This window comes from Limnohabitans sp. B9-3 (assembly GCF_002778325.1).
GTDB lineage: Bacteria > Pseudomonadota > Gammaproteobacteria > Burkholderiales > Burkholderiaceae_C > Limnohabitans > Limnohabitans kasalickyi.
This window is the reverse complement of record NZ_NESI01000008.1, coordinates 111,844-164,274: the sequence shown is the minus strand read 5'-3', so window position 1 is coordinate 164,274 and position 52,431 is coordinate 111,844. Positions and strand designations below refer to the sequence as shown.

Here is a 52,431-nt window from a genome sequence, read left to right as displayed (position 1 = left end):
CTGACATAGGCCACGCGCTGGCCAGCTTGTAAACGGCGCACCACCTCTTGTGCGGCTTCTGCTTCGTTGTGTTGGTGCACGGCCAGCCAATGCGCGGAGCCCTTGTCGATGCCATAGGCACGTAACAAGGTTTGGCTGTGCCGGGTGTCTTCACAGGCCAAGGTGTCGCATAAGCTCAAGGTGTGCAGCGCACGCAGGCTGATGTCGGCCAAATTACCAATCGGCGTGGCCACGACGAACAAAGCCCCCGTGGGGTAGTGCTGCGTAGCGGCGGCGGCGTGGGCTGCCGTCAAGGCGGAATCAAAATTGGCGCTCATCAGGGAGATCTATGGACAAGCTCAAGGTCGACAACACCAAGGATGCGACCACCAAGCAAAAAGGGGATGCGGCTGAAGACCGCGCCTTGCATCACCTGCAAGCGAAGGGCTTGAAGCTGGTGCAACGCAATTATCGAACGCCCGGGCGCGGCGGCGGCGAAATAGATTTAATTCTTCGTGACCGCGATGGCACCTTGGTCTTTGTCGAGGTCCGACAACGCGGAAGTCGCACCCATGGCGGAGCATTGGCCAGCATCACGTCGGCAAAGCAACGCCGCATTGTGTTTGCGGCTCGGCACTATTTGATGCGCTTGCATCAAGAGCCACCATGTCGCTTTGATGTGGTGGCGTTTGAGGCGGATGGCCTGCATTGGTACCCCGCAGCGTTTGACGCGGCATGATGGGCACAAAAGGTATCATTCCGGCATGTTAGAGCAACGCATTGAGCAACACTTCATCGACAGCGCCGACTTGAAATACCAAGCCGCACAAGTCTTGTCTAAACCTATTGCATCTGCTGTCTCTGCGGTGCTGGCCAGTGTCACCAGTGGTGGCAAGGTGCTAGCTTGCGGTAACGGTGGATCAGCCGCAGATGCGCAGCACTTTGCGGCTGAGTTTGTGGGCCGATTTGAGCGCGAACGTCCCGAACTGGGGGCTATTGCGCTCACCACGGACAGTTCCATCATCACGGCCATCGCCAACGACTACAACTTTGAACAAATCTTTGCCAAGCAAGTGCGTGCGTTGGGGCAGTCGGGCGATGTGCTGTTGGCCATCACCACCAGCGGCAGTTCACCCAATGTCTTGGCCGCCATTCAAGCCGCCCACGAGCGAGACATGACGGTGGTCGCCCTGACCGGCAAAGGTGGTGGAAAAATGGGTCAAGCCCTGCGCGAAACCGACGTGCATATTTGTGTGCCGCACGACCGTACAGCGCGAATTCAAGAAGTGCATTTGCTAACCATCCATTGCATTTGTGATGGCGTGGACACGCAGTTGCTTGGTGATCAAGAAGGAAACGAATGACTATGAAAAACACAAGCCAAAAACTACTCACCGTTCTTGCCCTCACCTTGGGCCTGTCCGCCTGCGCCCCCGTGATGTTGGGCGGCATGATGGGCGGCGCGATGGTCGCCAGTGACCGCCGAACCACCGGCATTCAACTCGAAGACGAGGGCATTGAGCAACGCAGCGCTTCAGCCCGCAATGAGAACTTTGGCAACAAAGAACATGTCAACTTCACCAGCTACAACCGCCAAGTGTTGATCACAGGTGAGGTGTCCAGCGACCGTGTGCGTCAACAAGTGGAGCAACTGATCGGTCGCGTTGAAAACGTCCGCTTGGTCGCCAACGAATTGGCTGTGGGGCCCGCCTCCAGCTTTGCCGACCGTTCAAACGACGTGTTGCTAGTGGCCAAGGTCAAAGCCGCCATGGTCGACAGCGAAGACGTGTTCGCCACCGTGTACAAGGTGGTGGCCGAGCGCGGCACGGTGTATCTGATGGGCCGCGTGACGCAGCGCGAAGCCAATCGTGCCACTGATGTGGTCCGTGGCGTGAGTGGCGTCAAGCGCGTGGTGAAGGTGTTCGAATACATCACTGAAGATGAGCTGCGTGCCATGCAACCCAGACGCAGCACCTCGCTGGAACAACCACCCAGCAAGCCTGTTTCGCTGGCTCCACCCGTCAGCGGTGGCGCTGTGGTTACGCCCATCAAATAATCAGCTTCAAACTTGATGCGCCCGGATCAATGGGCATAAAAAAGCCGCGCAGTTCGAATAGAACTGCGCGGCTTTTGTTTGATCTACTGGTTTATTTCAAGCGCTTGATGAGGCTCGATGTATCCCAGCGGTTGCCACCCATTTGCTGTACTTCGCCGTAGAACTGATCGACCATTTTGGTGACTGGCAACACGGCGCCGTTGCGCTGGGCTTCGTCAAACACCAGACCTAAATCTTTGCGCATCCAGTCGACGGCAAAACCGAAATCGAACTTGTCGGCCACCATGGTTTTGCCGCGGTTGTCGAGTTGCCAGCTTTGCGCAGCACCTTTGCCAATCACGTCGAGCACCAAGTTCATGTCAAGGCCCGCTTTGGAGCCGAAGGCGATCGCCTCGCTCAAGCCTTGCACCAAGCCCGCGATACAAATTTGGTTCACCATTTTGGTGAGCTGGCCAGCACCAGGCTCGCCCATCAACGTGAAGGCGCGTGAGAACGCCATGGCTACGGGTTTGACCTGCTCAAACACAGTTGCATCGCCGCCGCACATGACGGTCAACAGGCCGTTTTGCGCGCCACCTTGGCCGCCCGAGACGGGCGCGTCGATGAAGTGAATGCCGAGGTTTTTGGCCGCTGCATAGATCTCGCGTGCCACATCGGCTGATGCCGTGGTGTGGTCCACCAAGATCGTGCCGGGCTCCATACCTGCCAAGGCACCGTCGGCACCGAAGATGACCGAGCGCAAGTCGTTGTCATTGCCCACACAGCAAAACACAATACGTGCGCCTTTGGCGGCTTCGCGAGGTGTCAAAGCGCTTTTTGGCGATGAGCTGTTGGCAAACTCGGCCACCCAAGCCTCAGCCTTGGCGGGCGAGCGGTTGTAAACAGTCACGGCATGGCCGGCGCTGGCCAAGTGGCCCGCCATGGGGTAGCCCATGACGCCCATGCCAATGAAGGCGACTGGGGTGGAGGTGGCAGATTCGTAGGTTTTGGCGTTGATGCTGGACATGGTTATTTCGTTAAAAACTTGGGTTGAAAGTGCGCTGAATCATAGGGGCTGTGAGGACTCTGTGCTGTCACCTCGGTCATCGCCGACCTAAGCTGCTGCGATACGCCCCTTGGCACGCGCCTCTTGAAGCGCCTGCGCCATGGTTTGCATGCCGTGCGCCGCACCCGTTTGCTGCGCGCTTTGCATTTGCGCGGTTTTGCCTTCTCGAATCAGGTTGCGAATAGCCGTGGTGGCCACCAAGGTTTCAAACACGGCACATCGTGTCGATGGCGCGCTTCCTGTGTGTTGCGGCGCTGCGGGACACAAGGTTTGCGTGATCACACCGACCAAGGCCTCACTGAGTTGCGTGCGCACCAACGCCTTTTCATGCGCGTCAAACACATCGACGATGCGGTCCACACTCGCTGCCGCGCTGCGGGTGTGCAAACTGGCCAGCACCAAGTGACCCGTTTCTGCCGCGGTGAGTGCCAAGCGGATGGTGTCGAGGTCACGCAGCTCGCCCACCAAAATCACATCGGGGTCTTCGCGCAAAGCGGCACGTAGCGCGTGTGCAAAGCTGTGGCTGTGCGTGCCGATTTCGCGTTGGGTGATGACGCATTGCGCTGAGGTATGCACAAACTCGATCGGGTCTTCCAGCGTCACGATGTGTTGCTGCGTGGTGGTGTTCAGGTGCTGCACCATGGCGGCCAAGGTGGTCGACTTGCCCGAACCCGTGGGGCCAGTGACCAGCAACAAGCCAACTTGCTTCAGCAACTCAGGCAGCACCCGTGGCGTCTGCAAAGCGTCCAGCGTGGGCGTGTGCTGGGGGATGTGTCGCAGCACCGCGCCGCAGCCATGTTGTTGCATGAACGCATTGGCTCTGAAGCGGCCTAAGCCCTCGACAGCAAACGCAAAGTCGACCTCATGTCCTTTGGCGAAGCGGGCTTGTGCAGGTGCGTCCATCAGCGGGGTCAAAAGCGCGAGCAAGGCCTCGTGTGTGAGTGACGCTGTACTTGTCTGTGACGATGGGGAGGTGTTCGGCTGCAATGAGGTGGTTTCGTCGGCTAGCGCTGCACCGCTGCCCAGTGGTACCAAAGCGCCCATCGCCCGAGCCATGGGCGGCAAGCCCGCAGACAGATGCAAGTCCGAAGCGTGTTGCGCCACGGCTAGGCGCAGCAACGTGTTCAGGTGTGAGGGTGTGGGCGGCATGCAGGGCTCCTTGTTAAAGTTGACCCAAGATGAAAAACACAGATACAGATACACAGTTGCGCGACAAGCTCAGCGCCGTGCAAGCGCGCATCGCGGCGGCTTGCTTGGCCAGCGGTCGCAACGTCGATGCCGTGCAATTGCTGGCCGTCTCCAAAACCTTCAGCGCCGACGATGTGTGCCAAGTGGCAGCCTGTGGTCAGCGCGATTTTGGAGAGAACTACATCCAAGAAGGGGTAGACAAAATCACCGCTTTGCAAGGTATAGCCCCCGCCTTGGTGTGGCACTGCATCGGTCCCATCCAAAGCAACAAAACCAAACTTGTGGCCGAGCACTTCGACTGGGCGCACACGGTGGATCGTCTCAAAATCGCGCAGCGCTTGAGCGACCAACGCCCCGCAAACCTAGCGCCGTTGAACGTGTGCCTGCAAGTCAACATCGATGGCGGCGAAACCAAATCTGGCATCGCCCCTGCTGATGTTCTGGCGCTGGCTGCTGAAGTGGCCAAGCTGCCCCGCGTGGTTTTACGCGGCCTCATGACCATCCCCGACCCCGTGGAAGGCTTTGACGCGCAGGTGGCCGTGCACGCCAAAGCACGCGCCTTGTTTGACGACGTGAAAGCCGCATTGAACCTGCCCCAGTTCGACACCCTGTCGATGGGCATGACCGGCGACCTAGAGGCCGCCGTGCAGGCCGGCAGCACGATGGTGCGGGTGGGGACGGCGATATTTGGTGGGCGGACTTACGTCGCTTGATTTGCGTAGCTATTTGACATTAATCATGCGTAGCGTTACTATTCGCGTATGGCGATCAAGTCTTTCAAATGCTTAGATACACAAAAGCTGTTTGATGGCAAACGCGTGGCGCGTTGGGTCAACATCGAGCGGCCGGCTTTGCGCAAGTTAGAGCAGCTGGATTGGTCAAGCGTGTTGGATGACTTGCGAGCGCCGCCTGGAAACAGACTCGAAGCCCTCAAGGGCAATCGAAAAGGCCAGTACAGCATTCGAATCAGCGACCAGTGGCGCCTCTGTTTCAAATGGGGCGCGGAAGGCGCATTTGATGTGGAAATCGTGGACTACCACTGAGGTGAAATGACATGAGAAAAGTTGCACCCGTTACCCCCGGCGAAATGTTGGAAGAAGAATTCCTTAAGCCTTTGGGCTTGAGTAAATATCGACTTGCCAAAGAAATTGGCGTTCCCGCTCAACGCATTGGCGAAATCGTGGCGGGCAAACGATCCATCACTGCTGATACCGATCTGCGTTTGTGCCGTTACTTTGGCTTGAGCGATGGTTGGTGGTTGCGCGGTCAAACCAACTACGACATGGCAATTGCACGTGAGTCGATGGGTGAAGCGTTGGCGAAGATTCAACGCTGCACTTTGCTGGGGGCTTAACGCTCTCGAATTTCAAATCACAGATGACCGAGACGCTCAGTGTTTCGTTGAGAGGCCGTTTTGTCGTCCTTGAGCCTTTGACGCATTCACATGTCGATGGGCTCAAAGACTCCGTGACTGACGGCGAGCTTTGGCATCTTTGGTATGCCAATGTGCCATCGCCCAAAGAGATGACGAGCTATGTCGATGCGGCTATAAAAGCATCGACCAATGGCAATATGGTTTTTGTAGTCAGAGACCTCCAAACGCAAAAAGTTGTAGGTACAACCCGCTTTTACAACGTAGAACCAGCGCACAAGCGAGGGTTGATTGGTTACACCTGGTATGCCAAATCCGCGCAAGGCACGGCGATCAACACAGAAGCCAAATATCTGTTGATGCAATATTGGTTTGAGGTGCAACAAGCAAATGCGGTGGAGTTCCGCACGCACTTTTTCAACGAAGCATCGCGCCGTGCGATTGAGCGTCTTGGCGCTAAGCAAGACGGCATCTTGAGAAGCCATCAAATTTTGAAAGACGGCTCAGTTCGCGACACGGTGGTTTACTCCATCATCGCGAGTGAATGGCCTGCCGTTAAAAACAACTTGCAGGCCAAGTTGGACAAATTTAGAAGCGCGGCAAATCCGGATGCTTAATCTGCCCCGCACGCACCAACATCTTGCCGTATTCGGCACAGCGGTGCAGGGTGGGGATGACCTTGCCAGGGTTGAGTAGCCCCTTGCTGTCAAAGGCGCGCTTCACGCCAAACATCTGCTCGTTTTCTTCGGCGCTGAACTGCACACACATGCTGTTCACCTTCTCGATGCCCACGCCGTGCTCACCCGTGACCGTTCCACCCATGGCCACGCTGGTTTCCAAGATGTCTGCGCCAAATTGTTCGCAGCGGTGCATTTGGTCGGGGTCGTTGGCATCAAACAGAATCAGCGGGTGCAAGTTGCCATCGCCTGCATGGAACACGTTCAAGCAGCGCAGCTGGTATTTTTTTTCCATCTCGCTGATGGCTTCCAAAATGTCAGCCAAACGCTTGCGCGGAATGGTGCTGTCCATGCACATGTAGTCGGGGCTGATGCGGCCCGAGGCGGGGAACGCGTTTTTGCGACCGCTCCAAAACTTCATGCGTTGCGCTTCGTCGCGGCTCACGGTGATGGCGGTTGCGCCACAGCCGCGCAGAACGTCGCTCATGCGGCCAATTTCTTCTTCCACCTCTTCGGGCGTGCCGTCGCTCTCGCACAGCAAAATCGCGGCGGCGCTGAGGTCGTAGTCGGCGTGGACAAAGTCTTCCACGGCGGCGGTCATGGGGCCGTCCATCATCTCTAAGCCGGCGGGGATGATGCCTGCAGCAATCACCGCAGCCACGGCATCGCCCGCTTTGCGAACGTCGTCAAAGCTGGCCATGATGCAACGTGCTAACTGTGGTTTGGGCACGAGTTTGACGGTGACTTCGGTGGTTACCGCCAACATGCCTTCGCTGCCCACGACCACTGGCAACAAGTCGAGGCCCGGGGCGTCGAGGGCGTCGCCGCCAAACTCAACGGGGTCGCCTTCCACGGTGAAGCCTTTGACCTTGAGCACGTTGTGCACAGTGAGGCCGTATTTCAAACAATGCACGCCACCCGAGTTCTCGGCCACGTTGCCACCGATGGTGCAGGCAATCTGGCTGGACGGGTCAGGCGCGTAATACAACCCAAACTTAGACACCGCTTCGCTGATAGCCAGGTTGCGCACACCGCACTGGACCACCGCAGTTCGTGCGAAGGGGTCGATGTTGAGAATTTGGTTGAACTTGGCCAGCGACAGCGTCACACCTAGGGTGTGCGGCATGGCGCCACCCGAGAGGCCCGTGCCAGCACCGCGTGCGACCACGGGCACATCGAGCGCATAACAGGCTTTGAGCACAGCTTGCACTTGATCCACCGTCTCTGGCAAGGCTACGCACATGGGTCGAGCGCGGTAGGCGGTGAGGCCATCGCACTCGTAAGGCACGGTATCTTCAAGGGTGTAGAGCAGGGCGTGCTGGGGCAGCACTTGCAGCAGGGCTTGCACGACTTGCGCTTGACGTTCCGCGCGGGCTAAGGTGTTTTGCTGGTCGATCGTGAGTGGGGCGTTCATGTGGCTCACTTTAAGGCAAAACGCGGACGCGGCGCGTGAAGAAAGTTACACCGTCGATTGAAAAGGTTTTGCTTTCAGGGCACAGCCTTTTGCAGCCATTCTGCGAATGCCGCGCATTCCCAACGGTCCAAGGCGCCCGTGCGCCAACAGAGGTAATGACCATGTGGGCTCGGCACTTGGCGCGGAAAGATTCGCACCAGTGTGCCGTTTTCAAGCCACGGGGTGCCAAGCTTCAAACGCACCAAACCTATGCCCAAGCCTTGCGCCGCGGCATCGCACATCAAACCGATGTCGTTGAAGCTGCTGCCATCAATCGGCTCAGGCCAATCGAGCTCGTGTGCGGCAAACCAAGTGCGCCATGGTTCCAACGGACTGCGCAACAGGGTGGCATCGGCCAAGTCTTCGGGCGTTTCAAACGGCCCATGCTCGCGGATGTAGGCGGGTGAGGCCATGGGCGTCACGTCGTCTTTCATCAGGCACACATGCTCGACGTCAGCATAGCGGCCGGTGCCAAAGCGGATGGTCAGGTCGGCGTCTTCAGCCACCACGTCCAACAGCGGAATGCTCACTTGCAGCGTGATGTCAATCTCGGGGTAAGCCTCGGCAAATTGGCGCAAGCGTGGCATCAAGATGGAACGGGCGAAAGTGGGCGTCACGGCCAAACGCAGTTTGCGTTTGCTGTTGTTGCTGTTGCCGTCTTTGCCGGGGAATCGCTCAAGAATAGACAAGCCTTCGCGCACATGCGCCAAGTACTCGCTGCCCTCGGTGGTCAGCGAAAAATCGGCGCGACCAAACAACTTGACGCCCAGCAATTGTTCCAATTGCTTGACACGGTGGCTCACGGCGCTGGGCGTGACACACAGCTCCTCAGCCGCCTGCGTGACCGAACGAAGCCGTGCCAAAGCCTCAAACGTGAGCAAGCACTGAATAGGCGGGATGCGGTTGGGGCTCATTTAAAGATCACGGTCTTGTGACCGTTGATCAGCACGCGGTGTTCGCTGTGCCACTTGACGGCGCGGGCCAGCACTTGGCTCTCGGTATCCCGGCCTTGGGCGGTGAAGTCTTCCACGGTTTTGCTGTGATCCACGCGGGCCACGTCTTGCTCAATTATGGGGCCTTCGTCCAAGTCTGCAGTGACGTAATGGGCGGTGGCGCCAATCAGTTTCACGCCGCGGTCGTGCGCTTGGTAATAAGGCTTTGCACCTTTGAAGCTGGGCAAAAAACTGTGGTGAATGTTGATGGCGCGACCGGCCAACTTTTTGCACAAGTCATCGCTCAAGATTTGCATGTAACGCGCCAGAACCACCAGCTCCGCACCCTCAGACTCGATGATCTCGAACTGCTTGGCTTCTGCCTGAGCTTTGGTGGCCGCCGTGACGGGGATGTGGTGAAACGGTACGTTGTAGCTGGCCGCGAGTTGGTAGAACTCCCGGTGGTTGCTGACAATGGCGCGAATGTCCAAAGGCAGCAACCCGCTTTTCCAGCGGAACAGCAGGTCGTTCAGGCAATGGCCCTCTTTGCTGACCATCAACACCGTGCGCATGGGCTGGGTGGTGTCGTGCAGGGTCCATTTCATGCCGAAGGTCTCAGCAAGGGTGGCCAGTTGGGTGCGTAAATCGGATTGACCCACCGCGCTGCAGGCAAATTGCACGCGCATGAAGAACAGACCCGTGTCGGGGTCGTTGTACTGGGCGGCTTCTTCGATGTTGCCTTGGCGTTCCAACAAAAAGCCAGAAACGGCGTGCACGATGCCCTGACGATCAGGGCAAGACAAATTCAGGATGTAAGCGGTCATGCCGTCGATTGTAGATTTGGCGTGTGCATGACTAGGGGCGCTCAAAGCGCCCCTAGTCATGGATGGTGAAAAGCCTCAATGCACCAGCACCCGGTTTTGTGCCAACTCGGCATAGCCCGCCAAGGTGTCTTCCACCTCTTCTTGGGTGGGCGAGTTTTCTTGCCATGCCCGCAGGTGGGCTTGGAACTGTTCGGCCCATGAGCCTTCTAAGAACAACTCCTTGCCCGTGCGCTTGTCCACAATCTCAAAGCCGTGGCGCGCCAACACAGGCACGTCAGGGCGAACAGGCACCAGCGCCTCGTCTTGCACCTGCAGATGCATCACGGAGTAGGTGTCAGAGTTGTAGAGCATGTCCATGGCGGGTCTTTCGAGAAATCAAATCACACCCCTAGGATATCGGATTCAAACGTGCAAATTCAAGGCGTGGGCTTTTCAACACTTTTCAGCGCCTGGTCAATCCAGTCGCCGTTGGCGTTGGTGACGCGCAGGCGCACGGGCAGATAACCCAAATCGGGGGCCAGCCACACCTCGATGCGCTGGTCAAACTCGCGGCGCGGACTGCGGTTGAGCTTGACGGTCATCACATTGCCATAGGGCAATGGCAGCATTTCTTCTTTTTCCACACTGAATTGCCACACCTCCGCCTCGCGCTGCGACACCGTCTGAAATGACAGCATGGTGCCCGTCGGATACCGCTCAGGGTCGCCCGCCAGCAACGCGCCGAGCTGGATGATCACGCTCAAGCGGTCTTGCGCGCCTTTGAGCAGGGGGACGCTGGGCGAGTTGGCGCTGAAGCTGATGATGTTTTTGTCACGCTGAAAATGCGCCGCTAACTCGCTGCGTGTTTTGTCGCCAAAGCGTGTTGGCATCAAACCCTCCGGCCCTAAGGTGCCGGTGCTGGTTTGTGTGCGCGAGCCCACCAAAAACGCACTCACCTCCAAACGAGCGTCGTAGCGCTGGCCGTCTTGCTGCCACAGCAACTCGCCATTGGCCCAGTAAGTGAGCCCTTTGGCTTGGCCTTGCATTTTGTAGCTCAGCACGGCGGAGGCTGGGGCTTTGAAGCTGGTGGTCACCGTCAAGTTGGAGGCGTCGGGTGCATCAGGTGCCGCACGTTTAAAAGGCGGCAAATCGACGGCGGAGGCGCTTCGGGCGGGGAGGGCAACGGGGGCGGTCAAGTCGGCCAGTTCTTGAGGTGCGGCCAAGGGCTGCGTGTCTGGCTTGGCGGGCGCCGTTGGCGCTGGGTTCGGCGTCGTGGTGTTGTACTCTGGTGACGTGTTTTGTTCTTTGGGGTCGATCGGGTCTGGCGCTGGTTTGGGCAGATCGGTCGGTGTGCGCACCGCTCGGTTGGGCTTCACGGTTGGCACTTGTGCAGCGCGTGGCGTGCTGGTCTCGATGGTGCGTGTCACCATGGCTTGGGGGCGCAGGGTTTGCCGCTTTTCGGGTGACCACCACAGCGGTGCGCCTGCGAGCAGCCACCAGTGAACAAAAACCACAGCCAGCACCAGCAGGGTCGCGTGTGAGCGCTTGAGGTAGGGGTAGGTGGGCGTGGTCAACACGGTGGCATGAATCCGCGTGTCAAGCTGCGTGGTGCCCTAATTCGGCGGACAGCAATTGCGCGGCTTGGCGCAATGCTTGGGCGGGCGCGCCGTCCCAATCGGCTTCAAAGTTCGAGGCGGGGCCCAGCGACACCATGCCCAGCACCAAGTGGCCGTCCGAGTCGAACACGGGGGCACAAAAGCCCACCACGCCCGGCAGCAGTGCATCGACCACGCGGGCGATGCCCCGTTGACGCACGTCGTCGAACATGGCTTTGGCCTCGGCTTGGGTAGTGGGCACATCGCGGCGTTTCATTTTTTGCGCGTTGGCGATTTCGGTTTTCAGCATCGGTCCCGTCAGGTCTTTCGGCATGTAGGCGGCAAAACAGCGACCTGTGGCCGAGGTGAGCAAGGGCATCACGTCGCCCAAACGCAAAATCGTCATGGCGTGCGGCGACTCTTGCCAGTGGATGATGGTGGGGCCTTGGTTGCCCCACACGGCCAACGCCACGGTGTGCCCGATTTGCGTCATCAAGGCGGGCATCCGCTCGCGCGCCAATTTGACGGGGTCGAGGCGCGACAACGAGGCCAGGCCCAGTTGAAGCGCTGCGGGGCCTAAGTCGTAGCGTGTGCTGGCCCCGTCTTGCTGAACCAACCCCAAACGCTGAAAACTCACCAAGTAACGGTGGGCTTTGGCGGCGCTCATTTGGGCCGCAGCCGCCAAATCGCGCAGCATCAACGGGCCCTCAGCTTTGGCCAGCACGTCGAGCAGTGAAAAGCCGACTTCGACGGATTGAATGCCTGCCCGTTCTTTCATAAAAGCCTCAAGGTTGAATTTGGAATTATGATTAAGTAAATCAATTCATCAATGCGTAATTTTGCCTGAGGACAACACCCATGAAACTGGCCACCTACAAAGACGGATCACGCGACGGCCAACTTGTGGTGGTGTCGCGTGATTTGAGCACCGCGCATTATGCGACGGGCATCGCCACGCGCTTGCAGCAAGTCTTGGACGACTGGGACTTTCTAGCCCCCCAGCTGCAAGACCTTTACGACACCTTGAACCACGGCAAAGCCCGTCACGCTTTCCCGTTCGACCCCGCGCTGTGCATGGCGCCGTTGCCCCGCGCTTACCAATGGGCCGATGGCTCGGCCTACATCAACCATGTGGAGTTGGTGCGCGCCGCGCGCAAAGCGGAAGTGCCAGCCAGCTTTTACACCGACCCCTTGATGTACCAAGGCGGCAGCGATGACTTCATCGGCCCCAAAGACGACGTGGTGTGTGCCAGCGAAGCTTACGGCATCGACTTCGAGGCCGAAGTGGCGGTGATCACGGGCGACGTGCCCATGCGCGCTACGCCCGAGCAAGCGCTGGGGCGCATCCGCTTGGTCATGCTGGCCAACGATGTGTCGTTGCGCAACCTGATTCCCGATGAATTGGGCAAAGGTTTTGGCTTTGTGCAAAGCAAGCCCGCCACCGCATTCAGCCCCGTGGCGGTGACGCTCGACGAGCTGGGTGACGTGTGGGACAAAGGCCGTTTGCACCTCACCGTGCAGTCCACATGGAATGGCCGCAAAGTGGGCATGTGTGATGCAGGGCCCGACATGACGTTTCACTTTGGACAGCTGATTGCCCATGTGTGCAAAACGCGCAACGTGCGAGCCGGCTCCATCATTGGCAGTGGCACGGTCAGCAACCAAGGTGTCGAGGTCAAGGGTAAAAAAGATTGGCCCAAAGGCTACAGCTGCATCGCGGAAAAGCGGGCCATCGAAACCATTTTGGACGGCAAGCCCAGCACCGATTTCATGAAGTTTGGCGACACCATTCGCATCGAGGTCAAAGGCAAAGACGGCCAAACCGTGTTTGGCGCGATCGACCAGAAGATCGTCGAACTCGAGGCGTAATTCAAAGCGCAAGCGTCAGGGGCGAGCCCTGGTCGCTGCGTGCTTTAGGCGCCGTAAATGGTCGCCAAGTCGGCAAACCCTTTGATTTCCAAGGGGTTGCCGAAGGGGTCTAAAAAGAACATGGTCCACTGCTCGCCGGGCTGACCGGCAAAGCGCAAATGCGGTTCTAAAACAAAGGCGGTGCCAGCCGCTTTGAGGCGCTCGGCCATGGCCTGCCAGTCGGCCAAGTTGAGCGCCAAACCAAAGTGCGGCATGGGCACCAATTTGCCGTCGACGCGGCCTGTGTTTTGGGTTTTCAAAGGCTCGCCCAAATGCAGCGAGATTTGATGGTCATAAAAGTCAAAGTCTACCCATGTGTCCGTGCTGCGACCCTCGGTGCAGCCCAGCAAGTCGCCATAAAAATGGCGTGCGGTGTTGAGATCTGTGACGTTGAAGGCGAAATGAAATAGGCTACGCATACCCAAAAGCATAGCAGCAGCCCGTTGCCGTGTCAGCGTATGGTTTATTGCGTGACGGCGTTTCCTGCCATGCCATCAAACTTCTTGAAATATTGACGCGCCATCGCCACGACTTGGGAATCTGTGGGGTGGTCGCTGGCCACGCTGTCGACCACATGCAGGCCCGTGTGGTGTTGTTTGCACCAATCTCGAAATTCGTTGCGGGCCAAGCCAGGGCCCGTCAACAACACCTCGTGCGTGCCCACCAAGGCTTTGGCAATGGCTGCGTAAAAGATGGGCGTGTCCAGCGGCTTGCCTTGGTGCTTGTGGTGGCTGCGTGATTTGACGCGCTGCGCCTCGGCGTGCTCGCGGTCAAACATCAGCACATGGGCTTCTTGGTAATCCATCCAAACGACGGCGTGAAAAGTGGTCATATAAAGCTTTCGGGTTTAAGTTCGGTGTGGTGGCGCTTTTTCTTGGGCTTCTTGGCAGCAGATGCAACGTGCCGCCTCAGGCCAGGCTTGCAAGCGTGCGACAGTAATGGGTTGGTTGCATGCCGTGCAGATGCCGTAGGTGCCTACGGCCAAGCGCTGCAGGGCGTCGTCGATGTGGGCGAGTGCCAAGGTTTCGTGTTCGCTCAAGGCCAGTGCGATGTCGTGCTGGGTGATGGTTTGGGCATGGGAGTCTTGCGTGGGCGCAAATTGTTCAGCGGCCACCTCGGCGCGGCTTTGTAAGCCACCACGCTGTTCTGCAATGCGTGCCAAAACTTGCGTGCGTAACGCTTCGAGCGTGCGTTGGATGCGGTTCATTTCGGTGGGGTCCATCAAAGCTCCTTGGTTGGTCGCTTGATGATGTGCGCAATACCTTGGACGCACTTGATGCAAATCAACACATCTGCGATCAACTTGATCGCGCTGTCCGGCGTTCGTCAAAAGCGCACGCGTGTGTTGAGACGCCAAGTGCGGGGCACGGCGGGGTGAACGTGTCTGTCCAGCACCGGCGCTGCTTCGCCAGCCAGCTGGGAGCTGTAAGCGTATTGGATGTCGTTGTTGGTGCGGTTCCACACATTCAGCACGTCCAGCGACACGTCGGTATTGAGGCTGACGTGGCGTGTGAGGCGCAGGTTGCTGCTGATGTTGGCTTGGGAGCGCATGCTGTTGTCGGCCAACAACGCCGCTGGACCGATGTAGCGCCACGTCATGCTGGCAGACCAAGGGCCGATCTGACGCCACGCGGCCGATACATGGCCAACGCGCTGGACAGCGTTGGGGATGAATCCCCCTTCAGGGCTTGCATCGCTGTACCGTGGACGGGTCCAAGCGAGGTTGGCATCCAATCCAAATCGGGAGGAGGGTGCCCAGTGGTTGCTCCATTCCACGCCTTGGCGTTGGCTCGGGCGACCGGCTTCGGTGGTGCCCGCGTCGCCCACGTAAGTCAGCTCGGCGTCAAAGCGCAGGCGCCACAGGGCGACGCTTGTTTGCAGTGCCTCGCTAACTTGGCTGCGCAGGCCGATTTCGTCGCCACGCGAGCGCGTCAAGCCCGAGGCGGGCATCGCCGTTGACGAGGCGCTGGGACCTGTGCCGCGCGCGTCGTTGCTGTGAAACCCAACACCGCTGTTGATGAACAACTCGGTGCGCGCCCACGGCCCCAGCACGACCGAGAGTTTGGGGGAGAGTTGGTGGCTGTGGCTACCAAACCCTGAGTCGGTGGTCAAACGCGTTCGCACCTGGGCTTGCCACTGATCCACGCGCAAGCCCGCGACCGTGCGCAGCCAAGACGTCCATGGCGTGTCGTTTTGGGCGTAGAGACCGGTCAGGGTTTGTGTCACATCGTCGTCGCGCACGGTGGCGGTGACGGTACGTTGCGTGGTGTTGAACAGGCTCGCGCGGATGCGGTCTTGGCGCAGTTGTAGGCCAACCGTGTTGACTGCAAATCCGTGGCCTAAGCCGTCCACCACCCAGGAACGAAACAGTGTGCCGCCCAGCACTTGGCGTTGGTCGCGTTGGGCAAATTGATCGCTGTTGCCGCTGCCGTTTGAGGCGGTTTGGTAGGTGAAGTTGGAATACAGGTCGAGGTCGTATTGCAACGCATACCAACGCAGTTGTGTGGCGCCACGGTCGTCGCGCTGGTGCCACTCGCCCGACACGCTGGTGCGTGAGGTGTGGGCACCGTCGCTGGGGTCCAGCGTGTCAAAGCGACCAAAGGCTTGGCCCTGCAAGCTGCCCGCGTCGAGTAAGCGTTGTGGCACTTGGTCGGTGGAGGTCCAATGTGCGTTAAAGGCCGAGAGGCTGATTGAGCTGCCTTCTGCCGTCGTGCCGCTGCTGAGCGTGAGCAATGCGTTGCGTTGGCGTAAGCCTTGGGGCGTGCGCCAAGGCCCGTTGTTGTTCAGGCCTTCCACGGCGGCCAGCAGGTGCAGTGCTTCGCCCACGTCAGTGGAGCCTGCGGCCACGCCGCGTTGGTAGCCGTGCGGACCCAGCGTGAAGTCGGTAAAGGGTTGCGCGATGCGCGTGCGATAGACCACGTTGGCAGAACCAGCCGAGGCAAAGTCGCCATCGCCTGCTGCGTAAGGGCCTTTGCGGTAATCCACGCGCTGGACCAACTCGGGGATCAAAAAGTTCAGATCTGTGTAACCGTGCCCGTGTGCGTGGGTGGGTAAGTTCACGGGCACACCGTTGACGGTGGTGGCGAAATCGCTGCCGTGGTCGAGGTTGATGCCACGCAAGAAATATTGGTTGGCCTTGCCGTCCCCCGAATGCTGGGTGACCACCATGCCTGGGATGTGCTCCAGCACTTCGGCGGGGCGTTGCAAGGTGCGGTTGTTCAGTTGCGGCGCACCGATCGTGCCTTGCGAGGCGGCGTCGCTGCTGCCCAGTGGGGTGCCCTCGTTGGGCCCAACCACGTCGATCTCGGGCAGCACCGTGTGCATCAGCGATGTGGCATGCAGGCCATCGGCGTTGGCGCTCAGTGCGACGCAGGCACAAACGATCGCACCAAGTGTGTGCAATCGCAGGCGTGGTGCGTGGCGTATTGGGGCGTTCATGGGTTGATTTGGTGCGCTTTGGTGCTGTGGTGTTTCAAAACAGGGCGTGGTGTGAGACTGCGTTTGCAAAACCTATGCCGATGTTTGGGGTCGCATGGCGTCTGGGCTGCCATCTGAAAGAATAGGGGCATGAAATTGATTTGGTTTGCCGCTCTGTGCGGCTTCATGAGCACCACCGTACAGGCGTTTGACACCAGCATGGCCGAGCGCACGCGGGCCTGCACTTACTGCCATGGCGAGCAGGGCAAGGCAGGGCCCGACGGCTATTACCCTCGTTTGGCGGGCAAGCCAGCGGGGTATTTGTTCAACCAGCTGCAAAACTTTCAGCAAGGCCGCCGCCAGTACGACTTGATGGCGCGCTTGATCGATCCCTTGCCCGAGGCCTACTTGCGCGACATGGCCCAGTATTTCTCCAGCCTCAAGGTGCCTTATCCCGCCCCCACCTTGAGTGCAGCCAGCGTGCCCCCTGCTTTGCTGGCGCGCGGACGCGCACTCACCTTGGAGGGCGATGCGGCGCGTGGTGTGCCCGCCTGTGCGTCGTGCCACGGCGCGCAACTGACCGGCGTTGCACCCAACGTGCCCGGCCTGTTGGGCCTGCCGCTGGATTATTTGAACGGCCAACTCGGTGCTTGGCAATCGGGCCAACGCCGTGCCCACGCACCTGACTGCATGGCGCGAGTGGTGAAGCGCTTGAACTCTGACGACTTGATGGCTGTCGCACAGTATTTGGCACGCCAGCCCTTGCCTGCCGACACCTCCCCGGTGACTTTGACCGCCCTACGCGCAAGCTGGACACAACGCCCCGTCTCAGGCGATTTGGTCACCCAAGCCAGTTGGACCTGCGGCAGTGCGCCTCTGAAGGGAGCCCAGCCATGAAGCGCGCATGGATTGTGTTGTTGGCGGTGTGTGTGACCCTTGCCGCTTGGGTGGTGTGGGACAACTTCGCCGATGGTGTGGACACACGCGATGAGGCGGTGGCGGTATCTGCTGACCCGACACAATGGCAGTCAGACCGCATAGCGCAAGGCGCTTACTTGGCGCGCGCTGGCAATTGTGTGTCGTGTCACACCGCCCCAGGGCAAGCGCCCTTTGCGGGAGGCCGCGTGTTGGGCACCCCATTCGGCAAGGTCTACGCCAGCAACTTGACCCCCGATTTACAGACCGGTTTGGGCACGTGGAACGCGCAGCATTTTTGGCGCGCCTTGCACCATGGGCGCTCCAAAGACGGTCGTTTGCTGGCGCCTGCGTTTCCCTACAACCACACCAGTTTGGTGACTCGTGCCGATGCCGATGCGCTGTTCGCCTATTTTCAAAGTTTGGCCCCCGTGGCCAACGCCGTGCCCGAGCATGCGCTGCGCTGGCCGTTTGGCACGCAGCCCGCGTTTGCGGTGTGGCGCAGCTTGTATTTCAAGCCCGCCACGTTCAAGGCCGACGCACAGCAGTCCCCCGCTTGGAATCGTGGCGCGTACTTGGTGCAAGGCTTGGGGCACTGCGCGGCTTGCCACAGCGCGCGCGACAGCTTGGGTGCCAGCGGCGAGTTGGACGACCTGAGCGGTGGCTTAATGCCCGGTGCCAATTGGTACGCGCCGTCGTTGTTGAACGCCCAAGAAACTGGATTGGCCACCACCCCGTTGGCCGATATCGTGCGCTTGCTGAGAACCGGCAGTGCCCCTAAAGCGTGGGTGAACGGCCCCATGGGGGAAGTTGTGCAAAACAGCACGCAGCATTTGACCGAGGCCGATTTGCAGGCCATGGCCACCTATTTGCAAGCGCGTGCGCAAGTGGCCGCGCGTGAACCCAGCGAACCGGACGCGCCTGTGCTTTCGCGCAAAGTCAGCCTGCGCAGCGCTCAAAATGGCGCTGCCATTTACAAAGACCAATGTGCGCAATGTCACGGCGATCAAGGCCAAGGGCAGGCTGTTGCGCTGGCCGATGGCACACGCGCCATGGCCTATCCGCCGCTCGCGGGTAACCGCGCCGTGGTGATGCCGCAACTCAGCAACTTGGTTCAAAACCTCACGTACGGCGGCTTCTCGCCCGTCACCCATGTGCAATCGCAGCCCTTTGGCATGCCGCCCTTTGTGCTCACCCTCAGCGACCGCGACATGGCCGATGTGCTGACCCACATTCGCCAGCAATGGGGCAACACGGGCGCGAATGTGACCGAGTTTGATGTGGGGCGCGTGCGGGTGCTGCAAGCGCATTAAAAGCGCACCGCTAGAATCTGTGCCCATGCAACACCTCCGCAACGCCCTCAACGTCACCCGCCTCGTGCTGGTGTGGTTTGCGTTGTCGGTCGGTGTGGCCATTGCATCGCCCATGGTCCACCCGCAAGCGATGGACTTGGTGTGTACCAGCACCGGCAGCATGAAGCTGGTGGTGCAGGGCGACGATGCCGATGTGGCCGCCACCAACCTCACGTTGGATTGCCCGTTGTGTGCCTCTCTTTCAGCGCCGCCTCCTGCGTTGAACACCTCGCTCAAGCAGCCTGCGCCTTCTGCGCTGGCCCATGCGCTTGAGCCTCTCGCAGCGGCACACATTGCCTCTGTCACCTCCCCGCCGATGCCCTCGCGCGGGCCACCTGCACTTTCACTCTGATGTTTTAAGCGGGTCAAGGCGTTGAGCTTTGGCTTAGTTGGTTGGCTTTTTGCTGCGCCGAGGCGTATGCATGGGGCCGAAATATCTGAGGCGTTGCCGTCACTTATGTAGTGAGCCGTGCGCGCATTGAAAGTCATTCATGAAACACACGCATTTTTCTCTGTCACCCCTCGCCCTTTCTTTGGCGTTGGCCATCTCAACGGGCGCCCTGGCCCAAACGAATCAAGACAATTCTTTGAACACCGTGGTGATCACGGGCAAGGCGGACTCGCTGACGCAAAGCAGCATTGAAACTGCCAAGGACAGCGTCAAAGCCATTCCCGGTGGCGCTTCCATCGTGGACTTGAACCAAGTGCGCGAAGGTCGCCAATCGACGTGGAGCGACAGCTTGGGGCTGGCACCCGGCGTCTTCATTCAAGATCGCTTTGGTTCTGAAGAGGCGCGCATCTCTATTCGGGGTTCGGCGCTGAGTCGCACGTATCACAGCTTCGGCACGAAGGTGATGCAAGACGGCGTGCCGATCAACTACGCCGATGGTTTCTTTGACATGCAAACCGTTGACCCCAATGCGTCACGTTATGTGGAAGTGTTACGTGGCCCCAATGCCACCACCTATGGCGCAACCACCTTGGGTGGGGCCATTAACTTTGTTGCGCCTACAGGCTATAGCAGCCCTGGTAGTTTGGTGCGAGCCGAGGTGGGTAGCTTTGGCTACAACAAGGTGTTTGGCGCCACGTCAGGTGTTGCCAAAGCCGAGGCATCAAGCGGCAATGTGTGGGACTACTACGTGGCGGGCTCGCAAACCCAACAAAATGGTTTTCGCGATCATGCCGACATGGAAAACCAAAAAATCTTGGGCAACTTTGGTGTCAAGGTGAGCAAGGACATCGAGTCGCGGTTTTATGTGGCGGCCGTGCGAAGCCGTACGCAGCTTCCAGGCTATTTGACGAAAGATGAGTTGGCGGCTGACTCCTCCATCGCCAGCAGCCAAACCACGAACAGTGGGACGGTTTACCCCTTCCGCGTCGAAGCTAACCGTCGCCGCGATGTGGATGCGCAGCGCGTGGCCAACAAAACCTCTGTGCGCGATGGCAACACCATTTATGAGTTCGCTGCCTATGCCATGAACTACAGCTTGTGGCACCCCATCGATGCCATCGTCGAACAAAACGCCAAGACCTTGGGTGGGCATTTGAAGGTCACACGACTGTTGGATCAACACCAAATCAGCGTAGCCTACTTGCCCAGTACGGGCTCAACCCAAGGCACCTCCAAGCCGTCTAACAACCAAGGCGCAGCCACGGGGGCGGCCACATCCCGCTACGACCAGCAGTCTAAAAACGACAGTTTCTTCATCGAAGATAAGTACAAATCGTCAGACCGCACCACTTGGACAGCAGCCCTGCAATATGACCGAGCCAACCGCAAGGTGTCGGACACGATATTGGCCTCCAACAATTACGACTACACCTTCAGCCAATGGAGCCCACGCGTGGGTGTGACGCACGATCTGTCGGCAGCGCAGCAAGTGTTTGCCAGCATCAGTCGCAATTTTGAAGCGCCCATCTTTGGCACGGCAGGCACCCTCAACCAAGCGTTCAAGCCACAAGCGGGAACAACCTTTGAGGTCGGCACGCGCGGAGAGGCACAGCAAGGGGCGCATCGGTTGGGTTGGGATGTCACCTACTACCGCGCCAATTTGCAAAATGAGTTTCTCACGGCCTGTTCAAACGCGAACTGCACCACCTCCACCACCACCAACGTGCCCAAAACGATGCACCAAGGCCTGGAGTTGGGTGTGAGCCATGTGTTCGACAAAGCTGTCGATACCCGCATGGCGCTGCTGTACAGCGATTTCCGATTTGTGGACAACCCGACCATGGCCAACAACGTGTTGCCAGGCTTTCCGCCTGTCATCGTGCGCGGTGAGGTGCTCTACCGATTTGGGGCCGAAGTGAGTGGCAAACCCCGGACTTATGTGGGGCCGAAATTTGAATGGGTGCCACGCAAAGCGCCCATGGATTACGCCAACACGGTCTACAACGACAGCTATGCAATTCTGGGGTTCAAGGCGGGGCAAGCCATCGATAAGAAATGGTCTTGGTTCTTGGACGCACGCAATTTGACGGGCAAAAAATACGCCGCTACCACCAACATCGCGGCCAACTACACAACCGTTCCTGGGGATGGTCGACGCTATTACCCAGGTGACGGCCGCTCTGTTTACGTTGGCGTAGAGGCTAAATTTGATTAATCCATGAAGGCTTGCATTGAGGTCAATGCAAGCCTTTGTTGAGTCATGAGGTGAAAAAATGAAGTGTCAATTTCGTTCCGTATTCGCGATGGTTTCATGTCTGATGGGCGCACTATCGCCTGCGCTGGCCCACGTTGTTTTGTCCGAGCCCAAAGCCATCGCCGGCAGCTACTACAAGGCCACACTTCGCGTGGGTCACGGCTGCAATGGCTCTGCCACCAATGGACTCATCGTTCAAATACCCGCTGGGTTTCAAGGCGCCAAGCCGCAGCCCAAAGCGGGCTGGACCCTTGCAACGCGCAAAGCCAAACTTGCCACACCGTACAACAGCCACGGTAAAACCGTGACCGAAGACGTGGTGGAGCTGCGTTGGACGGCTGCCAGCAAAGAGGCCAATTTGCCTGATGAACAATTCGATGAATTTGCGTTCATGGGACGTTTGCCTGACGCCGTGGGCCCCTTGTGGATCAAGCTGTTGCAAACTTGCGAAAGTGGTCAGACCGAGTGGTCAGAAATTCCAGTTAGCGGCACATCCACACGTGGATTGAAGTCGCCGGCTGCGCTGCTGGACATACAAGCGGCGCCCAAACATGAGCATCGTCATTGATCAACATGCTTTCCCCATCCATTTATTGATGGACTTAACCCATCCTCAAAAATCCACGTTTAGATTTTTGAGGGTATTTGCACGTCGTTTCAAGGAGTTCACTATGAAAGTCAATCAACTCAGCGCCCTCGCGCTGGCCGTTTGTTTAGGTGGTTTTGCGCAAGGCGCCATGGCGCATGCCCTGAAGTGTGGTGACCTCAATGTGGCACACCCTTACGCCATGCCAACCTTGGCGGGAAGCAAGGTGGGTGCTGCCTATTTCATCGCCATCAAAAACAATGGCAAAGAGGCGGACCAGTTGGTGGGTGCCAAAAGTGATGTTGCTTCTTCGGTAGAAATTCACGAAATGTCGCTGGACAACAACGTCATGAAAATGCGTGCAGTGCCAGAGGTGCAGTTGCCAGCGGGCTATGAGGTCACGTTCAAACACGGACAAGCCAACGGCTACCATTTGATGTTGATCGACCTGAAAAAACCGCTCAAGCAGGGCGACAAATTTCCAGTGACCCTTAAATTTAACCGTGCGGGTGAGTGTCAGGCAGACGTTTGGGTTGAAGCCCCTAAGCCTGATGCACACAAGCACTGAGTCAATTGATCCATCCAACCACCCGGTAGACCCCATGAAATTCTCTAACCACCTCATCGCCGCCGCACTCACAACCTTGTGTGCTGTCAGCGCTTACGCGCAAAACGTGACCGTTACCGACGCATGGGCGCGAGCCACGGTGACGGGCCAAAAAGCCACGGGCGCGTTCATGACCCTCACCGCCAAAGACAACGCCAAACTGGTGGGCGTGAGCAGCCCCGTGGCGGGTGTGGCCGAAATTCATGAAATGAAGATGGACAAAGACGTGATGAAGATGGCGGCATTGCCCAACGGCCTTGATCTGCCCGCTGGCAAAGCCGTGGCCTTGAAGCCCGGCAGTTACCACGTGATGCTGATGGACTTGAAGGCCCCGTTGGTCAAAGACAGCACTGTTCCTGTGACGCTGACGTTTCAAGATGCCAAAGGCGTGAAGTCCAACGTTGAGCTGAAAGTGTTGGTGGGCATGCAGCCACCCGCGATGCCCAGCCATGACCACAGCACGCACAAGCACAGCGAACACAAACACAGCGATCACAAGCATTGAGCTGTCAGCCAAAGCTTGCTTGGGGTTTTGGTTTAATGGGGTGACATACACAGGAGACTGCCATGGCCCACCCCGCCGGTTTTGATTTCACCCAGTTCGTACCGGGCTTTGATTTTTTGAAGAACCTCACGCCGGGTGGAGCTGCGGCTTCAGCAGCATCCGCAGCTACCCCGGGCTGGGTCGCGCCCACCTTGGACCCCGAAGAATTAGAAAAGCGCATTCAAGAGTTGAAGACGGTGCAGTTCTGGCTCGAGCAAAACGCCAAGGCCGTTGGGGCGACCATTCAGGCGCTGGAAGTTCAGCGCATGACCTTGGCCACCTTGAAAGGCATGAACATGAGTTTCAACGACTTGGCTGAGTCGCTGAAAGTCAAGCCTCAGGCGACGACCGCGGCATCGCCTTTTACTTTCACATCGGCACCAGAAGCGGCTACAGAACCGGCGCCGCAAGCTGCAGCGGCTCCCGAACCCGAGCCAGAGGCCAAACCGCAAGAAGGTCAAACTAAAGCGGCGGGTATTGACCCTGCGCATTGGTGGGGTGCGCTGACGGATCAGTTCCAAAACATCGCCAAGCACGCCATGACCGACATGGCCCAGCGTGCCAGTGCACACACCAACGCTAGCGCAGCAAAGACCCCGTCTGCGAAGGCCGCCACCTCACCTAAAGCGAAGACCAAGCCAGCGGCGAAGCGTGTGCGCAAACCTGCGGCGAAGCGAGCGAGTGCTGCCAAGCCCGCAGCAAAAACAGCTACAAAAACCGCTGGCACACGCAACAGCAAACCGGCCGCACGATGAAGCTCTTTCCCTATGGTCACGCCACGCACCCGCAATGGCAAATGGCGGCTGGCTTGGTGCTGGCGCAATTGCGTGCCCACATGGCACTGCCCGACTACGCCTCTGCGCCGCACTTGGGCTTGCTCTACATCACGGACCGCTACGCCTCCGAAGCCGCCAACATCCTGTCGTTCTTGAGTGCTGAGTTGCCCGAGGTGACCGACTGGTCAGGCACGGTGGGCGTGGGTATTGCGGCCAACAACGTGGAGTACTTTGACGAGCCCGCTTTGAGCGTGATGTTGTGTGACATTGCGCCCGAACACTACCGTGTGTTCAGCGGCGTGGCCCCGCTCGCGCATGCCGGCACAGGTAGTTTGCGCGGCAGCCATTTCGAGCCGCACACCGCGCTCTTGCATGCCGATGCGCAGACGCCTGATATGCCTGAGCTGATTGCCGAGTTGGCGCAACGCACGGCCAGTGGTTATGTATTTGGGGGGCTGGCATCCAGTCGCACAGATGTGGTTCAGTTTGCGTTGAATGGCGACGGCAATGTGGCCGGTCAAGGCCAAGCCACAGGGGTGTTTCATGGCGGTTTGAGTGGTGTGGCGTTTGATGCTGAGGTGGCCATGATTTCGCGCGTCACGCAAGGGTGTGTGCCGGTGGCCAAGGTGCACACCATCACTCGCGCCGATAACAATGTGGTGCTCACGCTGGACGGTGAGTCAGCGATGTCGGTTTTAGAGCGCGACCTGCAAATCAACATCGCCGATCGACAGACGGCCATCCCGAAGGTGCGTTCGACCTTGGTGGGCCTTTCTGCCGCACAAGACGCCCCAGGCCACCCCGCCATCAAGCGCACGGGCGAGTTTGACGAGGCGGTGTTGGTGCGTCACATCATTGGCATTGATCCTGATAAAGAAGCGGTGGCCGTTGGCCAGCCTGTGGAGGCGGGCATGCGCTTGACGTTTTGCCAACGTAACGCCGCAGCTGCACGCGCCGATTTGACGCGCATCTGTGCGGAAATACGCGAGGCTCTAGAGCCCGAAGAAATGACGGCGGAGTTGGCCGGCGTTTTGAGCGCCGAGACTTCGGCCATGCCGCATCCGGCGCGGCGCATGGCGGGTGCCATTTACGTCAGTTGCGCAGGGCGTGGTGGTCCGCATTTTGGCGCGCCCAGTGCCGAGATGCACATCGTGCGTCGTGCTTTGGGCGATGTGCCTTTGGTGGGCTTTTTTGCTGGGGGCGAAATTGCGCACCAAGAGCTGCACGGTTACACCGGCGTGTTGACGGTGTTCACCACGGAGGCGTGATCGCCGTTTAGCCCCTCGCGGCGCGGTTTACACGCCGCGTGCGCGATCTGCTTTGAACTGGGCTCGGAACGTACCAAATTGGCCCGCGTCCAAAGCCTCGCGCACCTCGCGCATCAGGTTGAGGTAGTAATGCAGGTTGTGCACGGTGGCCAGCATAGGGCCGAGCATCTCGCCGCAGCGGTCGAGGTGGTGCAAGTAGGCTCGGCTAAAGCCACCACTCGTTGTGCCGTCAGGTCGCGTGTGGCCTGCGCAGGCATAGCACGTACATGTGCTGTCCAGCGGACCGTGGTCGGCTTTGTGGCGGGCGTTGCGAATTTTCAAATCGCCGAAACGAGTGAACAAAGTGCCGTTGCGCGCGTTGCGTGTGGGCATGACGCAGTCAAACATGTCCACGCCATCGGCCACGCCTTGCACCAAGTCTTCGGGGGTGCCCACGCCCATCAGGTAGCGCGGCTTGTGCTCGGGCAAACGGTGTGGCGTGTGCGCCATGATTTCTAGCATTTCGTCTTTGGGCTCGCCCACGCTCACGCCGCCAATGGCGTAGCCGGGGAAGTTCATGTCCACCAGTGCGTCCAGCGACTCTTGGCGCAGGTTGGTGAACATGCCGCCTTGCACGATGCCAAACAGCGCATTGGGGTTTTCTAAGCGCGCAAATTCGTCCTTGCTGCGCACGGCCCAGCGGCGGCTCATTTCCATCGACTTGCGGGCTTCTGCTTCGGTGGTGAGATGGCCTTTGGTTTCGTACGGCGTGCACTCGTCCAGCTGCATCACGATGTCGCTGTTGAGCGTGGTTTGAATTTGCATGCTCACCTCGGGCGACATGAACAGCTTGTCGCCGTTCACGGGCGATGCAAACGTCACGCCTTCTTCGGTGATCTTGCGCATCGCGCCGAGTGACCACACCTGAAAACCACCGCTGTCCGTGAGGATGGGTTTGTTCCAACGCTCAAACTCGTGCAGGCCACCAAAGCTTTGCATCACGTCCAGGCCGGGGCGCATCCACAGGTGAAAGGTGTTACCCAAAATGATTTGTGCGCCCATTTCTTCGAGGCTGCGAGGCATCACGCCTTTGACGGTGCCGTACGTGCCCACGGGCATGAAGATGGGCGTTTGCACCACGCCATGGTTGAGCGTGAGTGTGCCGCGGCGTGCGTGGCTGCCCGCATAGCTGCCGTCGGCGGCAGGGGCGTCTTTGGTGAGAGCGTCAAACTTCAACATGGTCGGTCTTTCAAGCGGTTCTTGATGCGGTGGTTTTCTCTAACAGCATGGCGTCACCGTAGCTGAAGAATCGGTATTGGTTGGCAATCGCGTGGCGGTACAGCGCGTGCATGTGCTCAAAGCCTGCAAATGCGCTGACCAACATGAGCAAGGTGCTTTTGGGGAGATGGAAGTTGGTGATCAGCACATCCACCACTTGGTACTTAAAGCCTGGCGTGATGAAGATTTGTGTGTCGCCACTGGTCAGCCCACTTTGCGCCCAGCTCTCCAGTGTGCGCACGCTGGTCGTGCCCACAGCCACCACGCGGCCACCGCGTGCGCGGCAGTCGGCAATGGCTTGCACGGTTTCGGGCGGGATGTTGTACCACTCGCTGTGCATGCGGTGCTCGGCCAAGTTCTCGGTCTTCACCGGCTGAAACGTGCCTGCGCCCACATGCAGCGTCACGCTGGCGCGTGTCACACCTTGAGCCTCTAGCCCTTGCAATACGCCTTCGTCAAAGTGCAGTGCGGCCGTGGGTGCGGCGGCGGCGCCTGGGTGTTTGGCAAACACGGTTTGGTAACGGCGCTCGTCCTCGGCTTTGTCTTCAGCAGTTTCGTGCTGCGCGTCAGACGTGTTTTGGTGACGTTCAATGTAGGGCGGCAGCGGCATGTGGCCGTGGCGCTGCATCAGCGTGTGCGGCTCGTCGCTGAGCTTGAAGCGAAACAGTTGTCCGTCTTCGTTGGGCCAGCGGCCCAAAAGCGTGGCCGTGAAGCCGCCATTGCGCAAACCACCGGCCATGACCATCACGGCACCGACCTGCGGCTTTTTGCTCACTTTCATGTGCGCCACCACCTCGTTGCCTGTGAGCACGCGCTCGACCAAGAGTTCGAGCTTGCCGCCCGTGGCCTTTTCGCCAAACAAACGGGCTTTGACCACTTGGGTGTCGTTGAACACCAGCAAGTCGCCAGCTTTGAGGAGGGAGGGGAGGTCTTTGAACGTGCGGTCGACCAAGTGGGCCGAGCGGCCATCGAGCAAACGAGAGGCGCTGCGTTCGGCGGTGGGGTGTTGGGCGATCAGCGTCTCAGGCAGAAGGAAATCGAAATCGCTGAGGGTGTAGGTGTGAAGCATGCGCTTGAGGGCCGGACGGGCCCGTTCCAAGTAAAAACAGCCGTGATTTTCGCACGGCTGTTTTGGGGTCTTTGCCGCTTGGCCTTAGTTCATAACTAAGTGCGTGGTTGATCCGTTTGCAAATTGAACATCAATAGAGATAAGTGTCAGGCTGCCATCGGCAGCGACGCGGAAGCGCTGTTGTTGCGTTTGCTCAAGTACGTTGGATGTTGTGTAGTACTTCAAGACGAGATTTGCAATTGCTGTTGTTGCTGTATCTGGTTCCATGACGAGGGTTGCGTCTTGCCGTCCTCTTGGGGTAACTTTGGAACTGCTCGCGTATCTGTTTGCACTTCCCACCGTAGCGACATCACTAACTTTTGCCGCTGTTGGTAGTGCGGGCGTACCAGTCCAAACTGCGTAATCCCCATCAACCGCCGAATATCCCAAAGGGCGGTAGTTTGAGTCGTAGTAGTCAATTGCGGTGTCAACGGAGGAGGCTGGGCTGCAGTTAGTAAGGGTCATACTGGTCGCGTTGTTGCTAGATAGGGCTACTGTGTTTTCAAATGTTGCCCCAGTTGTTGCTGCACCTTGAGTGACTGTGTATGTGCCTGAGCATGAACCACTAACTGTCAGCGTTTTTGTATAACCGTTGGCAATTAAACGTGTCCATCCAGATTGGATGTCAAAGCTGTTAGCTGATACAACGGGCCCGTTCGAACCATCACCTCCCCCGCCACCGCATGCCATCAAGGTCAAAGTTGATAAAAGAGCCAAAAATTTAACAATACGCATAAAAACCCTTAGTTGACGAAATTTGTCTGTTTGATTTTATATGTGAATTAGTGTGTATGTGAATTAGGCATAAATTGGGACATTCCCATGCGTGAAACCTTCGCTCCAACAATCTTTTGGTCAATGCGTGCGTGCCTTGCGGCAAGCGCAGGGGCTGACGCAGGTCGAGTTCAGCGAAAAGTGTGGTTTTTATCAAACCTACCTCAGCCGCATTGAGAACGGGCAGGCGAACCCCACCCTCAATGCGATGGAGGTCATCGCGGTGGGGTTGGGGCTGACGGTGTTTGAGTTGTTTGAGCGGGTGCGCGATGTGGCGCAGGTTCAACCGGCGAAGGGTTGATTGCTCGTTACTTGGCGGTGGCTCTGAAACCGCCTGGCTGCTCAATGTCGTAAGAGCGGAGTGTCATTGTGTTGGCTGGTGTGACGACGTATCGGTACTGTTCTGTTTGGATGACAGGGGCCGCCAAATAGTCAGTTGCAGAGACGGATGTGTTGGTGTCGTAAGCCGTGACGATCAGATTAAAGACGACGGTGGTTGCCGTGTTTTGCTCGATGCTGTAGCGCCATTCTTCTACGCCTGCTTTTGTGCTTAAGTCGGTACTTGTGTAGTTGTCTAGCACGCCAATTAATCCGGTGTGGCCTACTTTTGCTGCCGACGGGAGGTTGGCAGGTAAGCGCCAGACGCTGGATGCGTAGCCATAGTCGTATTTGAAATTCGTGAGTTTTGAATTTTGATAGTCGAAGTAATGCACGGAGGTGACGTAATGGGGTCCTTGTTGACTCATGAATTCAGGGCTACATACCTCGTAAAGTCCGTTGATGGTGGATAAGTTGTAGCGATCAGTGTCAGATAAATAGGTGGCCGCCGTGTTGGAGATGATGTAGGTCCCCGAGCATGACCCACTGACCGTCATTTGTTTGGTGTTAGGCACTAAGTTGAATTGGGTCCAAGCGGTGGAAATATCAAAGCTTTTGGCGGAGGTCGCTAGTGCGCTGGGGTCTTTGCTGGCCCAGTCTTCGCCGCCGCCGCAGCCGTTTAAAACGAACAAGGCCGATAAAGTGAAGGTCCAAATTTTGTATTTCATGACAATAATGTAGATTTTTAGAATTAAATATAGGCAACAATTGTTTCAATAAAGTTTACTTCGTACTTGTTGCCTATGTCTAACCCTCAATTCCTCGTCACCTGCGGGGGGCGGCTTATCTTCCAGCAGGCATTTGCGGTGTTGTCAGCTCCTTGGCTGGTGTGTTTGTGCCTGTGGTTTTTCAATGCAGGGGCGCACGCACAGGTGCTGGGCGATGACGCAGATGTGTTCAGCACACATGTTGCAAAGGTGGGGGTAGATGCCTGGCGCTTGAGCCCTAAAACGCCAGAGACTTTGCTGATGCTGCCAACCAACTCGCAATGGCATTACAAATCAGTGTCGCCGTGGCTCACGTTTGATGGACAAATGACGGTGCATCGCCATGCGGTGCTGAGCCTAAAAGTGCGCGCCGATCAGGCCATGGGCACGCATGTGGATGAAATGAGTTTGGATTGGTCGGTGTCTCCCAGCCTGGGATTTAAGGCTGGGGTGGTGAGCTACAAAACCAGTTGGTGCCGAACGTACGACGTCGACTCACCATGGGTGCGCGAAAACGACCCGTTTTGTACGGTAAAGACCACGAGTGATGCCGGTGGGGGGGCGCCGGGCTTGCAGGTGTATGCCAGTGCGCCTGTGGGCAGCTATCGTGTTCAGGGGTTGGCTGGTATCTATCGACCCTTGCTGTTGAACTACAACACGACCGAGTTTTCGAATGTGCCTTATGACAATGCGCACATTGATCGCAACAGCAAAAAAGGCCTGTCTGTCAGTATTCAAAATTTAGAGACAGCTTCTGAATTGCGCTTGGGCTTGCTCCATGCGGATCAGTCGGAGTACGTGTTCGGCAGTTGGAATACGGAGTCTTTTCGCGTTCATCAGAGCTACAACATGGTGTTTTTAGGTGGTGCTTTTTACGTGGCACCCCAAGTGCAACTGCGTTTGCAAACGCTTAGGCATGACATGCGTTCTAACAATCGGTCTGTGCCTGGGAGCCTTCGGCCGAGTTATTTGGGAGGGGTTGATTTAGCCCGTCGTTCGGATGTTGTGGAGGTGAATTATTGGCATTCACCGCAAGATGTGTTTGCACTCGCTGTGTCTCGCTACATCTACGACAACTCTTACACCGACACGTCCTACCCGTTGCCCGGCTATTACACATATCGCAATTACTTCATCTACAAAAACAAAAACATATCTGCCAGTTGGCGTCATGACTGGGCGAAGGGCGTTTTCACAGCGGTGCAGTGGAGCTACAACAGCTTAGACATCTACAACCGTCTCATCACGGACGCTCCGAACCGCGAAGCAGGCGGCCACGGCCTAGGCGTGCGTTTGGGTTACCAGTTCTAGTTCTCAAGCGGCGGGGCACAATCACAGCCCATGCCAGCTGCTCAGCCCACCGTCACCGTCAAAACAGACAACAAGCCGCTTTCCGCGCCGCAAAAGGCGTTGCGTAAGCTGGGGCTCGACCGTGACATCGACTTGGCGCTGCACCTGCCGCTGCGCTACGAGGACGAAACCCGCATCGTCCGTTTGACGGACACCCGCGAGGGCGACACGGTGCAGATCGAGGCCACGGTGGTGTCTTGCGAAATTACCTACAAGCCGCGCCGCCAATTGCTGGTGGAGGTCGACGACGGCTCCGACACCTGCACCTTGAGGTTTTTTAGCTTCTACCCGTCACAACAAAAAGCGCTGGCCGTGGGCAACCGCTTGCGTTTGCGCGGCGAGGTGAAGGGCGGCTTCATGGGGCGCACGATGATGCACCCGAGTTTTCATGTGGCGGGTGGCGAGCTGCCGCAAGCCTTGACGCCTGTCTACCCCACGTCTGCCGGATTGCCACAGGTGTATTTGCGCAAGGCGGTGCATGGGGGCTTGGTGCACGCGGCACGGCACGGCGCGTTCACGGAGACCATCCCGCAAGAGTCCATGCCGCCCTCGACGCTGCGGTATGGCAAAGGGCGCGACGCCAACAGCGGCAGTGTGGATGCGTGGGGGCTGGCGCAGTCGTTGCATTTTTTGCATCACCCCACGCCCGATGTGTCGCTGGCGCAGTTGGAAGACCGCACGCACCCCGCTTGGCAGCGGCTCAAGGCCGAAGAGTTGTTGGCGCAGCAGTTGTCGCAATTGCAGTCCAAACGCGCGCGCGATTTGCTGCGTGCGCCTGCTTTGACGTTGCGCCCAGGCGGCTTGCACGAGCAGCTGTTGGGCGTGCTGCCGTTTGCTTTGACGGGCGCGCAGCGTCGCGTGGGCGAAGAGCTGGCGCAAGACTTGATGCGCCAAGTGCCCATGCACCGCTTGTTGCAAGGCGATGTGGGCTCTGGCAAAACCGTGGTGGCCGCGCTGGCCGCCGCCGTGGCCATGGATGGGGGCTGGCAGTGTGCCTTGATGGCGCCGACCGAGATCTTGGCGGAGCAGCACTTTCGCAAGCTCATTGGCTGGCTAGAGCCCTTGTTGACGCCGTTGGGCAAACGCGTGGCGTGGCTCACGGGCAGTCAAAAAAAGAAAGAACGCACCGAGATGTTGGGCTTCATCGCCAGCGGTGAAGCCGCGTTGGTGGTGGGCACGCACGCAGTGATTCAAGAGCAAGTGAAGTTCAAAAACTTGGCCTTGGCCATCATCGATGAGCAGCATCGCTTTGGGGTGGCGCAGCGCTTGGCGTTGCGCGAGAAGATGAAATCCACGGAGGCACCCGATGCGAACGGCTTCGATGCCTCCGCTTCTGCGCCTCAACAAGAGCCGCACATGTTGATGATGAGCGCCACACCCATTCCCCGCACCTTGGCCATGAGCTATTACGCGGACTTGGATGTGTCCACCTTGGACGAGCTGCCGCCCGGACGCACGCCGATCGTGACGCGCTTGGTGTCCGAGAGTCGCCGCGATGAGTTGATTGAGCGCATTCGCCACCAAATCGACCAAGGCCGGCAGGTGTATTGGGTGTGTCCGCTCATCGAAGAGAGCGAAGCGATCGACTTGACCAATGCGACCGAAACACATGCCTTGCTGACCGAGGCGCTGAACCCGCCCGGCAGTGCGCCCGTGTTGGTGGGCTTGCTGCATTCGCGCATGCCAACGGGTGACAAAAAGGCCGAAATGGCGAAGTTTGAAAGCGGGCAAATGGCGGTGTTGGTCAGCACCACGGTGATTGAGGTGGGCGTGGATGTGCCCAATGCCTCGTTGATGGTGATTGAGCATGCCGAGCGTTTTGGTTTGTCGCAACTCCATCAACTACGTGGCCGCGTGGGGCGCGGTGCGGCAGCTTCCGCTTGTGTGTTGATGTACGCCACAGGCGACAGTGGCCGTTTGAGTGAGACGGCCCGTGAGCGCCTCAAAGCGATGGTCGAGACCACCGATGGGTTTGAGATCGCGCGTCGCGATTTGGAAATTCGCGGGCCCGGCGAGTTTTTAGGCGCACGCCAATCGGGCGCCGCGCTGCTGCGTTTTGCAGACTTGGCGGAGGATGTTGAATTGTTGGAGTGGGCCCGAGAGCTGGCACCAACCATGCTGGACCAATACCCGCGCCAAGCTGATCAGCATGTGGCGCGTTGGTTGGGTGGAAAATCAGATTTCTTGAAAGCTTGAACCCATGACGCTGACTGAACTCAAATACATCGTGGCCGTGGCCCGTGAAAAACACTTTGGCCGTGCGGCCGATGCTTGCTTTGTCTCGCAGCCCACGCTGTCGGTGGCGATCAAAAAGCTGGAGGAAGAGCTGGAGGTCAAGCTTTTTGAGCGCAGCGCCAATGAGGTGGCTGTCACCAGTTTGGGAGAGGAAATTGTTCGGCAAGCGCAAAGCGTGTTGGAGCAAGCGGCCAGCATCAAAGAAATTGCAAAGCGGGGCAAAGACCCATTGGCGGGGCCTTTGCGCCTTGGCGTGATCTACACCATTGCGCCGTATTTGCTGCCGGCCTTGGTACGTCAAAACATCAAAAAGACGCCTCAAATGCCATTGATGCTGCAAGAGAACTTCACTGTCAAGTTGCTGGAAATGTTGCGCACGGGCGAGATCGATTGCGCCATCATGGCCGAACCTTTTCCAGACACGGGCTTGGCGACTGCGCCTCTGTATGACGAGCCCTTCATGGCCGCGGTGCCGAGCAACCATCCCTTTGCGGCGCTGAGTCAGATCAACGCCGAAGAGCTGAAGAACGAAACCATGTTGCTGCTGGGCAATGGCCATTGTTTCCGAGACCATGTGTTGGAGGTCTGTCCCGAGTTCGCTCGTTTTTCAAGCCATGCCGAGGGCATTCGTAAAAGCTTCGAAGGCTCATCGCTGGAGACCATCAAGCACATGGTGGCCGCGGGGATGGGCGTGACCTTGGTGCCGCGTTTGAGTGTGCCCAAGGAGGCGCTAGAGCCGCACAAGCGCAAGAAGACGGAAGAAACCTATGTGCGTTATTTGCCCATCGTCGATGCCGATGGTGCGGCCCCGCCAACGCGACGCGTGGTACTCGCGTGGCGGCGCAGTTTTACCCGTTACGAAGCGATCGCCGCCTTGCGCAATGCCATTTACGCCTGCGAATTGCCTGGCGTGAGCCGCCTTTCTTGAGATCTTGGTATGCGCGAACGTTTGGCTTTGTATTTAGATTTGATTCGTTGGAACCGGCCAGCAGGATGGCTGCTGCTGTTGTGGCCATCCCTGTCGGCGCTGTGGTTGGCGGCAGGGGGCTGGCCGGGATGGCACGCGCTTGCTGTCTTTGTGCTCGGAACCATTCTGATGCGCAGTGCGGGCTGCTGTATCAACGACGTGGCAGACCGCGAGTTTGATCGCCACGTGAAGCGCACCGCACAGCGGCCTGTGACGCGCGGAGCGGTGACTGTGCGTGAGGCGTTGGCTGTGGGTGCCGTGCTGGCAGCCTTGGCATTTGCGCTGGTGGTGAGCACCAATGCAGCGGCGGTGGGTTGGTCATTCGTAGCGCTGGCGGTGACTTTGGCATACCCCTACGCGAAGCGCCATGTGTCGATGCCGCAAGCCGTGCTGGGGGTGGCGTTTAGCTTCGGCATTCCGATGGCATTTGCCGTGGTGCAGGGGGAGGGCATGACTTGGCAGACGTTGACGCTGCAAGGTCTTTGCGGCGTAGTGCCTTGGCAAGCGTGGGCACTCCTCGCGTTCAATTTGTTTTGGGTGCTCGCGTACGACACCGAGTATGCGATGGTGGACCGCGATGATGACTTGCGTATTGGCATGAAGACATCGGCCATCACCTTGGGGCGATTCGATGTGGCGGCGGTGATGGGCTTTTACGCCGTTTATTTGACAGGTTGGTTGTGGGTGTTGCGCGATCAACAGTTGGGTTGGCCTTGGCTTTTGGCTTTGTCGGCGGCAGCGCTTCAAGCCCTTTGGCACTTTGCGCTCATTCGTGGACGCACCCGCGATGGTTGTTTTTTGGCGTTCCGTCAGAACCATTGGATCGGAGCAACGATCTTTGCTGGTATGGCCATCGGCTTGGCTTTAAGGCCCTGAGGTGATGCCTAGAAGCCAAGAAAAAAGCGCTTGTAAACAAGCGCTTCTTTTTTAGGTTTGGTGGTTGATCAAAGCGCTTTGGCTTTCTTCGCCTTCTTGGCTTTTTTGGCCTTTTTCTTTTTCCCTTTTTTGTCGGCCTTGGGAGCGACATAGGGCTCTGCTTTGAACGTCGGCGCAGGTGCTGCCTGAGGGGCTTGCACGGCTGGTGCGACTTGAGGCGCAGGCGCAACAGGCATGGTTGCTGGTGCTACAGCTTGGGCTGATGCGAACAGTGGCAGAGCTACCGTGACAGCAGCGATAGAGGCGGTAATGAATTTGTTCATGATGAAAAATAGAGGAGAAGCTATAAGGATTATCGTCGCATTGGTTGGTGCGACTTAACCGCCAAATGCATCACCCATTTCTGCGGCGCGCTGCTGGGCTGCAAGCAATGCGGCTTGAAATTGTTCTGCCATACCTGCGGCTTGCATGGTCGAAATGGCTGCGTAGGTGGTCCCGCCCTTGGATGTGACACGCTCTCGCAAGATGGTGGGTGACTCATTGGCGCTGCGCGCCAACTCGGCGGCGCCCACAAATGTGCCGACCGCCAGTTGATGGGCTTGTGCTTCGGTCAACCCCATATGAACACCTGCCTTCACCATGGCTTCAATGAAGAAAAATACGTAGGCGGGGCCTGAGCCGGAGACGGCGGTCACAGCGTCGAGCAACGTTTCATCGTTGACCCAAAGGTACTGACCTGTTGTCGCAACGATGCGTTCAATCCATCCTTTGTCTTCTGCTGTAACACTAGGACGCGCAAACAAGCCCGTTTGTCCCAGACCCACCAACGCGGGTGTGTTGGGCATGGCACGTACGATGCGCTCAGAATTCAGCCATTGGGCAATGCTGTCGCTGCGAATGCCCGCTGCGACACTTAAATGAAGGGCGTCTTTGCAAAACATACCTGTCGACAAGGCGGCGTCTTTGAAGACCTGGGGTTTGACAGCCCAGACGACCAAGCCCGCTTCTTCAAGGGCAGGGCCTGCAGATGCGTAAGTTTTGATGTTGAATTGATGCTCGATACGTTGGCGCGTCTCTTGAAAGGGCTCGATCACGATGATGCGAGAGGCGGGGGTGCCCTGGTGAATCAGGCCGCCGATGATCGCGCTGGCCATGTTGCCGCCGCCGATGAAGGCCAAGGTCGAATGGGAAGTGTCTTTGTCATGCATGCCGATGATTGTGTCGCACACAAGAAAGCCAGCAGAAATGGCATAGAGAAAAATTTGTGAAATAAATTGACGCAGGCTAAATAGTTGTGCCATAATCTGCGGCTCCGCTGAAAAAGCGGGGTTATCTGCCCAAGTAGAAGCGTTGCGAGTGGTTCGTGGCGTGGATGACGGGCCCAAGACTGATCGGTTGGATGTAAGACGCAAGTCGTGCATGCACTGATGCAAGTTGGGAATATATAAATGATCCAGACTGAATCTCGGTTAGATGTCGCTGACAACACCGGCGCAAAGTCCGTTTTGTGCATCAAGGTGCTCGGCGGTTCGAAGCGTCGCTACGCAAGCGTGGGCGACATCATCAAAGTGAGCATCAAAGAAGCTGCGCCTCGTGGCCGCGTCAAAAAAGGCGAGGTTTACAGTGCTGTGGTGGTTCGTACTGCCAAGGGTATTCGCCGCGGCGACGGTTCGCTCGTAAAGTTTGACGGCAATGCAGCAGTTTTGCTCAATGCCAAATTGGAGCCTATCGGCACCCGTATCTTCGGCCCAGTCACGCGTGAGTTGCGTACTGAGAAGTTTATGAAGATCGTGTCTTTGGCTCCTGAAGTTCTGTAAGGGCACATCATGAACAAGATTCGCAAAGGCGACCAAGTCATCGTCCTCGCTGGGCGTGACAAAGGCAAGCGTGGCGTCGTGTCGTTGCGCAGTGATGACAGCCACTTGGTGGTTGATGGCATTAACTTGGTGAAAAAACACACCAAGCCAAATCCAATGGCTGGCACGCAAGGTGGCATCGTTGAAAAAACAATGCCAATTCATCAGTCCAATGTGGCGATTTTTAACGCGACATCTGGCAAGGCTGATCGAGTTGCTATCAAGATTCTGGCTGACGGCAAAAAAGTGCGCGTCTACAAGTCCAGTGGCGAAGAAATCAAGGCGGCATAAGCATGGCACGACTGCAACAACACTATCGCGAAAAAGTGGCTCCTGAGTTGACCGCTAAGTTCGGTTACACATCGCCCATGCAAGTTCCGCGCTTGACAAAAATCACGCTGAACATGGGTGTGAGCGAAGCTGTCGCTGACAAAAAAGTCATGGACAACGCTGTCAGTGATTTGACCAAAATCGCAGGCCAAAAGCCTGTGGTGACCAAGGCTAAGAAAGCGATCGCGGGCTTCAAGATTCGCGAACAGCAGCCCATCGGTTGTATGGTTACATTGCGCGGCGTGCAAATGTACGAATTCCTGGATCGTTTCGTGACCGTGGCTTTGCCTCGCGTTCGTGACTTCCGTGGTATTTCTGGTCGTGCGTTCGATGGTCGTGGTAACTACAACATCGGCGTTAAAGAGCAGATCATTTTCCCTGAGATTGAGTACGACAAAGTCGACGCACTGCGCGGCCTCAATATCAGCATCACGACAACGGCTAAGACTGATGATGAGTGCAAAGCGCTCCTCGCTGGTTTCCGTTTTCCGTTCAAGAACTGAGGTCGAACATGGCTAAACAAGCATTGATCGAGCGCGAGCTCAAGCGAGACCGTCTGGTTGCCAAGTTTGCAGCTAAGCATGCAGAGCTGAAGGCGATTGCCAACGACTTCAAGCGTAGCGACGAAGAGCGCGCTGCTGCACGTTTGGGTTTGCAAAAGTTGCCTCGCAACGCAAACCCAACGCGTCAACGCAACCGTTGCGCTATCACCGGACGTCCTCGTGGGACATTCCGCCAATTTGGCCTCGGCCGAGCCAAGATCCGTGAATTAGCCTTCCAGGGCAACATTCCCGGCATCACTAAAGCCAGCTGGTAAAAGGCAGGAGATTCAACATGAGCATGAGTGATCCAATCGCCGACTTGCTGACTCGTATTCGCAATGCGCAAATGGTGGCCAAGCCCACTGTGATGGTGCCTTCTTCCAAAGTGAAGATTGCTATCGCGCAAGTGCTGAAAGACGAAGGCTACATCGACGGTTTTCAAATTAAAAAAGACGCTGGCAAGACAGAGCTTGAGATTACTCTCAAGTACTACGCAGGTCGCCCAGTGATTGAGCGTATTGAACGTGTGAGCCGTCCTGGTTTGCGCGTTTACAAAGGCTGCGATGCTATTCCACAAGTCATGAATGGCTTGGGTGTTGCTATCGTGACGACGCCCCAGGGCGTGATGACAGATCGCAAAGCGCGCGCTACCGGTGTCGGTGGCGAAGTGTTGTGCTACGTCGCTTAACCGCAGCCTAAAGGAAAGACTGAAATGTCCCGAGTAGGAAAAATGCCTGTGACCGTCCCCCAAGGTGTGGATGTGTCAATTAACAGCCAGCTCATCAGTGTCAAAGGTACCGGCGGCGCGCTGTCGGTTGCTTCTCACGCTTTGGTGAAGGTTGTCAACGAAGCTGGTCAAGTGTCATTCACGCCAGTTGACGATTCACGTGAAGCAAATGCCATGAGCGGCACATTGCGCCAGTTGGTCAACAACATGGTGACCGGTGTGACAAAGGGCTTTGAGAAGAAGTTGCTGTTGGTCGGCGTTGGCTACAAAGCCGCTGCGCAAGGTACCAAGCTCAACTTGGCGGTGGGTTTTTCTCACCCCGTGAACAAAGATATGCCTGAAGGCATCAAGGTTGAAACGCCTGCTGCTACGGAAATCATCATCAAAGGTGCTGACCGTCAACGCGTGGGCCAAGTGGCCGCTGAGATTCGTGCGATTCGTCCCCCTGAGCCTTACAAAGGCAAAGGCATCCGTTATTCGGATGAGAAGATCACGATTAAAGAGACCAAGAAGAAATAAGGAGCTGCACCATGTTGACCAAAAAAGAGCAGCGTCTTCGCCGGGCACGTCAAACTCGCATCCGTATCGCCAATCAAGGCGTGGCGCGTTTGATGGTGAACCGCACCAATTTGCACATTTATGCCAGCGTGATTTCTGGTTGTGGCACGAAAGTGTTGGCAACAGCATCTACGGCCGAAGCCGATGTGCGCACAGCGCTGGGCGCTACAGGCAAGGGCGGCAACGTCAATGCTGCACAAGTGATCGGTAAGCTGATTGCTGAAAAAGCAAAAGCTGCTGGCGTTGAAAAGGTTGCGTTTGATCGCTCCGGTTTCGCTTATCACGGTCGCGTCAAGGCTTTGGCCGATGCAGCCCGCGAAGCTGGCTTGCAGTTCTAATCGAATTGGAAATTACAAATGGCTAAATTTCAAGCTAAAACGCAAGGTGACGGTCCAGAAGACGGACTGCGCGAAAAAATGATCGCGGTGAACCGCGTTACCAAAGTGGTGAAGGGCGGCCGTATTCTCGGTTTTGCAGCCTTGACCGTTGTGGGTGATGGCGATGGCCGCGTTGGCATGGGCAAAGGCAAGTCGAAAGAAGTGCCAGCTGCTGTGCAAAAAGCGATGGAAGAAGCCCGTCGCAACATGACAAAAGTGTCGTTGAAAAACGGCACGATCCACCACAAGGTGCATGGCCACCATGGTGCCGCAAACGTCATGATGATTCCAGCACCCAAGGGTACCGGCATCATTGCGGGCGGTCCAATGCGCGCTGTGTTTGAAGTCATGGGAATCACCGATATCGTGGCGAAGAGTCATGGTACGTCGAACCCATACAACATGGTTCGTGCGACTTTGGATGCCTTGAACAACGCAACAACTGCTTCGGAAGTGGCAGCAAAGCGTGGCAAGACCGTCGAAGACATCTTCGCCTAATCTTGGAGCATTCAATGACTACCCAACAAACAGTGAAAATCCAATTGGTTCGCAGCCCAATTGGCACCAAAGAATCGCACCGAGCCACCGTTCGTGGTTTGGGTTTGCGCAAGCTCAATTCTGTGAGCGAGTTGCAAGACACCCCAGAGGTGCGCGGCATGATTAACAAGATCAGTTATCTGGTCAAAGTGCTGTAAAGGTTGAAGATGGAACTCAATAACATCAAACACGCACCTGGCGCTAAACATGCCAAGCGTCGTGTCGGTCGCGGTATTGGCTCCGGCCTTGGCAAAACTGCCGGCCGTGGCCACAAAGGTCAAAAGTCGCGTTCAGGTGGCTACCACAAAGTTGGTTTTGAAGGCGGTCAAATGCCTTTGCAACGTCGCTTGCCTAAGCGCGGCTTCAAGTCAACAACTTTGAAGTACAACGCTGAAGTGACATTGGCAGCACTCGAGCAATTGGGTGCCGCTGAAGTTGACATGAACAGCTTGAAAGAAGCCGGTTTGGTCGCTCACATTGCACGCGTTGTCAAAGTCGTCAAAACGGGCGAATTGACAAAAGCTGTGAAATTGAATGGTATTGGTGCCACTGCTGGTGCTAAGGCCGCAATTGAAGCTGCTGGCGGCACTGTCGCTTAAGTCAACTTATTAGGAATAGCACTCCGTGGCAACGAATCCATCATCGGGCGGTAATTCTGATAAGTTCGGGGACTTGCGTCGCCGACTGATCTTTTTGCTGCTGGCCTTGGTCGTTTACCGTGTGGGTGCGCACATTCCTGTGCCCGGCATTGATCCAAACCAGCTTCAACAGCTGTTCAATGGTCAGCAGGGCGGCATTTTGAGTTTGTTCAATATGTTCTCGGGCGGCGCTCTGTCGCGCTTCACCGTGTTCGCATTGGGCATCATGCCTTACATCTCTGCATCGATCATCATGCAGTTGCTGACCTATGTGCTGCCATCTTTGGAGCAGCTCAAGAAGGAAGGCGAAGCGGGACGTCGCAAGATCACACAATTCACACGCTACGGCACTCTGGGGCTGGCTTTATTCCAGTCTATGGGTATTGCATTGGCCTTAGAGGCTTCTGCAGGGTTGGTGAATGTGCCTGGTTTTGGTTTTCGCATCACTGCGATGGTCAGCTTGACAGCCGGCACCATGTTTTTGATGTGGTTGGGTGAACAAATCACCGAGCGAGGTTTAGGCAACGGAATTTCTATTCTGATTTTCGCTGGCATTGCTGCAGGATTGCCCAGTTCTATTGGCGGTCTTCTTGAGTTAGTCCGCACTGGCGCGATGAGCATTCTGATTGCGCTGTTGATTGTTGTCGTCGTATCGATGGTGACTTATCTGGTCGTCTTTGTTGAGCGCGGTCAACGCAAGATTTTGGTGAACTATGCGCGTCGCCAAGTTGGTAATAAAGTTTATGGTGGTCAGTCATCGCACTTGCCACTGAAGCTGAACATGGCAGGTGTGATTCCTCCCATCTTCGCTTCATCGATCATTCTTTTGCCTGCAACTGTAGTTAGCTGGTTCAGTTCCGGCGACAGCATGGTTTGGCTGAAAGATATCTCTGCCGCATTGGCACCGGGCCAGCCTGTCTATGTGATGTTGTACGCAGCAGCAATTGTTTTCTTCTGCTTCTTCTACACTGCTTTGGTATTCAATAGCCGCGAAACTGCAGACAACTTGAAGAAAAGCGGTGCTTTTGTTCCTGGAATCCGTCCAGGCGATCACACCGCCAAGTACATTGACAAAATTTTGGTTCGACTCACCTTAGCCGGTGCTGTGTACATCACGTTTGTATGCTTGTTGCCCGAGTTTTTAATTTTGAAATACAACGTCCCGTTTTACTTCGGTGGAACTTCGTTGTTGATTATTGTGGTTGTCACCATGGACTTTATGGCTCAGGTGCAGAACTACATGATGAGCCAGCAGTATGACTCACTGCTTAAAAAGGCCAGTTTCAAAACAACGCTCGGTTGAAGAACCGGAAAAAAGGTGTCTCATCCCTTTGATGGGGGTGGGGTAAAATTGAGTTTTAGGAGAATGAAATGAGAGTTTCGGCTTCGGTCAAGAAAATTTGCCGCAACTGCAAAATCATCCGCCGCAAGGGCGTGGTTCGTGTGATCTGTACAGATCCACGCCACAAACAGCGTCAAGGCTGATTGAACTGGTTTAAAGAGGACGCATATGGCACGTATCGCTGGCATTAACATTCCGCCGCACAAACACGCTGAGATCGGTTTGACATCGATTTTCGGTATTGGTCGTACACGCGCTCGCAAAATTTGCGAAGCATGTGGCATTGATTACGCAAAAAAGATCAAAGATCTGACTGACTCGGACCTCGAAAAGATCCGTGACCAGATCGCTGAGTTCACGATCGAAGGCGACTTGCGTCGTGAGACGACCATGAACATCAAGCGTTTGATGGATATCGGTTGCTACCGTGGTTTCCGTCACCGCCGTGGTCTGCCCATGCGTGGTCAGCGTACGCGTACCAACGCACGCACACGTAAGGGTCCGCGTAAAGCAGCCCAAGCGTTGAAGAAATAACAGGATTGAGGCAGAACAATGGCTAAATCACCTAGCGGCGCAGCATCACGCGTTCGTAAAAAAGTCCGTAAAAATATTGCCGATGGCATTGCACACGTGCACGCCTCGTTCAATAACACCATCATCACGATCACCGATCGCCAAGGCAACGCCTTGTCATGGGCATCGTCAGGTGGTCAAGGTTTCAAAGGCTCACGCAAGTCAACCCCATTTGCTGCTCAAGTAGCATCTGAAGTGGCTGGCCGCGCTGCAGTTGACCAAGGTATCAAAAACCTGGATGTTGAAATCAAAGGTCCAGGTCCTGGTCGTGAATCTTCAGTGCGTGCTTTGGCTGCATTGGGTATTCGCATCAATTCGATTGCTGACGTGACACCCGTGCCGCACAACGGCTGCCGTCCACAGAAGCGTCGTCGCATCTAAGCGTTCGCGCTTTATTGTTAACCACAAGCCCACCGCCGCTGGTATCACTACCAGCGGCTCCTCACTTTTTGTGAGCAGATGATTAAAGAAGGAATTTCAAGTGGCACGTTACCTAGGCCCCAAGGCCAAACTCTCACGCCGTGAAGGCACTGACCTGTTTTTGAAGAGCGCACGTCGCTCAATCGCTGACAAGTCCAAATTCGACACAAAGCCAGGCCAACACGGCCGCACTTCTGGTCAACGCACGTCTGACTACGGATTGCAATTGCGTGAAAAGCAAAAAGTCAAGCGTATGTACGGTGTCTTGGAGCGACAGTTCCGCCGTTATTTCGCTCAAGCAGACCGTCAAAAGGGCAACACAGGCGCTAGCTTGTTGTTTATCCTCGAGTCACGCTTGGACAACGTGGTTTACCGCATGGGCTTTGGCTCAACACGCGCTGAAGCACGTCAATTGGTGTCTCACAAGGCGATTACTGTTAACGGTAATCAAGTGAACATTCCTTCATACTTGGTCAAAGCTGGCGACGTGATTGCTGTCCGTGAAAAGTCCAAGAAGCAAGGTCGTGTTTTGGAAGCCCTCGAGTTGGCCAAACAAGTGGGCATGCCTGCATGGGTCGAAGTGAATGCAGAAAAAGCAGAAGGTACTTTCAAGAAGTCACCTGACCGTGATGAATTTGCAGCCGACATCAACGAATCGCTGATCGTCGAACTGTATTCGCGTTAATTCTGGTTGAAGTTTTCAACCTAACGCACCCCACGCTGCCTGCTCCTGCGGCGTGGTCCAGACACCCTGCCTTACCGGTGTAACGAGCCGGGGGTATTGAGAGGAAATCTGAATGCAAACAAACTTGCTGAAACCTAAAAACATCCACGTCGAGCAACTGGGTCACAACCGCGCCAAGGTCACCTTGGAGCCGTTTGAGCGTGGCTATGGACACACATTGGGCAACGCTTTGCGTCGTGTCTTGTTGTCGTCTATGGTTGGCTACGCCGTGACTGAAGTCACGATTGCTGGCGTTGTGCACGAATACTCATCCATTGATGGCGTGCAAGAAGATGTGGTCAACATTTTGTTGAACCTCAAAGGCGTTGTGTTCAAGTTGCACAACCGTGACGAAGTCACTTTGAGCTTGCGCAAGGACGGCGAAGGCCCCATCACTGCGGCAGACATTCAAACTCCGCACGATGTTGAAATCATCAACCCTGAGCACGTGATTGCTAACTTGTCGCAAGGCGGCAAGATTGACATTCAGCTCAAAGTTGAAACAGGCCGTGGCTATGTGCCCGGCACTGTGCGTCGTTACGGCGAAGAGCCAAGCAAGTCGATCGGTCGTATCGTGTTGGACGCATCGTTCTCGCCTGTAAGCCGCGTGAGCTACAGCGTTGAAAACGCCCGCGTTGAGCAACGTACCGATTTGGACCGCTTGGTCATGGAAATCGAAACCAACGGTGCAATTTCTGCAGAAGACGCAGTACGTGCATCGTCCAAGATTTTGGTTGAGCAACTCAAGGTGTTCGCACAATTGAGCGACGAAGAAGTTGCAGGTACATCCGCCTCTTCAGGTTCGGGCAATACCCAAAACTTCGACCCTATTCTGTTGCGTCCTGTTGACGAACTCGAACTCACTGTTCGTTCGGCCAACTGCCTCAAAGCAGAAAACATTTACTACATTGGTGATTTGATCCAGCGTAGCGAAAATGAACTGTTGAAGACGCCTAACTTGGGTCGTAAATCTCTCAATGAAATCAAAGAAGTTCTGGCTTCACGTGGTTTGACTTTGGGCATGAAGCTCGAGAGCTGGCCACCTGCAGGCTTAGAGCGCCGTTAATTTCAAATATTCACTGACATCACGTCCACTGGCCGTACCTGATACGGCGGCCGGCAAAATAACTTAAGGAATTTCAAAATGCGTCACGGACACGGACTTCGTAAACTCAACCGCACCAGCTCACACCGCTTGGCTATGTTGCGCAACATGATGAACTCGCTCATTGAGCACGAGGCCATCAAAACCACATTGCCTAAAGCCAAAGAGCTGCGTCGCGTGATCGAACCCATGATCACTTTGGCCAAAGTGCCAACAGTGGCCAACCGCCGTTTGGCATTTGACCGTCTGCGCGATCGCGACAGCGTTGTCAAATTGTTTGATGTGTTGGGCCCACGCTTCAACGCACGTCCAGGCGGCTACACACGTATCTTGAAAATGGGTTTCCGTGTTGGCGACAATGCACCCATGGCTTTTGTTGAGTTGGTTGAGCGTTCAGAAAATACTTCTGAAGTTTCTACTGATACAGCAGCTTAATAGGTTATACTAATCTTCTTGACGCGCGATGGAGCAGCCTGGTAGCTCGTTGGGCTCATAACCCAAAGGTCGTAGGTTCAAATCCTACTCGCGCAACCACTTTAAAACGCCCACTTCACAGTGGGCGTTTTTCTTTGTCTGAGCGTATGTCACTGGTTCAAACCGCACTTCAGCAAGCACAACGAATTGACATGAACATGCCGTGGGGCACCGCGGTTTGGCATGTGTGGCGCCCCACGGTTAGGACGCATCTTAAGAAGCCATGTGTGCTCTTGCATGGAGGTTCGGGCAGCTGGACACATTGGATCAACAATGTCATGGTCCTATCGCGTGAACGTGAGGTCTGGGTCTTAGACCTGCCAGGTTTTGGAGATTCAGACCTGCCTGAGCATGTCAAGGATGCTGACACGTTGGCCCCGTTTGTTGCTCAGATTTTGAAACAAACATTTCCCAAAACCTTGATTGACTTGATTGGTTTTTCTTTTGGTGGGATGACCGCAGGCCTCATGGCAGCAAGCCATCCTGAACTACTGGCAACCTTGGTTCTAGTCGGCGTACCGGGGTTAGGCCTGATGGTGGAGAAATTGCCGCTGCGAGGCATGCACGATACGATGACCGATGCAGAGCGGCGTTCTATTCATCGACACAATTTAAACGCCATGATGTTGTCGGATACGTCAATCGTCACCAATGAGGTGATTGACATGCAAATTGCCAATGTCGCCCGTGACCGCATGAGGCGTAGGCGAATTGCGCATACCGATGTGTTGTCGCAAGTGCAGTCGCAATGGCAATGCCCTGTACATGGGGTGTGGGGTGCACAAGACGCCCTCTATAAGAACACCTTAGAACGGGTGCCAAAGGTGTTGTCGTCACTCACATCGTTTCATGTCGTTCCGGAGGCGGGACATTGGGTTCAGTTTGAAAAACCACCAGCCTTTCATTTAGCGATCGAAAAAATCCTTTAAGCACCATCGTCACGGCGCACAATGCAACGATGCTCTATAAATTTAAATCCAAAGAAACCAGTGACTTGATCATGTTGGCGCAGCATGCCCGACAAATACTCACGGCGATAGGTAAAGAGCCGACAGCACAAGGTATTTTGTTACCAGACGAAATGTCTACGGCCATCCAACGGCTTCAAGACGCAGTCCGAGAAGATGAAGCTGGCGTAGCAAAAAACACAGAAATTAAGAATCAAAAGCCTCAATTGAAAGAAGCTGACGAGAACATTAGAAAGTTCGATGACGCACCACACAGCGTTTCCCTCAAACAGCGTGCAGTGCCTTTTATTGACATGTTGAAACGCGCTCAAGCAGCACAGGTTGAGGTGGTCTGGGGTGTTTAACGACAAGGTGGCTGCTCATCCTTATGACGCGCTCACGCCTGATGTCGTGCTCGATGCGTTGTCTGATTTAGGGCTGGCAGTTGATGGCCGTTTAATGGCTTTAAGTTCGTATGAAAACCGCGTTTACCAAGTCATGTTGGATGATGACGAACCTTTGGTCGTCAAGTTTTATCGGCCTGACCGTTGGAGCGATGCGCAGCTTGATGAAGAACATGCTTTTGCCGCCGAATTGATGGCCGACGAAGTGCCCATGGTGGGACCCTTGGTCTTGCATGGCAAGACACTGCATCACGCCAAAGGGTTTGCTTTCAGCGTCAGTCCGAGGCGTGGGGGTCGCACGCCAGAGCTGGACGACGCCGAAGTGCTAGAGTGGATTGGGCGTTTCATCGCACGCATCCATAACGTTGGCGCAAAGAAAAAGTTCCATACACGGCCCGACTTAAACGTCGCCACATTTGGCAACGCATCACGAGATTGGTTGCTCTCGGAACAGTTCATCCCGCTTGATCAGCGGAGCACTTGGGTACAGCATTGCAACGAGGCATTGGCGATCGCGCAACGCATGTTCGATGCCCATCCAAGTAAAAACCTGAGACTGCATGGCGACTGCCATCCTGGCAACATTTTGTGGACACCCGCTGATTTGCCCAATGGCGGACCGCACTTTGTTGATTTAGACGACGCCCGTATGGGCCCAGCCATTCAAGATTTGTGGATGTTGCTCAGCGGAGATCGAGCACAACGCACCCAACAACTCTCCATGCTGCTGGACGGCTACGAGCAAATGCGAGAGCTCAACCGCAGTGAGTTGGCTTTGATTGAGCCATTGAGAACTTTGCGCTTGATCCATTACAGCGCTTGGTTAGCGCGACGCAAGGACGACCCAGCGTTCGTGCAAAACTTCTCCTGGTTTGGCAGCAGCGACTATTGGGCGGGACAAGTGCACATGCTGATTGAACAGTGTGAAGCCATGCAAGAAGACCCGCTCTACGTTTAACTAAGCGTCACAACCCAAGGCGTCAGCGAGAGCGTGCATGTCGCTCGCATGTAAATCATTGCCCGTTTGGGGCGACACATTTTTGGGTTGCAACACACCAAATTCCAAAGGGCGCTCAATGTATGCGGTGCGTAAGCCGCAAGCGCGCGCGGCGGCTAGGTCATCATGGTGCGCCGCGCACAGCATCACCTCGTGTGGCTGCAAGTCAAACACTTGCGCAACGCCTAGGTAGGTGGCCGGATCAGGCTTGTAGGCGCGAAACACCTCAGCAGACAACACACAGTCCCAAGGCAGTCCGGCTCGCTTGGCCATGTTGGTGAGCAGACCTAAGTTGCCGTTGGAAAGCGTGCAAATCGTGAATTTCTTTTTCAACCTAAGCAAGCCGGCCACGCTGTCAGGCCAAGCATCTAAACGATGCCAGACGCGGTTGAGGTGAACGCGATTAGCTTCGCTCAGATGACTCAAGCCGAACTGTGGCAACAAGTCATCCAAAATCAAGCGATGCAATTCATCAATGCGCGTCCAGCCCAATTCGCCAGAGCGCACACGCGCCATGGCAGGCTGATAGCCGGCACGCCAAGCGAGCGCAAACGCGTTGGCATCTACCGCTGGATAGAGCGCCTGCATTTCTCGCATGATGCTGCCATGCCAATCGACAACGGTGCCGAAAATGTCAAAGGCCAACACGCGTGTGTTGGCCTTCAAGTCGTCTAAAGACGCGGAGTGGGGGGTGTCCATGTGTGTCATGGACCCGTTTTTACACCAAGAGTGCGTTCACCCGTTTCACATAGGCGGCAGGGTCTTCGGGCAAACCACCTTCAGCTAGAAGTGCTTGGTCGAACAAGATGTGGGCCAAGTCGTTGAAATGCGGGTTGGCATCGGCGCTCAGCTTTTTCACCAAGGGGTGGTCGGCATTCACTTCCAAGACCGGCTTCATGTCAGGGGCTTGCTGACCCGCTTGTTTGAGCATGCGGGCCAGCTGCATGGACATGCCATGATCTTGCACCACCAAGCAGGCGGGTGAGTCGACCAAGCGGGTCGTCACGCGCACGTCCTCGGCTTTGTCCTTCAGCGCTTCTTTGAGCTTGGCCAGCACAGGCTTGAACGTCTCTGCCGACTCCTCAGCCGCCTTCATCTCAGCTTCGTCTTGCAACGAGCCCAAGTCCACAGCGCCTTTGGCCACAGACTGCAAGGGCGTGCCATCAAACTCTTGCACAAAGTTCAAGGCCCACTCGTCCACGCGGTCGGTCATCAACAACACTTCGATGCCCTTTTTGCGGAACACTTCGAGCTGTGGGCTGTTCTTGGCTGCGGCCAAGGTGTCGGCGGTGATGTAGTAGATGGCTTCTTGGCCTTCTTTCATGCGCCCCTTGTAGTCCGCGAATGACACGCTCACGGTGTCTGTGCTGGTGCTGGCAAAGCGCAACAACTTCGCCAGTTTGTCTTTGTTGGCAAAGTCTTCACCCAAGCCTTCTTTGAGCACCGCGCCAAACTCGGCGTAGAACTGGCTGTACTTGCCTTGCTTGGCTTTGTCTTCATCGCTAAGCACATCAGTCACGCCATCATCGCCGGCTACTGGCGCTTTGTCGTACTTGGCCAAATCTTCCAGTACGGCCAACACGCGGCGCGTATTGCCTTCACGAATGGCTTTCACGTCGCGGCTTTCTTGCAGCAACTCACGGCTCACGTTCAGTGGCAAATCGGCAGAGTCCACCACGCCTTTGATAAAGCGCAGGTAAGAGGGCATCAAGGCCTCGGCGTCGTCCATGATGAACACGCGCTTCACATACAACTTCAAACCCGCTTTCTTCTCGCGGTTGTACAAGTCCATCGGCGCTTTGCCTGGGATATACAACAGCTGCGTGTATTCGGTGCTGCCTTCTACGCGGTTGTGGCTCCAAGCCAAAGGTGGCTCAAAGTCGTGGCTGATGTGTTTGTAGAACTCAGCGTGTTGCTCGTCCGTCACTTCCTTCTTGGCCCGAGCCCACAGCGCGTTGGCTTGGTTGATGGTTTCCCACTCATCGGTCAGTACCATTTCGCCGGGTTGACGACCACCGGAGGGGTCGCCTTCAATGAGCTCGCCGTCTTTCCATTCTTCTTTGCGCATGCGAATGGGCAAAGAGATGTGGTCTGAGTATTTGTTGATGACAGACTTGAGTTTCCAAGCGCTCAGGTATTCCTCGGCATCGTCGCGCAAATGCAAAATGATGTGCGTGCCACGCTCGGCTTGGGTGATGGTTTCCACCTCAAAGTCACCCGTGCCGGTGCTGCTCCAACGCACACCTTCATTCGCCTTCAAGCCAGCGCGGCGTGACTCAACCGTGATGCGATCCGCCACGATGTAGCCCGAGTAAAAGCCCACGCCAAACTGGCCAATCAATGCGCCTTGGTCTTTGGCATCGGTCTTTTGGTCGCCACTGAGCTTGCCCATGAATTCGCGTGTGCCGCTCTTGGCAATCGTGCCCAGGTGGGCAATCGCCTCTTCTTGGCTCATGCCAATGCCGTTGTCGGCAATGGTCAGGGTGCGTGCGTCTTTGTCAAAGCTGACGCGCACTTCGAGGTCGGCGTTGCCTTCAAACAAAGCATCGTTGTTCAGGCCTTCATAGCGCAGCTTGTCGCAGGCGTCGGAGGCGTTAGACACCAGCTCGCGCAAAAAGATTTCTTTGTTCGAATACAGCGAATGGGTCACAAGGTGCAGCAGTTGCGACACTTCGGCTTGGAAGGAATGGGTTTGTTTGGTCATGGTCTTTAAAACAGAATTACAAAAAACAACGCCCCAAGATGTGGGGCACTGGCTTAAATTTCAAGAGGGATAAAACCGTTGGAAATTGGCAGAATTTAGAAGCGCTCATGCGCCCCAAGGAAGCGCCACTGCCCTGCAGGCAACTGCCCCAGTTGGACGTGCCCAATACGGATGCGTTTGAGGCCCACAACTTGAAGGCCGACTTGTTCGCACATGCGGCGAATTTGTCGCTTTTTGCCCTCGGTCAGCACAAAGCGAAGCTGCTCTGGGTTTTGCCATTCCACCTGCGCGCGTTTGAGGGGTTTGCCGTCCAAACTCAAGCCGTGTCGCAAGCGCTCGAGTTGGGCTTTTGGAAACACAGCCTGCACGTTGTTGGTCACGCGGTCGTGGTCACCGATGGCGCTGAGTTGGTTCGCTCTGCCGCCATACGTGGCCGACGCGGCGTTGGCTGCTGCGGTGTTTTCGTGGCCGGTGTAGGTCACGCGCACCAAATACTCTTTTTCCATTTCCGAGTCTTCGCCAATCAATTGGCGGGCAACGCGGCCGTCTTGTGTCAACACCAACAAGCCAGTGGAGTCGATGTCGAGTCGCCCCGAAGGCGCGAGGCTGCGCAACTGTGGGGGCGTGAAGCGTCGTTTGGACGAGTCGCCCGCCCAATGCGTGCGCGGGTTGATCAACATGATCGCGGGCTCATGTCCGTCTTCGGCTTGGCCGCTCACATAGCCCATGGGCTTGTGCAAAAGAATAGTGACTTGGGTGTCTTGGTGGCCAGTGGCGCGTGGGTCAACCTCAACACGGTCGTTCGGGCCAACTTTCACACCCATTTCAGCAGGGCGGCCATTCACCAATACCCAGCCTTGCTCTATCCAGGCATCGGCCTCGCGGCGGGAGCACAGGCCGAGTTCGGCCATGCGTTTGTTGAGGCGGGTGAGGTCTTGAGATGTGTCTGACATAAGCGATGCAAGTAAGGCCGTGAGTTTAACGAGTGACGCAACCGGCGCGGCTCAACTGGCCGAGCCGTAGGCGCGAAGGGCGGTCAAGTCAAGCACACGCATGCCGCCGTACTCAATGCGAATCGCACCTTGCTCTTGCAGCGTGTTGAGTGCCACATTCACACGTTGACGTGACAGTCCTACCAAATACGCCAGTTCTTGCTGGGTGATGCGCAGCATCTCCCCCACGCCTGGAAACAGGGTTGGGTTGAACAAAGCGGCCAAGTTGCGCGCCACGCGCACATCGGGGCTGTTGGAGCGATCGATCTCGCGCGCTTCAATGAACTGCGCCAAACGTTCGTTGAGTTGGTTCATCACAAAGCGGTTGAAACCAATCGAGTTGTCGAGCAACCAATGGAAGGTGTCGATCGGCAGCCCCGCCACCACGCTCCGGCGCAAGGCCATGATGTTGTAGCGGTACGGCTCGCGCTTGATGGCTGTGCCTTCACCAAACCAGCCTCCGGGTGGCACACCGGTGTAGGTGATGGTGCGCCCGCTTGCGCTGTCGGTGCTCATCTTCAATAAGCCTTCGATCACGCCAAACCAATACGTCGCTGATCGGCCCATGCGACACACGTAGTCGCCAGGCATGGGGTCACTGACCACCAATTGAGGCGTGATGCGTGCCCGCTCTTCTGGCGTGAGCAGTACAAGCCACGGGATTTGATGGGTCTCCGCGGCTGTAGGCGCACGGCGGCGTTGAAAAACACTGGTTTCAGTTGCCATAGAGGTCCAAAGTGATCGCTGTCTTTTTGAGGAGTAAGACTCGGGTAAGTCCTTCTAGGTGTCTACCCTAGATTGTCGTTGCAACGACAACCTGACGTCAAACATCCTCCTACGATCGCGGCCATCAGGGTGATCTCGTCTCAAACGAGACAGCCACTTTCGTCGACATAGAACAATGAACAAGGACTCGGAATGCAGACCACGTTCCCCCGACTGTTACTCCAGCATGCCAGCCAGCGCCCCGCAGCGCCGGCCATGCGCGAGAAGGAATACGGCATTTGGCAAACCACCACCTGGGCGGACATGGCCCATTTGGTGGAGCACATGGCATGTGGCTTGCACCAAGCCGGTTTGACCCGCGGTGAACATGTAGTGGTGATCGGCTCTAACCGTCCCCGTTTGTACGCCACCATGTTGGCCGCGCAATCGCTAGGCGCCATTCCTATTCCTTTGTACCAAGATGCCGCTGGCGCCGAGTGTGTGTTCCCACTCAACAACGCCGAGGTGCGCTTTTGTGTGGTGGAAGACCAAGAGCAGGTCGACAAGCTGCTGGAGATTCGCGCGCAATGCCCAGAAGTCGCGCACATCTTTTTTGACGATCCTCGCGGCTTGCGCAAATACGATGAGCCAGGCTTGGCGTCACTCGATGAGCTGCTCGCTGCAGGGGAAGCGTTTGCCAAGCAGCATC

General features: G+C 56.6%; 66 protein-coding genes and 1 tRNA gene (2 of these 67 cut by a window edge). 44 read left to right on the top strand and 23 right to left on the bottom strand.

Going from position 1 to position 52,431, the window contains the following annotated elements:
• On the bottom strand, positions 1-317 hold the start of the coding sequence (gene rsmI, locus B9Z42_RS13130; protein WP_100133857.1) for a 16S rRNA (cytidine(1402)-2'-O)-methyltransferase. 601 nt of this gene lie to the left of the window's left edge; only the first 317 of its 918 coding nucleotides appear in the window; it begins with the start codon at positions 315-317; its stop codon lies beyond the left edge, outside the window.
• Positions 318-328: 11 nt separating this feature from the next.
• Here rsmI and B9Z42_RS13125 point away from each other — a divergent pair, with 11 nt between their 5' ends.
• From B9Z42_RS13125 to B9Z42_RS13115, 3 genes are read left to right on the top strand one after another with little or no spacing between them, the layout of a single operon-like run.
• Positions 329-718: a YraN family protein gene (locus B9Z42_RS13125; protein ID WP_100133856.1), complete on the top strand. Its 390-nt coding sequence runs from the start codon at positions 329-331 to the stop codon at positions 716-718.
• A gap of 25 nt (positions 719-743) precedes the next feature.
• A complete protein-coding gene (locus B9Z42_RS13120) occupies positions 744-1,343 on the top strand; it encodes a phosphoheptose isomerase (RefSeq protein WP_100133855.1) in 600 nt (199 codons plus the stop codon).
• The gene (locus tag B9Z42_RS13115; RefSeq protein ID WP_100133854.1) at positions 1,340-2,035 is read left to right on the top strand and encodes a BON domain-containing protein; all 696 of its coding nucleotides are present in this window, start codon (positions 1,340-1,342) and stop codon (positions 2,033-2,035) included. Before B9Z42_RS13120 ends, B9Z42_RS13115 begins: the two co-directional genes overlap by 4 nt.
• Positions 2,036-2,126: 91 nt before the next feature.
• On the opposite strand, the gene B9Z42_RS13110 is transcribed toward B9Z42_RS13115, so the two are convergent.
• Entirely contained in the window at positions 2,127-3,041 is a 915-nt protein-coding gene (locus tag B9Z42_RS13110; RefSeq protein WP_100133853.1) for an NAD(P)-dependent oxidoreductase, read from the bottom strand.
• A gap of 87 nt (positions 3,042-3,128) precedes the next feature.
• Entirely contained in the window at positions 3,129-4,229 is a 1,101-nt protein-coding gene (locus tag B9Z42_RS13105) for a type IV pilus twitching motility protein PilT (protein ID WP_100133852.1), read from the bottom strand.
• 29 nt (positions 4,230-4,258) lie between these two features.
• On the opposite strand from B9Z42_RS13105, the gene B9Z42_RS13100 reads away from it, so the two are divergent.
• Genes B9Z42_RS13100 through B9Z42_RS13085 form a run of 4 tightly spaced genes read left to right on the top strand, consistent with a single transcriptional unit; the run spans position 4,259 to position 6,257 of the window.
• Complete coding sequence (locus B9Z42_RS13100) at positions 4,259-4,981, top strand: YggS family pyridoxal phosphate-dependent enzyme (RefSeq protein ID WP_100133851.1); 723 nt, start codon at positions 4,259-4,261, stop codon at positions 4,979-4,981.
• 48 nt (positions 4,982-5,029) lie between these two features.
• A complete protein-coding gene (locus B9Z42_RS13095) occupies positions 5,030-5,311 on the top strand; it encodes a type II toxin-antitoxin system RelE/ParE family toxin (RefSeq protein ID WP_100133850.1) in 282 nt (93 codons plus the stop codon).
• Between the two features lie 11 nt (positions 5,312-5,322).
• The gene (locus tag B9Z42_RS13090) at positions 5,323-5,622 is read left to right on the top strand and encodes a HigA family addiction module antitoxin (RefSeq protein WP_100133849.1); all 300 of its coding nucleotides are present in this window, start codon (positions 5,323-5,325) and stop codon (positions 5,620-5,622) included.
• 23 nt (positions 5,623-5,645) lie between these two features.
• A complete protein-coding gene (locus tag B9Z42_RS13085) occupies positions 5,646-6,257 on the top strand; it encodes a GNAT family N-acetyltransferase (protein ID WP_100133848.1) in 612 nt (203 codons plus the stop codon).
• On the opposite strand, the gene B9Z42_RS13080 is transcribed toward B9Z42_RS13085, so the two are convergent.
• The 6 genes from B9Z42_RS13080 to B9Z42_RS13055 all read right to left on the bottom strand — a co-directional run bounded on the left by B9Z42_RS13080 (position 6,229) and on the right by B9Z42_RS13055 (position 11,878).
• Positions 6,229-7,731, bottom strand: coding sequence for an FAD-linked oxidase C-terminal domain-containing protein (locus B9Z42_RS13080; protein WP_100133847.1), 1,503 nt, complete (start codon positions 7,729-7,731; stop codon positions 6,229-6,231). The genes B9Z42_RS13085 and B9Z42_RS13080 overlap by 29 nt on opposite strands.
• A 74-nt stretch (positions 7,732-7,805) precedes the next feature.
• Positions 7,806-8,684, bottom strand: coding sequence for a LysR substrate-binding domain-containing protein (locus B9Z42_RS13075; RefSeq protein WP_100133846.1), 879 nt, complete (start codon positions 8,682-8,684; stop codon positions 7,806-7,808).
• Positions 8,681-9,526, bottom strand: a complete 846-nt coding sequence (gene purU, locus B9Z42_RS13070; RefSeq protein ID WP_100133900.1) for a formyltetrahydrofolate deformylase — start codon at positions 9,524-9,526, stop codon at positions 8,681-8,683. The genes B9Z42_RS13075 and purU overlap by 4 nt, the downstream gene beginning before the upstream one ends.
• 75 nt (positions 9,527-9,601) lie before the next feature.
• Entirely contained in the window at positions 9,602-9,883 is a 282-nt protein-coding gene (locus B9Z42_RS13065; RefSeq protein ID WP_100133845.1) for a DUF3567 domain-containing protein, read from the bottom strand.
• A gap of 59 nt (positions 9,884-9,942) precedes the next feature.
• Entirely contained in the window at positions 9,943-11,082 is a 1,140-nt protein-coding gene (locus B9Z42_RS13060; protein WP_100133844.1) for a DUF3108 domain-containing protein, read from the bottom strand.
• A gap of 19 nt (positions 11,083-11,101) precedes the next feature.
• Positions 11,102-11,878 (bottom strand): IclR family transcriptional regulator, encoded by a 777-nt coding sequence (locus tag B9Z42_RS13055; RefSeq protein ID WP_100133843.1) that lies wholly within the window; start codon positions 11,876-11,878, stop codon positions 11,102-11,104.
• An 80-nt stretch (positions 11,879-11,958) separates the two neighbouring features.
• Here B9Z42_RS13055 and B9Z42_RS13050 point away from each other — a divergent pair, with 80 nt between their 5' ends.
• Positions 11,959-12,969: a fumarylacetoacetate hydrolase family protein gene (locus B9Z42_RS13050; protein ID WP_100133842.1), complete on the top strand. Its 1,011-nt coding sequence runs from the start codon at positions 11,959-11,961 to the stop codon at positions 12,967-12,969.
• A gap of 44 nt (positions 12,970-13,013) precedes the next feature.
• On the opposite strand, the gene B9Z42_RS13045 is transcribed toward B9Z42_RS13050, so the two are convergent.
• The 4 genes from B9Z42_RS13045 to B9Z42_RS13030 all read right to left on the bottom strand — a co-directional run bounded on the left by B9Z42_RS13045 (position 13,014) and on the right by B9Z42_RS13030 (position 16,446).
• A complete protein-coding gene (locus tag B9Z42_RS13045; protein WP_100133841.1) occupies positions 13,014-13,427 on the bottom strand; it encodes a VOC family protein in 414 nt (137 codons plus the stop codon).
• A 44-nt stretch (positions 13,428-13,471) separates the two neighbouring features.
• Complete coding sequence (locus B9Z42_RS13040; protein WP_100133840.1) at positions 13,472-13,840, bottom strand: hypothetical protein; 369 nt, start codon at positions 13,838-13,840, stop codon at positions 13,472-13,474.
• Between the two features lie 15 nt (positions 13,841-13,855).
• Entirely contained in the window at positions 13,856-14,230 is a 375-nt protein-coding gene (locus tag B9Z42_RS13035; RefSeq protein ID WP_100133839.1) for a TraR/DksA family transcriptional regulator, read from the bottom strand.
• 104 nt (positions 14,231-14,334) lie between these two features.
• Positions 14,335-16,446 (bottom strand): TonB-dependent receptor, encoded by a 2,112-nt coding sequence (locus tag B9Z42_RS13030; RefSeq protein ID WP_100133838.1) that lies wholly within the window; start codon positions 16,444-16,446, stop codon positions 14,335-14,337.
• 129 nt (positions 16,447-16,575) lie between these two features.
• On the opposite strand from B9Z42_RS13030, the gene B9Z42_RS13025 reads away from it, so the two are divergent.
• From B9Z42_RS13025 to B9Z42_RS12985, 9 genes are all read left to right on the top strand, one after another.
• On the top strand, positions 16,576-17,322 hold the full coding sequence (locus B9Z42_RS13025) for a c-type cytochrome (RefSeq protein ID WP_143474095.1): 747 nt from the start codon (positions 16,576-16,578) through the stop codon (positions 17,320-17,322).
• Positions 17,319-18,653, top strand: coding sequence for a c-type cytochrome (locus tag B9Z42_RS13020; RefSeq protein WP_100133837.1), 1,335 nt, complete (start codon positions 17,319-17,321; stop codon positions 18,651-18,653). The genes B9Z42_RS13025 and B9Z42_RS13020 overlap by 4 nt, the downstream gene beginning before the upstream one ends.
• Positions 18,654-18,678: 25 nt before the next feature.
• Positions 18,679-19,044 carry a DUF2946 family protein gene (locus tag B9Z42_RS13015; protein WP_100133836.1) on the top strand — a complete coding sequence of 122 codons (366 nt, stop codon included), beginning with the start codon at positions 18,679-18,681 and terminating at the stop codon, positions 19,042-19,044.
• A gap of 139 nt (positions 19,045-19,183) precedes the next feature.
• On the top strand, positions 19,184-21,298 hold the full coding sequence (locus tag B9Z42_RS13010; RefSeq protein ID WP_100133835.1) for a TonB-dependent receptor: 2,115 nt from the start codon (positions 19,184-19,186) through the stop codon (positions 21,296-21,298).
• 88 nt (positions 21,299-21,386) lie between these two features.
• Positions 21,387-21,905, top strand: coding sequence for a YcnI family protein (locus B9Z42_RS13005; protein WP_233203646.1), 519 nt, complete (start codon positions 21,387-21,389; stop codon positions 21,903-21,905).
• Between the two features lie 103 nt (positions 21,906-22,008).
• Positions 22,009-22,491, top strand: a complete 483-nt coding sequence (locus tag B9Z42_RS13000) for a copper chaperone PCu(A)C (RefSeq protein ID WP_100133833.1) — start codon at positions 22,009-22,011, stop codon at positions 22,489-22,491.
• Between the two features lie 34 nt (positions 22,492-22,525).
• The gene (locus B9Z42_RS12995) at positions 22,526-23,035 is read left to right on the top strand and encodes a copper chaperone PCu(A)C (RefSeq protein WP_100133832.1); all 510 of its coding nucleotides are present in this window, start codon (positions 22,526-22,528) and stop codon (positions 23,033-23,035) included.
• A 62-nt stretch (positions 23,036-23,097) separates the two neighbouring features.
• Positions 23,098-23,829, top strand: a complete 732-nt coding sequence (locus B9Z42_RS12990) for a PhaM family polyhydroxyalkanoate granule multifunctional regulatory protein (RefSeq protein ID WP_100133831.1) — start codon at positions 23,098-23,100, stop codon at positions 23,827-23,829.
• The gene (locus B9Z42_RS12985; protein ID WP_100133830.1) at positions 23,826-25,118 is read left to right on the top strand and encodes an FIST N-terminal domain-containing protein; all 1,293 of its coding nucleotides are present in this window, start codon (positions 23,826-23,828) and stop codon (positions 25,116-25,118) included. The genes B9Z42_RS12990 and B9Z42_RS12985 overlap by 4 nt, the downstream gene beginning before the upstream one ends.
• A 27-nt stretch (positions 25,119-25,145) precedes the next feature.
• On the opposite strand, the gene tgt is transcribed toward B9Z42_RS12985, so the two are convergent.
• The 3 genes from tgt to B9Z42_RS16140 form a co-directional block, all read right to left on the bottom strand.
• A complete protein-coding gene (gene tgt / locus B9Z42_RS12980) occupies positions 25,146-26,336 on the bottom strand; it encodes a tRNA guanosine(34) transglycosylase Tgt (RefSeq protein ID WP_100133829.1) in 1,191 nt (396 codons plus the stop codon).
• Between the two features lie 10 nt (positions 26,337-26,346).
• Positions 26,347-27,444 carry a tRNA preQ1(34) S-adenosylmethionine ribosyltransferase-isomerase QueA gene (queA, locus tag B9Z42_RS12975; RefSeq protein ID WP_100133828.1) on the bottom strand — a complete coding sequence of 366 codons (1,098 nt, stop codon included), beginning with the start codon at positions 27,442-27,444 and terminating at the stop codon, positions 26,347-26,349.
• 84 nt (positions 27,445-27,528) lie between these two features.
• Positions 27,529-28,218 (bottom strand): hypothetical protein, encoded by a 690-nt coding sequence (locus B9Z42_RS16140; RefSeq protein ID WP_143474094.1) that lies wholly within the window; start codon positions 28,216-28,218, stop codon positions 27,529-27,531.
• Between the two features lie 91 nt (positions 28,219-28,309).
• Between B9Z42_RS16140 and B9Z42_RS12970 the strand changes: the two genes are divergently transcribed.
• Positions 28,310-28,558 (top strand): helix-turn-helix domain-containing protein, encoded by a 249-nt coding sequence (locus tag B9Z42_RS12970; RefSeq protein ID WP_100133827.1) that lies wholly within the window; start codon positions 28,310-28,312, stop codon positions 28,556-28,558.
• A 7-nt stretch (positions 28,559-28,565) separates the two neighbouring features.
• Here B9Z42_RS12970 and B9Z42_RS12965 read toward each other — a convergent pair whose 3' ends face one another.
• Positions 28,566-29,303, bottom strand: coding sequence for a hypothetical protein (locus tag B9Z42_RS12965; protein ID WP_100133826.1), 738 nt, complete (start codon positions 29,301-29,303; stop codon positions 28,566-28,568).
• A gap of 75 nt (positions 29,304-29,378) precedes the next feature.
• Here B9Z42_RS12965 and B9Z42_RS12960 point away from each other — a divergent pair, with 75 nt between their 5' ends.
• The 4 genes from B9Z42_RS12960 to B9Z42_RS12945 are packed head-to-tail and all read left to right on the top strand — an operon-like array spanning position 29,379 to position 34,770.
• A complete protein-coding gene (locus B9Z42_RS12960) occupies positions 29,379-30,653 on the top strand; it encodes a hypothetical protein (protein ID WP_143474093.1) in 1,275 nt (424 codons plus the stop codon).
• Positions 30,654-30,683: 30 nt separating this feature from the next.
• Positions 30,684-32,888: an ATP-dependent DNA helicase RecG gene (gene recG, locus B9Z42_RS12955; RefSeq protein WP_100133824.1), complete on the top strand. Its 2,205-nt coding sequence runs from the start codon at positions 30,684-30,686 to the stop codon at positions 32,886-32,888.
• A 4-nt stretch (positions 32,889-32,892) separates the two neighbouring features.
• Positions 32,893-33,855 (top strand): LysR substrate-binding domain-containing protein, encoded by a 963-nt coding sequence (locus B9Z42_RS12950; protein ID WP_100133823.1) that lies wholly within the window; start codon positions 32,893-32,895, stop codon positions 33,853-33,855.
• A 9-nt stretch (positions 33,856-33,864) separates the two neighbouring features.
• Positions 33,865-34,770, top strand: a complete 906-nt coding sequence (locus B9Z42_RS12945; protein ID WP_100133822.1) for a 4-hydroxybenzoate octaprenyltransferase — start codon at positions 33,865-33,867, stop codon at positions 34,768-34,770.
• Between the two features lie 68 nt (positions 34,771-34,838).
• Here B9Z42_RS12945 and B9Z42_RS12940 read toward each other — a convergent pair whose 3' ends face one another.
• Both B9Z42_RS12940 and proC read right to left on the bottom strand, forming a co-directional pair.
• Complete coding sequence (locus B9Z42_RS12940) at positions 34,839-35,093, bottom strand: hypothetical protein (protein ID WP_100133821.1); 255 nt, start codon at positions 35,091-35,093, stop codon at positions 34,839-34,841.
• A 54-nt stretch (positions 35,094-35,147) separates the two neighbouring features.
• Complete coding sequence (gene proC / locus B9Z42_RS12935; protein ID WP_100133899.1) at positions 35,148-35,978, bottom strand: pyrroline-5-carboxylate reductase; 831 nt, start codon at positions 35,976-35,978, stop codon at positions 35,148-35,150.
• Positions 35,979-36,218: 240 nt separating this feature from the next.
• On the opposite strand from proC, the gene rplN reads away from it, so the two are divergent.
• From rplN to B9Z42_RS12830, 21 genes are all read left to right on the top strand, one after another.
• The gene (gene rplN, locus B9Z42_RS12930) at positions 36,219-36,587 is read left to right on the top strand and encodes a 50S ribosomal protein L14 (RefSeq protein WP_025596343.1); all 369 of its coding nucleotides are present in this window, start codon (positions 36,219-36,221) and stop codon (positions 36,585-36,587) included.
• 9 nt (positions 36,588-36,596) lie between these two features.
• Complete coding sequence (gene rplX, locus B9Z42_RS12925; protein ID WP_100133820.1) at positions 36,597-36,917, top strand: 50S ribosomal protein L24; 321 nt, start codon at positions 36,597-36,599, stop codon at positions 36,915-36,917.
• Between the two features lie 2 nt (positions 36,918-36,919).
• The gene (rplE, locus tag B9Z42_RS12920; RefSeq protein ID WP_100133819.1) at positions 36,920-37,459 is read left to right on the top strand and encodes a 50S ribosomal protein L5; all 540 of its coding nucleotides are present in this window, start codon (positions 36,920-36,922) and stop codon (positions 37,457-37,459) included.
• A gap of 8 nt (positions 37,460-37,467) precedes the next feature.
• Complete coding sequence (rpsN, locus tag B9Z42_RS12915; RefSeq protein ID WP_100133818.1) at positions 37,468-37,773, top strand: 30S ribosomal protein S14; 306 nt, start codon at positions 37,468-37,470, stop codon at positions 37,771-37,773.
• Positions 37,774-37,790: 17 nt separating this feature from the next.
• The gene (rpsH, locus tag B9Z42_RS12910) at positions 37,791-38,186 is read left to right on the top strand and encodes a 30S ribosomal protein S8 (protein ID WP_100133817.1); all 396 of its coding nucleotides are present in this window, start codon (positions 37,791-37,793) and stop codon (positions 38,184-38,186) included.
• A 24-nt stretch (positions 38,187-38,210) separates the two neighbouring features.
• Complete coding sequence (rplF, locus tag B9Z42_RS12905; RefSeq protein ID WP_100133816.1) at positions 38,211-38,744, top strand: 50S ribosomal protein L6; 534 nt, start codon at positions 38,211-38,213, stop codon at positions 38,742-38,744.
• Between the two features lie 11 nt (positions 38,745-38,755).
• Positions 38,756-39,121: a 50S ribosomal protein L18 gene (gene rplR / locus B9Z42_RS12900; RefSeq protein WP_100133815.1), complete on the top strand. Its 366-nt coding sequence runs from the start codon at positions 38,756-38,758 to the stop codon at positions 39,119-39,121.
• An 18-nt stretch (positions 39,122-39,139) separates the two neighbouring features.
• The gene (gene rpsE / locus B9Z42_RS12895; protein WP_100133814.1) at positions 39,140-39,658 is read left to right on the top strand and encodes a 30S ribosomal protein S5; all 519 of its coding nucleotides are present in this window, start codon (positions 39,140-39,142) and stop codon (positions 39,656-39,658) included.
• Positions 39,659-39,672: 14 nt separating this feature from the next.
• A complete protein-coding gene (gene rpmD, locus B9Z42_RS12890) occupies positions 39,673-39,855 on the top strand; it encodes a 50S ribosomal protein L30 (protein ID WP_100133813.1) in 183 nt (60 codons plus the stop codon).
• Positions 39,856-39,864: 9 nt separating this feature from the next.
• Positions 39,865-40,296, top strand: coding sequence for a 50S ribosomal protein L15 (gene rplO, locus B9Z42_RS12885; protein WP_100133812.1), 432 nt, complete (start codon positions 39,865-39,867; stop codon positions 40,294-40,296).
• A gap of 25 nt (positions 40,297-40,321) precedes the next feature.
• The gene (gene secY / locus B9Z42_RS12880; RefSeq protein ID WP_100133811.1) at positions 40,322-41,638 is read left to right on the top strand and encodes a preprotein translocase subunit SecY; all 1,317 of its coding nucleotides are present in this window, start codon (positions 40,322-40,324) and stop codon (positions 41,636-41,638) included.
• Positions 41,639-41,706: 68 nt separating this feature from the next.
• Positions 41,707-41,820: a 50S ribosomal protein L36 gene (gene rpmJ / locus B9Z42_RS12875; protein ID WP_011481465.1), complete on the top strand. Its 114-nt coding sequence runs from the start codon at positions 41,707-41,709 to the stop codon at positions 41,818-41,820.
• Positions 41,821-41,845: 25 nt separating this feature from the next.
• Positions 41,846-42,211: a 30S ribosomal protein S13 gene (gene rpsM / locus B9Z42_RS12870; protein ID WP_100133810.1), complete on the top strand. Its 366-nt coding sequence runs from the start codon at positions 41,846-41,848 to the stop codon at positions 42,209-42,211.
• Positions 42,212-42,229: 18 nt separating this feature from the next.
• The gene (gene rpsK / locus B9Z42_RS12865; protein ID WP_100133809.1) at positions 42,230-42,631 is read left to right on the top strand and encodes a 30S ribosomal protein S11; all 402 of its coding nucleotides are present in this window, start codon (positions 42,230-42,232) and stop codon (positions 42,629-42,631) included.
• A gap of 100 nt (positions 42,632-42,731) precedes the next feature.
• On the top strand, positions 42,732-43,355 hold the full coding sequence (gene rpsD / locus B9Z42_RS12860; RefSeq protein ID WP_100133808.1) for a 30S ribosomal protein S4: 624 nt from the start codon (positions 42,732-42,734) through the stop codon (positions 43,353-43,355).
• A gap of 112 nt (positions 43,356-43,467) precedes the next feature.
• Positions 43,468-44,460 (top strand): DNA-directed RNA polymerase subunit alpha, encoded by a 993-nt coding sequence (gene rpoA / locus B9Z42_RS12855; protein WP_100133807.1) that lies wholly within the window; start codon positions 43,468-43,470, stop codon positions 44,458-44,460.
• A 78-nt stretch (positions 44,461-44,538) separates the two neighbouring features.
• Positions 44,539-44,934 carry a 50S ribosomal protein L17 gene (gene rplQ, locus B9Z42_RS12850; protein ID WP_100133806.1) on the top strand — a complete coding sequence of 132 codons (396 nt, stop codon included), beginning with the start codon at positions 44,539-44,541 and terminating at the stop codon, positions 44,932-44,934.
• Positions 44,935-44,956: 22 nt separating this feature from the next.
• Positions 44,957-45,033, top strand: a tRNA-Met gene (locus tag B9Z42_RS12845).
• Between the two features lie 47 nt (positions 45,034-45,080).
• Positions 45,081-45,902 (top strand): alpha/beta fold hydrolase, encoded by an 822-nt coding sequence (locus B9Z42_RS12840; protein ID WP_100133805.1) that lies wholly within the window; start codon positions 45,081-45,083, stop codon positions 45,900-45,902.
• A 29-nt stretch (positions 45,903-45,931) separates the two neighbouring features.
• Positions 45,932-46,285 carry a DUF1840 domain-containing protein gene (locus B9Z42_RS12835; RefSeq protein WP_100133804.1) on the top strand — a complete coding sequence of 118 codons (354 nt, stop codon included), beginning with the start codon at positions 45,932-45,934 and terminating at the stop codon, positions 46,283-46,285.
• Positions 46,278-47,282 (top strand): serine/threonine protein kinase, encoded by a 1,005-nt coding sequence (locus tag B9Z42_RS12830; RefSeq protein ID WP_100133803.1) that lies wholly within the window; start codon positions 46,278-46,280, stop codon positions 47,280-47,282. The genes B9Z42_RS12835 and B9Z42_RS12830 overlap by 8 nt, the downstream gene beginning before the upstream one ends.
• Here B9Z42_RS12830 and B9Z42_RS12825 read toward each other — a convergent pair whose 3' ends face one another.
• From B9Z42_RS12825 to B9Z42_RS12810, 4 genes are all read right to left on the bottom strand, one after another.
• A complete protein-coding gene (locus B9Z42_RS12825) occupies positions 47,283-48,020 on the bottom strand; it encodes a haloacid dehalogenase type II (protein ID WP_100133802.1) in 738 nt (245 codons plus the stop codon).
• Positions 48,021-48,039: 19 nt separating this feature from the next.
• On the bottom strand, positions 48,040-50,025 hold the full coding sequence (gene htpG, locus B9Z42_RS12820) for a molecular chaperone HtpG (protein ID WP_100133801.1): 1,986 nt from the start codon (positions 50,023-50,025) through the stop codon (positions 48,040-48,042).
• Between the two features lie 95 nt (positions 50,026-50,120).
• Complete coding sequence (locus B9Z42_RS12815; protein ID WP_100133800.1) at positions 50,121-50,978, bottom strand: pseudouridine synthase; 858 nt, start codon at positions 50,976-50,978, stop codon at positions 50,121-50,123.
• A gap of 51 nt (positions 50,979-51,029) precedes the next feature.
• Entirely contained in the window at positions 51,030-51,743 is a 714-nt protein-coding gene (locus B9Z42_RS12810; RefSeq protein ID WP_100133799.1) for a Crp/Fnr family transcriptional regulator, read from the bottom strand.
• Between the two features lie 192 nt (positions 51,744-51,935).
• On the opposite strand from B9Z42_RS12810, the gene B9Z42_RS12805 reads away from it, so the two are divergent.
• Positions 51,936-52,431, top strand: the beginning of a protein-coding gene (locus tag B9Z42_RS12805) for a long-chain fatty acid--CoA ligase (RefSeq protein ID WP_100133798.1). It continues 1,451 nt past the right edge of the window; only the first 496 of its 1,947 coding nucleotides appear in the window; it begins with the start codon at positions 51,936-51,938; its stop codon lies off the right edge, out of view.

What these genes read in the sequence shown, in the direction of transcription:
- B9Z42_RS13125 (WP_100133856.1), top strand. Translation starts at nt 329, where the DNA reads ATGGACAAGCTCAAGGTCGACAACACCAAGGATGCGACCACCAAGCAA.
- B9Z42_RS13120 (WP_100133855.1), top strand. Translation starts at nt 744, where the DNA reads ATGTTAGAGCAACGCATTGAGCAACACTTCATCGACAGCGCCGACTTG.
- B9Z42_RS13115 (WP_100133854.1), top strand. Translation starts at nt 1,340, where the DNA reads ATGACTATGAAAAACACAAGCCAAAAACTACTCACCGTTCTTGCCCTC.
- B9Z42_RS13110 (WP_100133853.1), bottom strand. Translation starts at nt 3,041, where the DNA reads ATGTCCAGCATCAACGCCAAAACCTACGAATCTGCCACCTCCACCCCA.
- B9Z42_RS13105 (WP_100133852.1), bottom strand. Translation starts at nt 4,229, where the DNA reads ATGCCGCCCACACCCTCACACCTGAACACGTTGCTGCGCCTAGCCGTG.
- B9Z42_RS13100 (WP_100133851.1), top strand. Translation starts at nt 4,259, where the DNA reads ATGAAAAACACAGATACAGATACACAGTTGCGCGACAAGCTCAGCGCC.
- B9Z42_RS13095 (WP_100133850.1), top strand. Translation starts at nt 5,030, where the DNA reads ATGGCGATCAAGTCTTTCAAATGCTTAGATACACAAAAGCTGTTTGAT.
- B9Z42_RS13090 (WP_100133849.1), top strand. Translation starts at nt 5,323, where the DNA reads ATGAGAAAAGTTGCACCCGTTACCCCCGGCGAAATGTTGGAAGAAGAA.
- B9Z42_RS13085 (WP_100133848.1), top strand. Translation starts at nt 5,646, where the DNA reads ATGACCGAGACGCTCAGTGTTTCGTTGAGAGGCCGTTTTGTCGTCCTT.
- B9Z42_RS13080 (WP_100133847.1), bottom strand. Translation starts at nt 7,731, where the DNA reads ATGAACGCCCCACTCACGATCGACCAGCAAAACACCTTAGCCCGCGCG.
- B9Z42_RS13075 (WP_100133846.1), bottom strand. Translation starts at nt 8,684, where the DNA reads ATGAGCCCCAACCGCATCCCGCCTATTCAGTGCTTGCTCACGTTTGAG.
- purU (WP_100133900.1), bottom strand. Translation starts at nt 9,526, where the DNA reads ATGACCGCTTACATCCTGAATTTGTCTTGCCCTGATCGTCAGGGCATC.
- B9Z42_RS13065 (WP_100133845.1), bottom strand. Translation starts at nt 9,883, where the DNA reads ATGGACATGCTCTACAACTCTGACACCTACTCCGTGATGCATCTGCAG.
- B9Z42_RS13055 (WP_100133843.1), bottom strand. Translation starts at nt 11,878, where the DNA reads ATGAAAGAACGGGCAGGCATTCAATCCGTCGAAGTCGGCTTTTCACTG.
- B9Z42_RS13050 (WP_100133842.1), top strand. Translation starts at nt 11,959, where the DNA reads ATGAAACTGGCCACCTACAAAGACGGATCACGCGACGGCCAACTTGTG.
- B9Z42_RS13045 (WP_100133841.1), bottom strand. Translation starts at nt 13,427, where the DNA reads ATGCGTAGCCTATTTCATTTCGCCTTCAACGTCACAGATCTCAACACC.
- B9Z42_RS13040 (WP_100133840.1), bottom strand. Translation starts at nt 13,840, where the DNA reads ATGACCACTTTTCACGCCGTCGTTTGGATGGATTACCAAGAAGCCCAT.
- B9Z42_RS13035 (WP_100133839.1), bottom strand. Translation starts at nt 14,230, where the DNA reads ATGGACCCCACCGAAATGAACCGCATCCAACGCACGCTCGAAGCGTTA.
- B9Z42_RS13030 (WP_100133838.1), bottom strand. Translation starts at nt 16,446, where the DNA reads ATGAACGCCCCAATACGCCACGCACCACGCCTGCGATTGCACACACTT.
- B9Z42_RS13025 (WP_143474095.1), top strand. Translation starts at nt 16,576, where the DNA reads ATGAAATTGATTTGGTTTGCCGCTCTGTGCGGCTTCATGAGCACCACC.
- B9Z42_RS13020 (WP_100133837.1), top strand. Translation starts at nt 17,319, where the DNA reads ATGAAGCGCGCATGGATTGTGTTGTTGGCGGTGTGTGTGACCCTTGCC.
- B9Z42_RS13015 (WP_100133836.1), top strand. Translation starts at nt 18,679, where the DNA reads ATGCAACACCTCCGCAACGCCCTCAACGTCACCCGCCTCGTGCTGGTG.
- B9Z42_RS13010 (WP_100133835.1), top strand. Translation starts at nt 19,184, where the DNA reads ATGAAACACACGCATTTTTCTCTGTCACCCCTCGCCCTTTCTTTGGCG.
- B9Z42_RS13005 (WP_233203646.1), top strand. Translation starts at nt 21,387, where the DNA reads ATGGTTTCATGTCTGATGGGCGCACTATCGCCTGCGCTGGCCCACGTT.
- B9Z42_RS13000 (WP_100133833.1), top strand. Translation starts at nt 22,009, where the DNA reads ATGAAAGTCAATCAACTCAGCGCCCTCGCGCTGGCCGTTTGTTTAGGT.
- B9Z42_RS12995 (WP_100133832.1), top strand. Translation starts at nt 22,526, where the DNA reads ATGAAATTCTCTAACCACCTCATCGCCGCCGCACTCACAACCTTGTGT.
- B9Z42_RS12990 (WP_100133831.1), top strand. Translation starts at nt 23,098, where the DNA reads ATGGCCCACCCCGCCGGTTTTGATTTCACCCAGTTCGTACCGGGCTTT.
- B9Z42_RS12985 (WP_100133830.1), top strand. Translation starts at nt 23,826, where the DNA reads ATGAAGCTCTTTCCCTATGGTCACGCCACGCACCCGCAATGGCAAATG.
- tgt (WP_100133829.1), bottom strand. Translation starts at nt 26,336, where the DNA reads ATGTTGAAGTTTGACGCTCTCACCAAAGACGCCCCTGCCGCCGACGGC.
- queA (WP_100133828.1), bottom strand. Translation starts at nt 27,444, where the DNA reads ATGCTTCACACCTACACCCTCAGCGATTTCGATTTCCTTCTGCCTGAG.
- B9Z42_RS16140 (WP_143474094.1), bottom strand. Translation starts at nt 28,218, where the DNA reads ATGCGTATTGTTAAATTTTTGGCTCTTTTATCAACTTTGACCTTGATG.
- B9Z42_RS12965 (WP_100133826.1), bottom strand. Translation starts at nt 29,303, where the DNA reads ATGAAATACAAAATTTGGACCTTCACTTTATCGGCCTTGTTCGTTTTA.
- B9Z42_RS12960 (WP_143474093.1), top strand. Translation starts at nt 29,379, where the DNA reads ATGTCTAACCCTCAATTCCTCGTCACCTGCGGGGGGCGGCTTATCTTC.
- recG (WP_100133824.1), top strand. Translation starts at nt 30,684, where the DNA reads ATGCCAGCTGCTCAGCCCACCGTCACCGTCAAAACAGACAACAAGCCG.
- B9Z42_RS12950 (WP_100133823.1), top strand. Translation starts at nt 32,893, where the DNA reads ATGACGCTGACTGAACTCAAATACATCGTGGCCGTGGCCCGTGAAAAA.
- B9Z42_RS12945 (WP_100133822.1), top strand. Translation starts at nt 33,865, where the DNA reads ATGCGCGAACGTTTGGCTTTGTATTTAGATTTGATTCGTTGGAACCGG.
- B9Z42_RS12940 (WP_100133821.1), bottom strand. Translation starts at nt 35,093, where the DNA reads ATGAACAAATTCATTACCGCCTCTATCGCTGCTGTCACGGTAGCTCTG.
- proC (WP_100133899.1), bottom strand. Translation starts at nt 35,978, where the DNA reads ATGCATGACAAAGACACTTCCCATTCGACCTTGGCCTTCATCGGCGGC.
- rplN (WP_025596343.1), top strand. Translation starts at nt 36,219, where the DNA reads ATGATCCAGACTGAATCTCGGTTAGATGTCGCTGACAACACCGGCGCA.
- rplX (WP_100133820.1), top strand. Translation starts at nt 36,597, where the DNA reads ATGAACAAGATTCGCAAAGGCGACCAAGTCATCGTCCTCGCTGGGCGT.
- rplE (WP_100133819.1), top strand. Translation starts at nt 36,920, where the DNA reads ATGGCACGACTGCAACAACACTATCGCGAAAAAGTGGCTCCTGAGTTG.
- rpsN (WP_100133818.1), top strand. Translation starts at nt 37,468, where the DNA reads ATGGCTAAACAAGCATTGATCGAGCGCGAGCTCAAGCGAGACCGTCTG.
- rpsH (WP_100133817.1), top strand. Translation starts at nt 37,791, where the DNA reads ATGAGCATGAGTGATCCAATCGCCGACTTGCTGACTCGTATTCGCAAT.
- rplF (WP_100133816.1), top strand. Translation starts at nt 38,211, where the DNA reads ATGTCCCGAGTAGGAAAAATGCCTGTGACCGTCCCCCAAGGTGTGGAT.
- rplR (WP_100133815.1), top strand. Translation starts at nt 38,756, where the DNA reads ATGTTGACCAAAAAAGAGCAGCGTCTTCGCCGGGCACGTCAAACTCGC.
- rpsE (WP_100133814.1), top strand. Translation starts at nt 39,140, where the DNA reads ATGGCTAAATTTCAAGCTAAAACGCAAGGTGACGGTCCAGAAGACGGA.
- rpmD (WP_100133813.1), top strand. Translation starts at nt 39,673, where the DNA reads ATGACTACCCAACAAACAGTGAAAATCCAATTGGTTCGCAGCCCAATT.
- rplO (WP_100133812.1), top strand. Translation starts at nt 39,865, where the DNA reads ATGGAACTCAATAACATCAAACACGCACCTGGCGCTAAACATGCCAAG.
- rpmJ (WP_011481465.1), top strand. Translation starts at nt 41,707, where the DNA reads ATGAGAGTTTCGGCTTCGGTCAAGAAAATTTGCCGCAACTGCAAAATC.
- rpsM (WP_100133810.1), top strand. Translation starts at nt 41,846, where the DNA reads ATGGCACGTATCGCTGGCATTAACATTCCGCCGCACAAACACGCTGAG.
- rpsK (WP_100133809.1), top strand. Translation starts at nt 42,230, where the DNA reads ATGGCTAAATCACCTAGCGGCGCAGCATCACGCGTTCGTAAAAAAGTC.
- rpoA (WP_100133807.1), top strand. Translation starts at nt 43,468, where the DNA reads ATGCAAACAAACTTGCTGAAACCTAAAAACATCCACGTCGAGCAACTG.
- rplQ (WP_100133806.1), top strand. Translation starts at nt 44,539, where the DNA reads ATGCGTCACGGACACGGACTTCGTAAACTCAACCGCACCAGCTCACAC.
- B9Z42_RS12840 (WP_100133805.1), top strand. Translation starts at nt 45,081, where the DNA reads ATGTCACTGGTTCAAACCGCACTTCAGCAAGCACAACGAATTGACATG.
- B9Z42_RS12835 (WP_100133804.1), top strand. Translation starts at nt 45,932, where the DNA reads ATGCTCTATAAATTTAAATCCAAAGAAACCAGTGACTTGATCATGTTG.
- B9Z42_RS12825 (WP_100133802.1), bottom strand. Translation starts at nt 48,020, where the DNA reads ATGGACACCCCCCACTCCGCGTCTTTAGACGACTTGAAGGCCAACACA.
- htpG (WP_100133801.1), bottom strand. Translation starts at nt 50,025, where the DNA reads ATGACCAAACAAACCCATTCCTTCCAAGCCGAAGTGTCGCAACTGCTG.
- B9Z42_RS12815 (WP_100133800.1), bottom strand. Translation starts at nt 50,978, where the DNA reads ATGTCAGACACATCTCAAGACCTCACCCGCCTCAACAAACGCATGGCC.
- B9Z42_RS12810 (WP_100133799.1), bottom strand. Translation starts at nt 51,743, where the DNA reads ATGGCAACTGAAACCAGTGTTTTTCAACGCCGCCGTGCGCCTACAGCC.